This window comes from Providencia sp. TYF-12 (assembly GCF_041344805.1).
GTDB lineage: Bacteria > Pseudomonadota > Gammaproteobacteria > Enterobacterales > Enterobacteriaceae > Providencia > Providencia huashanensis.
Genome location: NZ_CP166833.1, coordinates 3,858,733 through 3,914,624, shown reverse-complemented (window position 1 = coordinate 3,914,624; position 55,892 = coordinate 3,858,733). Strand labels below are relative to the sequence as shown.

General features: G+C 42.8%; 63 protein-coding genes, 1 tRNA gene, 1 other RNA gene and 2 pseudogenes (2 of these 67 only partly in view). 13 read left to right on the top strand and 54 right to left on the bottom strand.

Annotated elements, in window-relative coordinates; all coding sequences use genetic code 11:
- Both ABE954_RS18290 and ABE954_RS18285 read right to left on the bottom strand, forming a co-directional pair.
- Positions 1-202: the 5' portion of a YraN family protein gene (locus ABE954_RS18290; RefSeq protein WP_042846196.1), read on the bottom strand. The gene continues 173 nt to the left of window position 1, outside the view; only the first 202 of its 375 coding nucleotides appear in the window; its start codon is at positions 200-202; the stop codon falls past the left edge of the window.
- Positions 203-248: 46 nt separating this feature from the next.
- Positions 249-1,955: a penicillin-binding protein activator gene (locus ABE954_RS18285; protein WP_129466426.1), complete on the bottom strand. Its 1,707-nt coding sequence runs from the start codon at positions 1,953-1,955 to the stop codon at positions 249-251.
- 61 nt (positions 1,956-2,016) lie between these two features.
- Here ABE954_RS18285 and rsmI point away from each other — a divergent pair, with 61 nt between their 5' ends.
- The 3 genes from rsmI to ABE954_RS18270 all read left to right on the top strand — a co-directional run bounded on the left by rsmI (position 2,017) and on the right by ABE954_RS18270 (position 4,740).
- The gene (rsmI, locus tag ABE954_RS18280) at positions 2,017-2,889 is read left to right on the top strand and encodes a 16S rRNA (cytidine(1402)-2'-O)-methyltransferase (RefSeq protein WP_042846193.1); all 873 of its coding nucleotides are present in this window, start codon (positions 2,017-2,019) and stop codon (positions 2,887-2,889) included.
- A 95-nt stretch (positions 2,890-2,984) separates the two neighbouring features.
- An RNA gene (gene rnpB, locus ABE954_RS18275) (RNase P RNA component class A) lies at positions 2,985-3,358 on the top strand.
- A gap of 305 nt (positions 3,359-3,663) precedes the next feature.
- Entirely contained in the window at positions 3,664-4,740 is a 1,077-nt protein-coding gene (locus tag ABE954_RS18270; RefSeq protein ID WP_226693178.1) for a 4Fe-4S binding protein, read from the top strand.
- 133 nt (positions 4,741-4,873) lie between these two features.
- Here ABE954_RS18270 and ABE954_RS18265 read toward each other — a convergent pair whose 3' ends face one another.
- The 11 genes from ABE954_RS18265 to ABE954_RS18215 form a co-directional block, all read right to left on the bottom strand.
- The gene (locus ABE954_RS18265; RefSeq protein ID WP_042846191.1) at positions 4,874-5,614 is read right to left on the bottom strand and encodes a KDGP aldolase family protein; all 741 of its coding nucleotides are present in this window, start codon (positions 5,612-5,614) and stop codon (positions 4,874-4,876) included.
- Complete coding sequence (locus ABE954_RS18260) at positions 5,611-6,729, bottom strand: DgaE family pyridoxal phosphate-dependent ammonia lyase (RefSeq protein ID WP_166686914.1); 1,119 nt, start codon at positions 6,727-6,729, stop codon at positions 5,611-5,613. The genes ABE954_RS18265 and ABE954_RS18260 overlap by 4 nt, the downstream gene beginning before the upstream one ends.
- Positions 6,713-7,852, bottom strand: a complete 1,140-nt coding sequence (locus ABE954_RS18255; RefSeq protein WP_042846189.1) for an amidohydrolase/deacetylase family metallohydrolase — start codon at positions 7,850-7,852, stop codon at positions 6,713-6,715. Before ABE954_RS18255 ends, ABE954_RS18260 begins: the two co-directional genes overlap by 17 nt.
- Before the next feature lie 218 nt (positions 7,853-8,070).
- Positions 8,071-8,721 (bottom strand): DUF4310 family protein, encoded by a 651-nt coding sequence (locus ABE954_RS18250; protein WP_042846188.1) that lies wholly within the window; start codon positions 8,719-8,721, stop codon positions 8,071-8,073.
- 2 nt (positions 8,722-8,723) lie between these two features.
- Positions 8,724-9,515, bottom strand: a complete 792-nt coding sequence (locus ABE954_RS18245) for a DUF4311 domain-containing protein (RefSeq protein WP_042846187.1) — start codon at positions 9,513-9,515, stop codon at positions 8,724-8,726.
- A 26-nt stretch (positions 9,516-9,541) separates the two neighbouring features.
- Positions 9,542-9,838, bottom strand: coding sequence for a DUF4312 family protein (locus tag ABE954_RS18240; RefSeq protein ID WP_042846186.1), 297 nt, complete (start codon positions 9,836-9,838; stop codon positions 9,542-9,544).
- Entirely contained in the window at positions 9,838-10,203 is a 366-nt protein-coding gene (locus ABE954_RS18235; RefSeq protein ID WP_042846184.1) for an SFCGS family glycine-rich protein, read from the bottom strand. Before ABE954_RS18235 ends, ABE954_RS18240 begins: the two co-directional genes overlap by 1 nt.
- A gap of 32 nt (positions 10,204-10,235) precedes the next feature.
- Complete coding sequence (locus tag ABE954_RS18230; protein WP_042846182.1) at positions 10,236-10,574, bottom strand: transcriptional antiterminator; 339 nt, start codon at positions 10,572-10,574, stop codon at positions 10,236-10,238.
- Positions 10,575-11,057: 483 nt separating this feature from the next.
- Positions 11,058-12,689: a transcription antiterminator gene (locus ABE954_RS18225; RefSeq protein ID WP_371025650.1), complete on the bottom strand. Its 1,632-nt coding sequence runs from the start codon at positions 12,687-12,689 to the stop codon at positions 11,058-11,060.
- Positions 12,689-12,994 (bottom strand): HTH domain-containing protein, encoded by a 306-nt coding sequence (locus ABE954_RS18220; protein WP_371025649.1) that lies wholly within the window; start codon positions 12,992-12,994, stop codon positions 12,689-12,691. The genes ABE954_RS18225 and ABE954_RS18220 overlap by 1 nt, the downstream gene beginning before the upstream one ends.
- 215 nt (positions 12,995-13,209) lie before the next feature.
- Positions 13,210-13,917: a pirin family protein gene (locus tag ABE954_RS18215; protein WP_071548610.1), complete on the bottom strand. Its 708-nt coding sequence runs from the start codon at positions 13,915-13,917 to the stop codon at positions 13,210-13,212.
- Between the two features lie 123 nt (positions 13,918-14,040).
- On the opposite strand from ABE954_RS18215, the gene ABE954_RS18210 reads away from it, so the two are divergent.
- The gene (locus ABE954_RS18210; RefSeq protein WP_042846177.1) at positions 14,041-14,934 is read left to right on the top strand and encodes a LysR family transcriptional regulator; all 894 of its coding nucleotides are present in this window, start codon (positions 14,041-14,043) and stop codon (positions 14,932-14,934) included.
- A 233-nt stretch (positions 14,935-15,167) separates the two neighbouring features.
- Here the strand turns inward: ABE954_RS18210 and ABE954_RS18205 are convergent, their stop codons facing one another.
- The 5 genes from ABE954_RS18205 to ABE954_RS18185 form a co-directional block, all read right to left on the bottom strand.
- Complete coding sequence (locus ABE954_RS18205) at positions 15,168-15,563, bottom strand: DoxX family protein (protein WP_129466423.1); 396 nt, start codon at positions 15,561-15,563, stop codon at positions 15,168-15,170.
- Between the two features lie 255 nt (positions 15,564-15,818).
- Positions 15,819-16,118 (bottom strand): YqjK-like family protein, encoded by a 300-nt coding sequence (locus tag ABE954_RS18200; RefSeq protein ID WP_042846174.1) that lies wholly within the window; start codon positions 16,116-16,118, stop codon positions 15,819-15,821.
- A complete protein-coding gene (locus tag ABE954_RS18195) occupies positions 16,105-16,512 on the bottom strand; it encodes a phage holin family protein (protein WP_042846173.1) in 408 nt (135 codons plus the stop codon). Before ABE954_RS18195 ends, ABE954_RS18200 begins: the two co-directional genes overlap by 14 nt.
- Before the next feature lie 6 nt (positions 16,513-16,518).
- Positions 16,519-16,824 carry a YqjD family protein gene (locus ABE954_RS18190; protein ID WP_042846171.1) on the bottom strand — a complete coding sequence of 102 codons (306 nt, stop codon included), beginning with the start codon at positions 16,822-16,824 and terminating at the stop codon, positions 16,519-16,521.
- A 236-nt stretch (positions 16,825-17,060) separates the two neighbouring features.
- Positions 17,061-17,729 carry a DedA family protein gene (locus tag ABE954_RS18185; protein WP_042846170.1) on the bottom strand — a complete coding sequence of 223 codons (669 nt, stop codon included), beginning with the start codon at positions 17,727-17,729 and terminating at the stop codon, positions 17,061-17,063.
- Positions 17,730-18,343: 614 nt separating this feature from the next.
- Here ABE954_RS18185 and ABE954_RS18180 point away from each other — a divergent pair.
- Together ABE954_RS18180 and sstT are read left to right on the top strand one after the other, a co-directional pair.
- On the top strand, positions 18,344-19,303 hold the full coding sequence (locus tag ABE954_RS18180; RefSeq protein ID WP_042846168.1) for a TerC family protein: 960 nt from the start codon (positions 18,344-18,346) through the stop codon (positions 19,301-19,303).
- 266 nt (positions 19,304-19,569) lie between these two features.
- Positions 19,570-20,823, top strand: a complete 1,254-nt coding sequence (gene sstT / locus ABE954_RS18175) for a serine/threonine transporter SstT (protein ID WP_048606197.1) — start codon at positions 19,570-19,572, stop codon at positions 20,821-20,823.
- A 77-nt stretch (positions 20,824-20,900) separates the two neighbouring features.
- Here the strand turns inward: sstT and ABE954_RS18170 are convergent, their stop codons facing one another.
- From ABE954_RS18170 to ABE954_RS18160, 3 genes are all read right to left on the bottom strand, one after another.
- Positions 20,901-21,461: a carbonate dehydratase gene (locus ABE954_RS18170; RefSeq protein WP_042846165.1), complete on the bottom strand. Its 561-nt coding sequence runs from the start codon at positions 21,459-21,461 to the stop codon at positions 20,901-20,903.
- Positions 21,451-22,368: a GTP cyclohydrolase FolE2 gene (folE2, locus tag ABE954_RS18165; protein WP_042846163.1), complete on the bottom strand. Its 918-nt coding sequence runs from the start codon at positions 22,366-22,368 to the stop codon at positions 21,451-21,453. Before folE2 ends, ABE954_RS18170 begins: the two co-directional genes overlap by 11 nt.
- Positions 22,369-22,518: 150 nt before the next feature.
- A complete protein-coding gene (locus tag ABE954_RS18160) occupies positions 22,519-24,540 on the bottom strand; it encodes an NADPH-dependent 2,4-dienoyl-CoA reductase (RefSeq protein WP_042846162.1) in 2,022 nt (673 codons plus the stop codon).
- A 242-nt stretch (positions 24,541-24,782) separates the two neighbouring features.
- On the opposite strand from ABE954_RS18160, the gene ABE954_RS18155 reads away from it, so the two are divergent.
- Positions 24,783-25,379: a GNAT family N-acetyltransferase gene (locus tag ABE954_RS18155; RefSeq protein WP_042846161.1), complete on the top strand. Its 597-nt coding sequence runs from the start codon at positions 24,783-24,785 to the stop codon at positions 25,377-25,379.
- Between the two features lie 60 nt (positions 25,380-25,439).
- On the opposite strand, the gene ABE954_RS18150 is transcribed toward ABE954_RS18155, so the two are convergent.
- Entirely contained in the window at positions 25,440-26,513 is a 1,074-nt protein-coding gene (locus ABE954_RS18150) for a dihydrodipicolinate reductase (protein ID WP_042846160.1), read from the bottom strand.
- A gap of 359 nt (positions 26,514-26,872) precedes the next feature.
- Between ABE954_RS18150 and ABE954_RS18145 the strand changes: the two genes are divergently transcribed.
- Positions 26,873-26,949: transfer RNA gene (locus ABE954_RS18145), tRNA-Ile, on the top strand.
- A 350-nt stretch (positions 26,950-27,299) separates the two neighbouring features.
- On the top strand, positions 27,300-28,655 hold the full coding sequence (locus ABE954_RS18140) for a P-loop NTPase fold protein (protein ID WP_369506057.1): 1,356 nt from the start codon (positions 27,300-27,302) through the stop codon (positions 28,653-28,655).
- Between the two features lie 493 nt (positions 28,656-29,148).
- Here the strand turns inward: ABE954_RS18140 and ABE954_RS18135 are convergent, their stop codons facing one another.
- From ABE954_RS18135 to ABE954_RS18015, 25 genes and pseudogenes are all read right to left on the bottom strand, one after another.
- Positions 29,149-30,822: a hypothetical protein gene (locus tag ABE954_RS18135; RefSeq protein WP_272682375.1), complete on the bottom strand. Its 1,674-nt coding sequence runs from the start codon at positions 30,820-30,822 to the stop codon at positions 29,149-29,151.
- Between the two features lie 5 nt (positions 30,823-30,827).
- A complete protein-coding gene (locus tag ABE954_RS18130) occupies positions 30,828-31,367 on the bottom strand; it encodes a hypothetical protein (RefSeq protein ID WP_272682376.1) in 540 nt (179 codons plus the stop codon).
- Positions 31,333-32,079, bottom strand: coding sequence for a hypothetical protein (locus ABE954_RS18125; RefSeq protein WP_272682377.1), 747 nt, complete (start codon positions 32,077-32,079; stop codon positions 31,333-31,335). The genes ABE954_RS18130 and ABE954_RS18125 overlap by 35 nt, the downstream gene beginning before the upstream one ends.
- Positions 32,076-32,261 (bottom strand): annotated as a pseudogene (locus tag ABE954_RS18120) (tail fiber assembly protein); the annotation flags it as partial. The gene ABE954_RS18125 and the pseudogene ABE954_RS18120, both read right to left, overlap by 4 nt.
- Before the next feature lie 552 nt (positions 32,262-32,813).
- Positions 32,814-33,009 (bottom strand): annotated as a pseudogene (locus tag ABE954_RS18115) (hypothetical protein); the annotation flags it as partial.
- 83 nt (positions 33,010-33,092) lie between these two features.
- A complete protein-coding gene (locus ABE954_RS18110) occupies positions 33,093-33,398 on the bottom strand; it encodes a hypothetical protein (protein WP_196718219.1) in 306 nt (101 codons plus the stop codon).
- A gap of 8 nt (positions 33,399-33,406) precedes the next feature.
- The gene (locus tag ABE954_RS18105) at positions 33,407-33,679 is read right to left on the bottom strand and encodes a hypothetical protein (protein ID WP_166685137.1); all 273 of its coding nucleotides are present in this window, start codon (positions 33,677-33,679) and stop codon (positions 33,407-33,409) included.
- Between the two features lie 5 nt (positions 33,680-33,684).
- Entirely contained in the window at positions 33,685-34,989 is a 1,305-nt protein-coding gene (locus ABE954_RS18100; protein ID WP_272682378.1) for a phage tail protein, read from the bottom strand.
- A gap of 3 nt (positions 34,990-34,992) precedes the next feature.
- A complete protein-coding gene (locus ABE954_RS18095; RefSeq protein WP_272682379.1) occupies positions 34,993-35,655 on the bottom strand; it encodes a phage tail protein in 663 nt (220 codons plus the stop codon).
- On the bottom strand, positions 35,648-36,832 hold the full coding sequence (locus tag ABE954_RS18090) for a baseplate J/gp47 family protein (protein WP_272682380.1): 1,185 nt from the start codon (positions 36,830-36,832) through the stop codon (positions 35,648-35,650). The genes ABE954_RS18095 and ABE954_RS18090 overlap by 8 nt, the downstream gene beginning before the upstream one ends.
- Positions 36,822-37,154 (bottom strand): DUF2590 family protein, encoded by a 333-nt coding sequence (locus tag ABE954_RS18085; RefSeq protein ID WP_272682381.1) that lies wholly within the window; start codon positions 37,152-37,154, stop codon positions 36,822-36,824. Before ABE954_RS18085 ends, ABE954_RS18090 begins: the two co-directional genes overlap by 11 nt.
- Positions 37,147-39,222 carry a phage tail tape measure protein gene (locus tag ABE954_RS18080; protein ID WP_272682382.1) on the bottom strand — a complete coding sequence of 692 codons (2,076 nt, stop codon included), beginning with the start codon at positions 39,220-39,222 and terminating at the stop codon, positions 37,147-37,149. The genes ABE954_RS18085 and ABE954_RS18080 overlap by 8 nt, the downstream gene beginning before the upstream one ends.
- Positions 39,219-39,377: a hypothetical protein gene (locus ABE954_RS18075; RefSeq protein ID WP_158514051.1), complete on the bottom strand. Its 159-nt coding sequence runs from the start codon at positions 39,375-39,377 to the stop codon at positions 39,219-39,221. Before ABE954_RS18075 ends, ABE954_RS18080 begins: the two co-directional genes overlap by 4 nt.
- 32 nt (positions 39,378-39,409) lie before the next feature.
- A complete protein-coding gene (locus ABE954_RS18070) occupies positions 39,410-39,670 on the bottom strand; it encodes a putative phage tail assembly chaperone (RefSeq protein ID WP_272682383.1) in 261 nt (86 codons plus the stop codon).
- 94 nt (positions 39,671-39,764) lie between these two features.
- The gene (locus ABE954_RS18065; protein WP_371025908.1) at positions 39,765-40,139 is read right to left on the bottom strand and encodes a hypothetical protein; all 375 of its coding nucleotides are present in this window, start codon (positions 40,137-40,139) and stop codon (positions 39,765-39,767) included.
- 20 nt (positions 40,140-40,159) lie between these two features.
- Positions 40,160-40,492, bottom strand: coding sequence for a M15 family metallopeptidase (locus ABE954_RS18060; RefSeq protein WP_272682385.1), 333 nt, complete (start codon positions 40,490-40,492; stop codon positions 40,160-40,162).
- Entirely contained in the window at positions 40,489-40,782 is a 294-nt protein-coding gene (locus tag ABE954_RS18055; RefSeq protein WP_166685131.1) for a phage holin family protein, read from the bottom strand. Before ABE954_RS18055 ends, ABE954_RS18060 begins: the two co-directional genes overlap by 4 nt.
- Before the next feature lie 14 nt (positions 40,783-40,796).
- A complete protein-coding gene (locus tag ABE954_RS18050; RefSeq protein WP_110731690.1) occupies positions 40,797-41,252 on the bottom strand; it encodes a phage protein in 456 nt (151 codons plus the stop codon).
- The gene (locus tag ABE954_RS18045) at positions 41,249-42,370 is read right to left on the bottom strand and encodes a DUF2586 domain-containing protein (RefSeq protein WP_272682386.1); all 1,122 of its coding nucleotides are present in this window, start codon (positions 42,368-42,370) and stop codon (positions 41,249-41,251) included. Before ABE954_RS18045 ends, ABE954_RS18050 begins: the two co-directional genes overlap by 4 nt.
- A 24-nt stretch (positions 42,371-42,394) precedes the next feature.
- Positions 42,395-43,063, bottom strand: a complete 669-nt coding sequence (locus ABE954_RS18040) for a hypothetical protein (RefSeq protein ID WP_272682387.1) — start codon at positions 43,061-43,063, stop codon at positions 42,395-42,397.
- Positions 43,060-43,530, bottom strand: coding sequence for a phage tail protein (locus ABE954_RS18035; protein ID WP_272682388.1), 471 nt, complete (start codon positions 43,528-43,530; stop codon positions 43,060-43,062). Before ABE954_RS18035 ends, ABE954_RS18040 begins: the two co-directional genes overlap by 4 nt.
- Positions 43,527-43,979, bottom strand: coding sequence for a head completion/stabilization protein (locus ABE954_RS18030; protein ID WP_109911422.1), 453 nt, complete (start codon positions 43,977-43,979; stop codon positions 43,527-43,529). The genes ABE954_RS18035 and ABE954_RS18030 overlap by 4 nt, the downstream gene beginning before the upstream one ends.
- Before the next feature lie 96 nt (positions 43,980-44,075).
- Positions 44,076-44,738 (bottom strand): phage terminase small subunit, encoded by a 663-nt coding sequence (gpM, locus tag ABE954_RS18025; RefSeq protein ID WP_336431971.1) that lies wholly within the window; start codon positions 44,736-44,738, stop codon positions 44,076-44,078.
- 38 nt (positions 44,739-44,776) lie between these two features.
- The gene (locus ABE954_RS18020) at positions 44,777-45,808 is read right to left on the bottom strand and encodes a phage major capsid protein, P2 family (RefSeq protein ID WP_109911420.1); all 1,032 of its coding nucleotides are present in this window, start codon (positions 45,806-45,808) and stop codon (positions 44,777-44,779) included.
- A gap of 46 nt (positions 45,809-45,854) precedes the next feature.
- Entirely contained in the window at positions 45,855-46,610 is a 756-nt protein-coding gene (locus tag ABE954_RS18015; RefSeq protein WP_272682390.1) for a GPO family capsid scaffolding protein, read from the bottom strand.
- A gap of 148 nt (positions 46,611-46,758) precedes the next feature.
- Between ABE954_RS18015 and ABE954_RS18010 the strand changes: the two genes are divergently transcribed.
- Genes ABE954_RS18010 through ABE954_RS18000 form a run of 3 tightly spaced genes read left to right on the top strand, consistent with a single transcriptional unit; the run spans position 46,759 to position 49,924 of the window.
- Entirely contained in the window at positions 46,759-48,537 is a 1,779-nt protein-coding gene (locus ABE954_RS18010; RefSeq protein ID WP_272682391.1) for a terminase large subunit domain-containing protein, read from the top strand.
- Positions 48,537-49,559 carry a phage portal protein gene (locus ABE954_RS18005; protein WP_272682392.1) on the top strand — a complete coding sequence of 341 codons (1,023 nt, stop codon included), beginning with the start codon at positions 48,537-48,539 and terminating at the stop codon, positions 49,557-49,559. Before ABE954_RS18010 ends, ABE954_RS18005 begins: the two co-directional genes overlap by 1 nt.
- A gap of 56 nt (positions 49,560-49,615) precedes the next feature.
- Complete coding sequence (locus ABE954_RS18000; protein WP_272523961.1) at positions 49,616-49,924, top strand: ogr/Delta-like zinc finger family protein; 309 nt, start codon at positions 49,616-49,618, stop codon at positions 49,922-49,924.
- Here the strand turns inward: ABE954_RS18000 and ABE954_RS17995 are convergent.
- Both ABE954_RS17995 and ABE954_RS17990 read right to left on the bottom strand, forming a co-directional pair.
- Entirely contained in the window at positions 49,921-50,667 is a 747-nt protein-coding gene (locus ABE954_RS17995; RefSeq protein WP_272682393.1) for a hypothetical protein, read from the bottom strand. The genes ABE954_RS18000 and ABE954_RS17995 overlap by 4 nt on opposite strands.
- Positions 50,668-50,724: 57 nt before the next feature.
- Positions 50,725-50,910, bottom strand: coding sequence for a hypothetical protein (locus ABE954_RS17990; protein WP_132495678.1), 186 nt, complete (start codon positions 50,908-50,910; stop codon positions 50,725-50,727).
- A gap of 247 nt (positions 50,911-51,157) precedes the next feature.
- Here ABE954_RS17990 and ABE954_RS17985 point away from each other — a divergent pair, with 247 nt between their 5' ends.
- Positions 51,158-52,156, top strand: a complete 999-nt coding sequence (locus tag ABE954_RS17985; protein ID WP_272682394.1) for a hypothetical protein — start codon at positions 51,158-51,160, stop codon at positions 52,154-52,156.
- Positions 52,157-52,192: 36 nt separating this feature from the next.
- On the opposite strand, the gene ABE954_RS17980 is transcribed toward ABE954_RS17985, so the two are convergent.
- The 5 genes from ABE954_RS17980 to ABE954_RS17960 all read right to left on the bottom strand — a co-directional run.
- The gene (locus tag ABE954_RS17980) at positions 52,193-54,262 is read right to left on the bottom strand and encodes a replication endonuclease (RefSeq protein ID WP_272682395.1); all 2,070 of its coding nucleotides are present in this window, start codon (positions 54,260-54,262) and stop codon (positions 52,193-52,195) included.
- A gap of 72 nt (positions 54,263-54,334) precedes the next feature.
- Positions 54,335-54,568, bottom strand: coding sequence for a hypothetical protein (locus ABE954_RS17975; protein ID WP_131680179.1), 234 nt, complete (start codon positions 54,566-54,568; stop codon positions 54,335-54,337).
- Positions 54,569-54,639: 71 nt separating this feature from the next.
- Entirely contained in the window at positions 54,640-54,990 is a 351-nt protein-coding gene (locus ABE954_RS17970; protein WP_272682396.1) for a DUF5347 family protein, read from the bottom strand.
- A gap of 151 nt (positions 54,991-55,141) precedes the next feature.
- The gene (locus ABE954_RS17965) at positions 55,142-55,651 is read right to left on the bottom strand and encodes a phage regulatory CII family protein (RefSeq protein WP_272682397.1); all 510 of its coding nucleotides are present in this window, start codon (positions 55,649-55,651) and stop codon (positions 55,142-55,144) included.
- A gap of 30 nt (positions 55,652-55,681) precedes the next feature.
- A protein-coding gene (locus tag ABE954_RS17960; RefSeq protein ID WP_371025648.1) for a regulator crosses the window boundary here: on the bottom strand, positions 55,682-55,892 show its 3' portion. It continues 14 nt past the right edge of the window; the window shows 211 of its 225 coding nt (coding positions 15-225); the start codon falls outside the window, past its right edge; its stop codon occupies positions 55,682-55,684.

Here is a 55,892-nt window from a genome sequence, read left to right as displayed (position 1 = left end):
TACCGTAATCACCATTTTTACGAAAACGTACCTCGATAAATACCCAACCAGTATTATCGCGCATTATTAAATCGATCTCACCGGCTCGATTTCTTGCATTACGTTCGACAAACGTTAGCCCTTGTTGTTTCAGGAAAGTGAGTACTTGGTGTTCATAGTACCGACCTGTTAACCATTTTAAGGGTTTCTGGATTGTTTTCATGACGTCCTTGTCTGAAAAGTCACCTTCTCGATGACTTGTTTATACCCTATTGAGCAGGAAGGATCTTCCCTTGCTTGAACTGTAACCAAGGTAATTCGCGGAAAACAACACAATTAGGTGTTGTTGTGAGTACTCCGGATGCACCATTAATACGTAATTGTTCTGGTTGCTGTAATTTATCGAAATTATTAGCTAATGACCATGCATCAACACCCATTGCATATAAGCGAAATAGTGAGTAGTCATTATTTAACTTTTGTTGAGCCTGTTTGCGTAAACTATTGTTTGCACCAGCTAATAAAGGGACCTCGCTGAACTTAACACCGTCCATTTCGAAGCGGTAATCAGCCCCTGAACCTGCTTGGTTACTACGTGAGCTCGTATAAAGTGCTGGACGTGAACGGGTGCTAATTGCCATTTCTATCATCGGTTTGATAAGCGTCAGCTCGTCACGTGTCGCCACAATATAAACACCATCAATAGCACCTGTTGAATCTTCAATTTGAGGGCTTAATTGTGGGCTAACTGTTTCCCCTGTATTAACAGGTGTTCCAGTCATACGGATACCAGCACCGCGGTTAATGGATTCTTTTAGCGAAGGTACTGAACCAAAGGTTTGCATTAACACGGTCGAGCCGCCTTTCTCTTGCCAACCTTTAGCGAAGGCTTTGGCAATTCTATCGCCAAAGGCATTTGCTGGCACTAATACGAGAGGCATTTGTTTGCCTTCAGACCTCATATAAGCGGCTGCATTTTGCGCTTCATCTTCTGGAGATAACGAAAAATAACAGAGGTTTGGACGAGGTTGTAATTGGTTGCTATCGAGTTCGTTAAGCGCAAGAACGCTAACAGGAGCACCCATTTGTGCTATCACATTTACATCTGTTTTCAGCAGCGGCCCGACAACAAGATTAAAGCCTTCATTTTTAGCTTGTTCAAGCAGTTGAGGCATTTGTTGATTGGTGGTATCAAAGACTTTGATCGTTTGTGTATTTGTCGGAGTAGCGTCAATACGTAAAGCGGAGGTTACCAAGTCATTATCGGTGGTGGCAGGTGCTTCACCCGTAGTCGCTGCGACTTCTGCATAAATTTGGTCGAGTATATCATTACCGCTACTTTGAGCGTTCGCTGTGTTAGCCGGAAGAGATGTGGTTTGCGGGAGCCCTTTTTGAGCATCCATAAACCCTTGCATGATGGCTTGACCGAAAACCTGACCTTGCCCACTCATCGGTAAAAATAGGGCTATTTTCGGGGTTGTGCCAACACGCGGTAACATTGCTTGGAGCAACTGGGTCGGGGGAATTGTGGCCCCTGGGTTATTTGAATAACGCATTTTCCAGTCGTTGAAACCGGTGCGTAGCGCATCAGGGTCATCTTGGTTGTTTTGATAAATATCTAAAAGATCGACCCAACCTTGGAGAATATATTCATCAGCCTCAATTCCGTGGACTTGTTCTGGCGTTAACTGTGTTAACATCTTCCAGAGGCCATCAATATTGGCTTGGCGTTCAGCAGCTGTTTTTAATAAAGGCTCTTGGCTAATATAAGCTCGCAGGGCTTCCATTGAGGGCTTGCCTTGAGCAGCATCAATGATGGCTTGGTAGCTGCTGACATCAGACGTACTTTGCTCAGGTGTTTTTTGGGTGGGCGGGAAGTAATCCGATACCATTTGGCACCCTGACAATGCAAATATAGATAGCATTGCTGTGCAGATTAACCCTTTTTTCAAATGCAAAAAAATTGAAGGACGCATACTGTATCCAATGGTGTATTTTTCAATTGCTTAATTTTAAACCGGCTATTCGGATGAAACAATGAACCAACCTAATCAAGCTGTGGTTATGGCATCCACGCTGTATATCGTCCCAACCCCAATTGGTAATATGGGTGATATCACGCAACGTGCGTTGGATGTTCTTAAACATGTTGACCTTATTGCGGCAGAGGACACTCGGCATTCAGGCATTCTTTTACAGAATTTTGCGATTAATGCACGACTGTTCGCTCTACATGATCATAATGAACAGCAAAAGGCAGATCAATTAATTAGCAAACTTCAACAAGGCGATAGTATCGCATTAGTCTCTGATGCAGGTACACCTTTAATTAATGATCCAGGTTATCATTTAGTCAATCGTTGTCGTGAGGCTGGTATCCGTGTTGTGCCTTTACCCGGCGCCTGTGCAGCGATTACTGCGCTGTCTGCTGCCGGTTTGCCTTCAGACCGTTTTTGTTATGAAGGTTTTTTACCTGCTAAAACAAAAGGCCGTAAAGACGTTTTACAATCACTTGAACAAGAAACTCGGACACTGATTTTCTATGAGTCAACCCACCGTTTGTTAGATAGTTTAGCAGATATGGTAGAAGTCTGGGGACCAGAACGTCATGTTGTTTTAGCTCGGGAATTGACTAAAACGTGGGAGTCAATTGAAGGCCGTCCAGTAGGTGAATTGTTGGCGTGGGTAAAAGAGGATGAAAACCGCCATCGCGGCGAAATGGTGTTAATTGTTGAAGGCTATAAGAAGCCAGAGGATGATTCGGCTATTTCCCCTGATGTGGTTCGCACGTTAAATTTATTACAAAAAGAGCTTCCCCCTAAAAAAGCGGCAGCGATTACAGCCGAAATTTATGGGTTAAAGAAAAATATGTTGTATAAATTGATGCTTGATAATCAAAGCAATGAATGATTTTTAGGCAAATAAAACGGTTACATTAATATAAGTGGTAAATTGCAGGTGCTAGAGTCTGTACAAGCTACAACAAAGTGCCTATAATTCGCCGCGGAGTTGGCCAGACAACCGCTGCTTTATCGTTGTCCCTTCGGGAGACGGGTAAAGGGGAGGAAAGTCCGGGCTCCATAGGGCAGGGTGCCAGATAACGTCTGGGAGGCGCAAGCCTACGACTAGTGCAACAGAGAGCAAACCGCCGATGGCCTGTTTACAGGATCAGGTAAGGGTGAAAGGGTGCGGTAAGAGCGCACCGCGCGACTGGCAACAGTTCGTGGCACGGTAAACTCCACCCGGAGCAAGACCAAATAGGGGTTCATATGGTGCGGCCCGCATTGAACTCGGGTAGGTTGCTGGAGCCAGTGCGCAAGTGCTGGCCTAGATGAATGGTTGTCCACGACAGAACCCGGCTTATCGGCCAACTCCCATTTTTTCGTCATACTTCAAGTTGTGCCTGTGTTGGCGTCACTCGTCAACCCTAGTCACATACTTTTGTATGCTCCTAGGGATTTCCTCATTTTGCCGCCTTGGCACAACTCGAATTATTTAGCAAAAACCAACGATAATATTTTTCTATTTTTCTATTTTTCTATTTTTCTATTTTTCTGGTCAACCTTCACCATTTTGTTGTATCAAACCATCAACGTCACAACCCCCTGATGCAAATCAATATGTTTTCTGAATATGTAAATACAATAATGGTATTTAAAATGCATGTTAAAGAGATGGGCGTATATGACCAAAAAACCACGTATAAGGTATCAACGCCGCCCCGGTACGACAGGGGGAAAGCTTCCTTGGAATGATTGGCGGAACGCATCAACTTGGCGGAAAGTTGTACAATTCACACTCTTGGCGATAAACCTTTATATCAGTATTACTTTCTATTACTGGGTTCGTTACTACGAAACTGGTGGGGCAACGCTTTATCTTCCTCGTCCGGGTGGGATTGAGGGTTGGCTACCTATTGCTGGGTTAATGAATTTAAAATACACATTAGAAACAGGCAGTTTTCCGGTAATCCATGCGGCCTCAATGTTTCTTTTGGTTTCTTTCATAATTATTAGCTTATTATTGAAAAAAGCCTTTTGTTCGTGGATGTGCCCAATAGGGACAATTTCTGAATACACGGGGAAAATAGGGCAAAAACTGTTTCGTTATCAAAACCAAATCGATTTACCTAAATGGTTAGATATTCCTCTAAAAGGCTTAAAATATTTACTATTAGCTTTTTTTCTCTATATAGCATTATCCATGCCTGCACAGATGATCCAGTATTTTATGATGTCGCCTTATGGGATCATCATTGATGTTAAAATGCTCGATTTCTTTCGCTACATTAGCGGTGTTACCTTGGTGAGTGTTATTGTTCTTGTGGTGATTAGTTTGTTTATTCGCAATGCTTGGTGCCGTTATTTGTGCCCTTATGGTGCATTGTTGGGGCTATTTTCGTTATTTTCCCCCGTAAAAATTCGTCGAGATGTGGAAAGCTGCATTGATTGCGGAAAATGTGCCAAGAACTGCCCGTCGCGTATTCCAGTCGACAAGCTCATTAAGGTAAGAACGGTGGAATGTACAGGGTGTATGACGTGCGTGGAGTCCTGCCCTGTTTCTTCAACCCTAAATTTTTCATTACAAGTGCCAAGAAAAAAACGCCAAGTCCCATTGTCTGGGGTAATTATGTTAGTTTTAACTCTGGGAATGTTATTTAGTGCCATCGGGGTTGCTGCTTACTTTGGTGTGTGGGATAGCCCTGTCCCCGATAATTATTGGTTTCATATTATACCGAATGCACGAATGATAGGTCATTAATATATAATGAAAAAAGCCCCACTACATACTAGATGAGTGGGGCATTTGTTGTTTTGTCATTTGTCACAATGACTGTTTTTTATAACATCTCGCTTATATTTATTTTCCGACTTCTTTTTACTGCTTTAACGCATCAATTAACCGCTTGCTTAACCATCTGCAATAATTGACGAACTTCTTCTGGGCGAGTATTGCCCGTATTTTTATCAATGATTGAGCTATAAATATGAGGAATGATTTTCTTCACGCCTGCATCAAGGGCTATTTGCAAAATTTCCGCAAAGTTATCTAAATCAATACCGCCAGTAGGCTCTAAAGAAAAATCAAATTCAGCACAAGCTTTAGCAATGGCTTTATATTCTTCAATATATTTTAACCCTTTCATATTAAAGAACTTAACAGAGTCAGCGCCCATATCTTTAAGCATCATGATTGCGGTTTCAATGGGGACAATGCCATCTGGGGCTTGTGAGCTTAATGGGCCTGTAGAGATTTTTACCATGCCAACCGTACCTGTCGGTGAGATTAATGCGTTAACGAAGGTCTCGGTTTGGCCTAATAAGGCTCGGCTAATGGGAGCACCTGTAAATACTTGATTTACATGCTGTGGTTGAATTTCCTGTGAAATTAAAGACACCATGGTTGATTGGTTTGGATCGCCAGCCCCAAGACCAACCGATAACGCATTATCCGTCTCTTGCGCGTAGATGCGCATATCAGCTATGGCACTTTCTAAGTCAGGGTAATTTTTGGATAATACACCGACAACGACAAAGGTTTCCGCTGCGACATAAATGTCTTTAGCATTTTGGTGGCTACCAGCCAACACATTTAAGCAGACACGGTCACGGTAAAAATTCGGTGACAATTTCATTTTAAAATCCTTTCTACTAGCAAACGAATATTCTTTGAAATGACATCAAGTTGTTCATTGCTTACACTACGGATATCCGCTTCAACTTTTCCTTCATTAGCTTTGTATTCACGGAAATAAATGGCGGTATTCCCCTGTTTCAACTCAGCCATAATCTGATAGGTCGTTTTGCCAATAACATTTTCATCGAAGCTAATTTCAGTACGTGCAATATCGCGTCCTGCGCCATCCCATACCACTTGTGCAGAGATGCCGTTGATATCATTTAGGTCACTGATAAATTTACTCATTCGATTAACCATTTCAGCGCCAGTTTCTTTTGTGGCACTCAGATATTGTTCGATAGCAAGTGTGAGCCCTAAAATACCTTCTTTACCGACTTTCATTGCTCGGCCGATACCTTGGCTTTGGCGTTTAACCCACTCGATATATTGTTTTTTACCAATAACGAGACCGCTGGTTGGGCCTTCAATAGCTTTGGCACCACTGTAAATAACAATATCGCCACCAGTGTGATAATAAGCCGTTAATTCCTCTTCTGCCGCAGCATCAACAATCAGCGGTAGCTGGTGGTCATGAGCGACTTTGGCCGCTTGCTCCACAGTTAACATGCTTTTTTGTACGGTATGATGTGATTTGATATATAAGATGGCTGCGGTTTGAGGGGTGATTTTTGCCGCGAGTTGTGCAGCACTGCATTCATTAGCAAAACCAGCTTCAATGACTTTACCTCCGCCGAGTGTCACCATGGTGTCGACGGGGGCGCCAAAGTTAACATTATGGCCTTTAGGTAAAATAATTTCGCGAGGAACCACTTTGTCGGATGAATGCAGGTTGAGTAGTAAATCATCGTCGTCTTGCACGATCACCGCGGCAACAGCTTGGGCAATACCGGCAGATGCACAAGACACCACAACAGCAGCTTCAACATCTAATAAACTTGCAATGTATTCGCCTGTTTTATTGACTAAATCTTTAATTTCAAAATAGTGATTTAACCCATAAGCTACTCGCTCAACCACTTCAGGTGTTGGGGTCGATACACCAAGGGCGGTCATACGGCCAGAAGCATTAATAACGTGTTTTAACTGATATTTATCATAGATTGATTGCATGTTCAGATTCGCCTTCTGCATGAATAATATGTTTTCCACCGACAATTGCGGCAATAGGAACAAAGCGGTGAGTCCCTATGCGATGTTCACCTTCTGCATCAGTGAGTTCAGTCGGTTCTTCTTTTAAATCAAATAGCGTAATATCTGCATCGAAGCCCGGTTTTAGATAGCCTTTCGCTGGAAGTGACAGCAAGTCAGCAGCTTTTTCTGTGACACAACGTAAAACTTGCTCAGCACTAAAGCCCATGCAGAGGAATTTCGTCATTACAAAAGCAAGGCTATACACTGGCCCATTTACGCGGTTTCGGTGATAGATATCTGAACTGATGATGTCTGGATAAGTCCCAATACGCATGGCTTGCTCTGCAACTTTAAAGCTAAAGCTTTCGCCGCCATGACCAACGTCTAAAATAACACCACGCGCCAGTGCTCTGGCAATTGAGGGTTTTAGGTAGCCATCATCACCTAAAATTTTATTTGGCTTGCCATTAAAGCAGTGAGTAATGATATCCCCACGGGTGAGTAAATCGGCAACTTCATCAATATTTGGGGGGTTATTACCAATATGCACCATTAGCGGGAGATGATGTTTTTTCTGCATTTCTTTTGCTTTGATTAAAGGGGTAATTCCGTTTTCACCCACCACGCTTTTGCTCATACGCGCTTTCATACCAACAATGAAGCCATTATGGCGCTCAATGGCCTCTTGGAAGCAAGTTTCATTGATATTGTTCATATCTGACAATTCATTTTGTGCAATGATGCCAATACGAGAGATATTCAATAAAGAAAAGACATTGGTTTTCGATTTTTGGGTGAGTTGATAAAATTTATCAACATCATCAGCGCCTACACTACCTGCATCAACCAGTGAGGTGACTCCACCCGCAGCACCTGCTAAGTCGGGGTCATCGAAGTAGATAGGCGATTCAACAAAACAATGTGCGTGAGAGTCGATCCACCCCGCACTTACATAGCATTTTCCTTTCAGGTCAATAACTTTGTCTGCTTGTTGATTGTTGGCCAGCTCTGGACCTGCGGCGTCGATTTTTCCATCTTTGATAAGAATATCGATAATTGCACCATCGATACGTTTAGCTTGTTTGATGATTAGAGTGTACATAAGTTGCCTTCTTCATACTCGATGCTTGTCATACTCGTCATACTTCAAACCGCAGCGTTATTGCCTGTTGTTTCACTACCCTAGTCACATACTGGTGTATGCTCCTAGGGATATCGTCGTTTGCTGCAATTTGAATTATTTAGAGTATGTCTAACTGTTTGTTCTAAATGATATAAACCGTAGCGTTTTCGTTAACCTATGTTCCGAGAGAATGCGGATTAAGCGGCGATTGGGAAGAAATAACCGAATAACATCGCACCTAAAATTGCACCGCCTGCAACAGGTTTTTGCCATACATAGAAAACCAATGCGCCGATTAAAGAACCAATACCAATTGGGATGGATGCAGCCATTGCAGCAAGGATAATCAATGGCCCAAGGAATCGACCTGATGTGTTACCTGCACCCATCATGACATCAGCCCCGAAGGTTGAGTTGGCTTGGGCAATTGTGAATTTACGTGCAAATACGATTAACAGACCGATTAACACGCCAAGGAGTAAACCCGTAAGCAGTGACATCCAGAAGTTGGTCACTAAAATATCCCAGCCCGCGGCTAAGAATAGAGCAGGAACACCTAGACCAATCCCCGTTTGTAATGCGCCACCGATATCTAAGATACCGACTAATGAGCCTTCAATGATCCGAGCGAATAGGAAGCTAGCACCGAAAGCCGCTACTGCACCGTAAACACCAGTATCTAACCCTGCACGCAGCATGGCTACGAAGGCCACTTCGTTAAACGCTCCGAAGCCATAGACGACATACATGTGAGTACCTGCAAAGATCCCTGCGGATAACAGCCCAACAAAGATTGGGAAGGACCATTCAGCGTACCAAAAATCTTGTTTGTTAATTTCAGTTGTCATGATTATTTCCCGCTTAGCAGTCCGTGGACGTATTCAAGCCATAATGGTTTATCTAGGTTGAAGGAGGTGATCATCTTCAGGTCAAACTCACGGAAGAAACCACTTAATACAAACAACAACACGACAGTGATCATCATAGTACGAGTGATACGGTTCCAACCGTTGTCATCAACACCTTTACCAATCAAGATACCTAAAACTAAACCAGGGATAGCGTTACCCATAATTAACTGTGCGCAGCCTCCAAATAGGGTGGCCCAGAAACCGGAACGACGGCCCGCATCCATCGCAGCTAACCAGAAAATGACTGGCATTACGGTGTTGACGAGTAAGTTAGCGGCGGGGACTAATACATTGACCGCCGTGGTTTGTAATGCCGCTGGAACAGCAGAGGCGGTGGTATTTAAGAACGCAACCACGACCGCACCGATAATGGCACAAGCAATCGCCATTTTTTTCGGGTTATGCAGTGTGTCTGCTACGCTGCGGTTTTTGGTTAACAATGCGGCCGCGCCCCAGTTTGGGATGATGCGGTGGTCGACATCTTGGGTAAATGCACCAGCTGCAACAGATGAAGCCCATGCGTTAAAGAAGAACCCTAAGCCGAAAGAAAAGTGTGAAGCTGGGTCGCCTTCACAGGCGTTAAGTTCACCCAAAGTACGAAATGCCCCCATACCTTGTACGGTTGGTGCGTGGAACATCCGCGCTGCCCCGGCTCCTAAACCGAAGCCGCAGAGCCCACCGATAATTAGGGACATGCCCAATATTTCTAAAAAAGATGCAGTTTCACTCATGGAATTAACTCCAGACCTGATTGCTATTATTGTTCTGTAAATGGTATTTCGTTGACAGAAAGTAAGGTGACATCCAGCGAAACGTCGAGTACAACACGAAAATGTTCACGCTTGCGTGGCAAAAAGATAAAAAGAAACTTTTCTGTTCGCGATTGTGAGTGAGCACTAACAACCTCAACATCCTTTGGTTCTATCCGCAGGATGATATCTGTATTGTTTTTCAGTACGGTTTTTTGAATTGAATTTAAGGCGTCAGCAATGGCTTTTTGTTTGGTATCGCCTTGCCCTGTTACCCGTACAACCGTTTCGATAGATTTTTTCATTAAGCGTTGCCGTATTTTTTATTAAAAGCTTTAACTAAGCGCTCACCTAACTCTTCCTTGTCCATAAAACCAAAACCTAGTACGTTGCAACCATCCGCAATGGCGGTCTCTCCCTCTTCGATAGAACGCATCCCATAACGAGCTTTGTAACCATATTTAGTTTGAGCGGTAATAGCGCCTGCGCCGCCGCTACCACAAAAAGAGATACCTAAATCGGCTTGCTCTGCATTCATAACGTCACCGAGTTTCATATCCGCAGCAACACCAGGAACGACAATGGCTTTACCACCCGCAGCTTCCACACCTGCAGCCACTTTTTGGCCTTTACCTAAGCGATCTCCGATAACAACAACCATCTGTTTCATAAAATATTCTCCAAATTCTACAATGTTAAAAATTAATCATTCGCGCGAGCGACTTCAAAGTGAACAGAGAGTAAATAGGTCTCTTCTTGTGCCAAGCCGGGTAACGTGTCGACAACGCGTTGTGCTAGTGCAATTGAATGTGCTGATATTTCGTCAAACAGGCTGATATCGATTTCTGGTAAGGCTTCACCCGTTTTTGCTCTTGCCACCATGGCTCGTAAGTGAGATTGCAACATTTGTTGTTGTACATCTGTAGTGTAGCAGTCCTCCTGCTTGAGCCAGTCAGTAATCACTGCCAGCAGTTTTTGTGTCACCTCATCGATATCGAGGTTATGTTCTAACATCTTAAAAACTACAACTGATTCACTCATAACTATTTAAAATCCAAAGTAATATTGCAAGTTAGACCACTCTGTTCCTTCATGCTTAATACCTTAATACGTCCATACTCATTTTTGCAGGCAATGAATTTCCACTTATAAGTGGAAATTATTTGGAAGTTAGAACTTACAAGAATGGTTTATTTTTTAGACTATTTGGAAAATAAGTGGAAAAAACGGATGTTTATCAACTATTGTTGAATAATTAAATTATGGGGTTTTCTTTAAAATTTTATATCTATCAAATAGATATGATTTTTTATAAACAAGTGGAAATGGAAAATAGAATTGGAGGGTAAAGTGGAAGCTCTAAATGGAAGCCATCTAATGTATCTGATAATGACTTCCACTTAGCCATTTAGCGTGTAAAATCACCAGTTTTGGATAGGAAAACATTTGATGGAGTTGTGGTTAGGATCACGTAAAAACTATCAATCATCATTTTTCCATTACTAAGTGGAAGTTGCTCTTAACTTAAAGAATTCGCGCTAGGCTATCTTTAGCGATCACTTGGAATTCATTAAAGTTTTTGACGCCTATTAGGCGGCGAGTGGTTTTTTCCTTCACAAAGGTGACGAATAAATCATAGATTGCCATGGCTTCTTCATAATCCGCTTTGCTGATAGCCAATAGAAAAATGACATAAGCGTTTTCTTTCGTTTCTTTATTCCATTCAATACCTTGTGGAGCAACGACAGTGGCAACGACGGTTTTATTCGCCAATAACCCTAATGAATGCGGCAGTGCAATCCCTTCCCCAAGTAACGTGGAAACAATGGATTCGCGTTCTTGCAAAGAAGGATAGAAATCTGAAGTGACATAACCTTCCCGTTGTAATTTATGGCACACGGTTTGAAATAACTCTGCTTGGCTAATTTTTTCGTTAACGACCATAAAAAAGCGTTCATCAAAGAAGCGTTCAATGATGTAGGGGCGTGTTTGGTCTACCATGGCAAGGCGGCCCACTTGCTCTAGCTGGTAAGGTGTAGGAAAAGGCGCGATTTTGATGACGGGTTTATTTTTTTCCGAAACACGAACTGTAGTAATGACAAAATCTTCCGTAACTTCATTTAGCGATTCATATTCTTGCAGTGTTAAGCCCCGACTAAATTTAAGTTGTGGAAATTCACGCATAATTTTTGATTCAACGACTCGGAAGGTTGAGTTCCCTGCATCAGTGACTACGAGTACCTCGGTCTGGCGAATTGAACCTGCACCGTAATTTCGCTCAAGGCTAACCCCAATATGTACGGCTAAATAACCTAATTCGTCTTCGTTAATAGGGTGGGGAAGTAATTGCTTACTTGCACTCGTTAAAGCACTTAAGGTGACATCGTAAGCAAAAGGATAATATTGTTTAATATCAGAGAGTAATGGATTTGGCGTAGAAATATGGTATTGCAGGCGGGTGATTAGCGCAGCAAGATGAGTGTTGAGGTCTTTTTTAAGTTTTTCATCATTACGCAAATCGTAGTTATATAACTCGTTGATATAGCTTAAAATATATTCGGATAATTCATTGTGGCTCCCTACTTTTTGGCTGCTCGGGTCTTGATTGCTAATGCGTTGAGCTATGATTTGATCGTGTAGGTAACTGAGCTCAGCCCCTGAAAGGTCATTGCCAAGAAAGTAAATTAGGCCTTTCGATATTTCATCACATGCCTTGCGGATCACTTCTTCGCTATCATCATTTTTTACCGTTGTCGTTAGTTCATGGCCGCGAGTAATACGCAAAATAGTTACAGCACAATTAAAAACAAGGTACAAATGGCCTTCATTGCTAATACGAATATCGAACCGATTCATACTGTTATGTAGGACTTTGTCAATATATGTTAGGTCTAAATTATCAAGGCAATCAGGGCGGAAAGACGTTAAGTCTGGGGTTAACTGTGCGGAATATCGGCGCCATAACGTTTCGGTCATGCAAGCACGAACGGCCCATTCACTACCATTTAACCGAATACCTTGATGGGGAATACTTTCTAATGAAATTTGATATTTATGTAATTGTTCCCTGACCGCTCCCATGTCTTGCTGTAAAGTACCTCGACTGATAAACCATTCTTCAGCGATATCATCAAGCTTTACTGGCAGGGATTGCATTAGTAATTTGAGAAGCAAGGCGTCAATGCGTTCTTGCTCGTACGAGGAATGCTATTTTCCTCTTCAGTTTGCTTGGTGAAAGTGGCAAACAGGGCTTCATCCTCAATTTTTAACCGATAACCATGACCACGCTCATACACAATGTGTGCGCTATATTCCTGAATCAATTCATTGATTTCATTGATATCTGAACGAATGGTTCGTGTTGAAACTGAGCAAAGTTTTGCTAGCTCATCTTGAGGAACGACCTCATTGAGTATTTGTGCAAAAATTTGGTTGTGTCGCTGCTGCGTAAATAGGGCCACTAAAACACCTTTAAAATCAAAATCAAAAAGTATTTGAGTTAGAAAAGAACGTATTTTCTTTCTCTCTAATGGCAGGACTCTATCATAAGGGTGTCAATATGTAGGACATGTAAATGATTAAATTTGCGAATCCGTTCGCAAATTTAATCATGATATTGAAAAAAATTGAGTCTTAAAGGAAAGAATATGATGTTGAGATAGCTATAAAAAACGGTTTAGCTTTGGTCGCCGAGGTCAATCAATAACCCTCGAAAATATTTATCTGCTGTAATAACGATTTCATTATCATTTTGGATAAAAACGCCATCATTACAGCCCATAATTAAACTCTCACCTTGCTGACTGCGTATAGTTGCGCCGCCATGTATGGATTGCAGGAATGCATTATTACCTTTTAATGTCATGGAAGCTGATTCTTGGGGCTCCAGATGGATATGGTTTATCCAAATTTGTTGACGTAATTGAATGCTTTGATTTTGACCATCAGGTGACGCAATGAGTTTGTTTTCATCCTGTTGAATCGCTATTTTTTGTAACGGAAGCGATTCTTGTTGCGGGCAAGCATTTAACCAAAGCTGTAAGCGAGTTAATGGTGTTTGTGGGCAAATGTTTTGCTCGCTATAGCTGAGGTCTGAACGGGGTGAGAAACGCACACATTCCCCTTCACTGGCTTGTATTGTATTACCTTGACTATCACGGTATTGCGCATGCCCTTTAAGAATAATGTTTAATATATCAACATGAGGGTACATTCTAGGTTGTAAGGCGTTTTGTGGCGCAATAACTTCTTGATTTAACACTCGTAGGGTTTTAAAACCCATAAAGTCAGGGTCAAAGTAGTGGCCAAATGAGAAGGCGTAACGCGCTTGTAGCCAACCATAGTCTGCTTTTCCACAATGGTTAGCGGGTCTAAGTGTCATCATAATGGTTGCCCCTCAGCTAAAATTAATAAATTAATACTATATTGTTATAATAAATAGCTGGACGTTGAATTGTTAGCCAGTTAATCTGTTTCCTTTATTCAAATTTCCTGAAAGAGATACGTCATGAGTAAAGAGAGAGCATTAACGCTTGAATCATTAAGGGTGATGGATGCAATCGACCGGCGTGGTAGCTTTGCAGCAGCGGCAGAAGAGTTAGGTCGAGTACCTTCCGCGCTTAGTTATACCATGCAAAAATTAGAAGAAGAGCTCGATGTCATTTTATTCGACCGTTCAGGACATAGAACCAAATTTACCAATGTCGGTAGAATGTTGCTGGATAGAGGACGGATTCTACTTGAGGCGGCCGATAAATTGACTTCGGATGCTGAGGCCTTAGCAAAAGGGTGGGAAACACACCTGACAATAGTGTGTGAAGCATTAATTCCAGCTCAGTCATTATTTCCTCTGGTTGAACGTTTGGCTGAGAAATCAGAAACACAATTATCATTAATTACTGAGGTGTTAGCAGGGGCATGGGAACGCCTTGAAAGTGGTAAAGCGGATATTGTGATTGCCCCTGATATGCATTTTCGTTCTTCATCTGAAATTAACTCGAAATCGTTATATACCATTAACCATATTTATGTTGCGAGCCCTGATCATCCTATTCATCAAGAACCTGAGCCGCTTTCAGATGCGGTACGAGTGAAATATCGAGGGATCGCGGTTGCAGATACTGCGCGAGAACGCCCAGTGATCACCGTACAATTATTGGATAAACAGCAGCGATTAACAGTATCGACAATTGAAGATAAACGAAATGCATTGCTGGCAGGGTTAGGGGTGGCAACTATGCCATATCCAATGGTTGAACAAGATATTCGAGAAGGGCGCTTAAAAGTTGTCGGGGCTGAATTTAGTCATGAGACGAATATTATTATGGCGTGGCGCAGAGATAGTATGGGGGAGGCTAAGTCGTGGTGTCTCCGAGAAATCCCCAAATTATTTAGGGTGTAAACTCGTTATATTTTGAGCCGTAGGGGTGTTGGCTTCATTGAGTCACCCGAGTCACATACTTATGTATGCTCACGGGATGACTCAATTTGCTGCCTACCGAGGACACCTCAACTAAGTGATTTTCTCTTCACTGATTCAATACCTTTATTTTAGACAAAAAAATACCTCCCGAAGGAGGTATAAATTGGACAAAAAAATCAAATAAATTCACAAGGGTGATAATGAAATCGGAGTTACCATTTTTTATTTAATAAATGGTCGATACTAAATTTACCCGGACCAGTGACTGCTAACAGTAAGAAGCCGCCCGCAATCGTAAAGTTCTTCATAAACATTAGGCTGTTTGGTGCAACACTAAAGTCAATGTGGAACAGCAATGCTGTTAGTACAGTAAAGCCTGCTGTAAACAAGGCAACAGTTCTGGTTAAGAAACCAAATAGGATTGCTAAGCCGCCGCCAAATTCTAATAAAATGGTTAAAGGTAATAAAAACCCAGGGACGCCCATTGCTTGCATATATTGTTGTGTTCCTGCATAAGCATCACCTAGTTTCCCGTACCCAGCGACAATAAATAGGATTGGCATCATGATACGAGCCAATAATATCGCACCACTTTCTAAATTTTTCATCGAGACTCTCCAGACTAATAAGCTATTAAATTTTATTAAATTGCGATATATGTCGCTTTGTAGTGTTGTTTTCAGCACTAATAGATAAGAAAACATTTGATGTGCTTATAGTAGTGATTTATTTATTCAATAAAAAGCAAAGCTTATTAACAAACAAGTACAAAAAAATTGAATAATAAATAAATTGTTGGAGTTGATTTCAGGAAAGGGGGATTTTATTAACCTATAGCGATTAATTGATTTCAAAATAGAGGATTATTTTTTACTTGCGTTGAGGGTGCTTTGTACTGTTCGAGCCAAACTCCAAATTGTGAGTGCTTTTTTACCTAACCGTAAAAGTTTTTGAGGCTTTTTCAATGAGTAGATTGACAGTATTCCTGTTGCGGCAATAAACAGAGGGCGGAAGGTAATAAAAAATTTCCATGTGCGGTCGTAGCGTTCAGTGGTTTGTAGCCAATCTTTAGAAGAAGCAGCAAGGTCACTCCGTTGCTGCTCAATCCTTTTGATTAACATTTGTTTTTTGGTGGCTAATAATTGGCGCTTATTTCTGCTCATTATCCTTTCCCGCTAAAGCATTAGCATCTTGGCTTAACTGCTCTCGAGTAGAACCCAATAACGTTGATTGCTTCGCTTTTTTTAATGCCCAAAGGGCAAAAATAATAGCGAGTATGATCAGACTCCCTGTTGTCATTGCCAGTGCTTGATAGCGATAGACGGGGTCGACTGACCAAAAGATTAAACCGATTAAACACATCAAACCAAAAGCAGTAAATAGGAGAGCTAGCCCAACTAACAGTAATAGTTGAATAAAGTTGATTTTCTCCTCTTCAAGCTCAACGGCAATAAGCTGAAGACGAGTTTCAACAACATTCACAGTGATACTTGCGATACGTTGCAATATTTCAAGGACCCCTTTCCCGGGGCCCTGACGTTGTTGGTTTTGTTCCATATACGATTAACGTTTAGCGAGTAATACGCCAAGAACAACCCCGACGGCTGCACCAATACCGATGCCTGTCCACGGGTTTTCCTTCACATAGTTATCCGCTCGTCCCGCGATTTCCTTGGTTTGTTCTGTGATCCGCTCAGTGGTTTGGCTGAGTTTAGCGCGTGATGAACACAATGCATCTTTTGCCTTGGATTTTAGGCTTTCAATCTCTTCTTTCGATTTTTCACCGGTATCATTGAGTACCGCTTCCAGAGAATCTGCTAAAGCCCGTAATTCCGCACGTAAGTCTTCTGATGAATGGTTAGCTGACATGTACAACCTCCTGTTAATAGAAAAATCGTAATTGCTGTATTAACAATAGCTTTTTTTGTACTAAGTGCAATGGATTATTTAGGCCAAGTGCATGTAACAAAGGAAAATTTACATAATGAAATGATTAAGAATAGTTTTTTATCAAGGAGTTAAGGAGGTAACTCTTTGATAAATTAACAGAGGGTAAATAAAAGTAAAACTAAAAATATGGGGGCCAATAGACCCCCATCGTAGATTTAGTTTGCTTTTTTGCTTGAGAGTTTTTTCTTTACAACAACAGCAATACTACCGATTAAACCTATAATCAGCAGACCCACAGGGATTAACATCAAGACATTCATAATATGATGTTCATACTGCAGGAAAATAGGGCTTTTACCAAACCCATAGCCAATAGCGGTTAAAATCAGAACCCATAGTAGACCACTTAGCCAGTTAAAGACTTGGAAACGGCCATTCTGCAAACCTGCAAGGCCCGCGATGGTGGGTAATAATGTTCTGACGAAGGCTAAAAAACGGCCAACTAATAATGCAGCGAGGCCATGGCGATGGAAAAGCCCATATGCGCGCTGGTGGTAGTGTTCTGGTAAATGTGCAAGCCACCCTTTAACTAAGCGTGTATTCCCTAACCATCGCCCTTGTATATAACCAACCCAGCAGCCTAAGCTTGCCCCGGCAGTTAAAATTGCGATCGTCAGTGGATAACTTAGCGTACCTTTAGCGATGAGCACACCGACTAGAATCAATAAGCTATCGCCAGGTAAAAAAGCCGCAGGCAAAACCCCGTTTTCAAGAAACAAGATAGCGAACAGCATGAAGTAAATCGACCAGACTAACGCGGGGTTAGACAGGGTGACATAATCTTGGTGCCAAAGGGCAAAAAAAAGTTCTTTAACTAATTCCATTAATGTTTCCTAAACGGCAATAACAGCAACAAACTTGTTGTTGGGCAGGGAGAAATGGATTAAGTGAATGCCAAAGTGAAAGTGTTGTTTCCTCAGGCTGTTAGTGTAAAGCACGCTCACTTTAACAAAACAGAAAATAACTAAACAGTAAATTTTAAGCTTATTTTTAGAATTCATTTAAGTTTTGGCTTATTTTTACAATTTATCGCTCATTGTATACAGGTTTAAAGTGCTTAAAACCCGCTTTTAACCTATTTTTTAGATGATAAATGTGAAATATGATTGTTCTTTCATTTTTTAATGTGAAAAAAGAGTGATAAAACCCTCGTTGCTAATTATTGCATTTTAAGATTATTTACCGTATCTTATCGCCATAGCAAAGGGGAGTAACTTCTTCTTGTCGGTTTATCGTCATTACGGTGTACAAATTACACCCGGTAGCCGAGCACCACAGTTTCCTAATCTCAGGTAATTTGTGTTGTAAGTGAGACCTTGCCAGAAGGCGAGGTTTGCTCATAATTTACAACCAATAGATAACTCCTTGAGGTTAAAAAATTTTAAGCGGCTGATGTCTTCTGGATATCAGCCGTTTTTTGTTTTTAAGGGATAGGAAAATGCATTCAGTCGGTAACCCTGTTTTATGGGGTAGTTTTGCAGTTATTATTTTACTCATGTTACTTATCGATTTGTTTTGGCAGGGAAAACATAAAGGCCAAGCCATGTCGATGAAGCAAGCGGCTGCTTGGAGTATTGTATGGGTGACACTTTCATTACTCTTTGCCGCAGGGTTTTGGTGGTATCTTAATGATAACGTGGGGCGTGAGTTTGCTGATAACCAAACTATCGCATTTTTAACCGGTTATTTATTAGAAAAAGCATTAGCGATAGATAATGTATTTGTCTGGTTAATGCTCTTTAGTTATTTTGCTATTCCAGCAAATTTACAACGTCGTGTCCTTGTGTACGGTGTACTGGGTGCCATCGTATTGCGTACGATTATGATTTTTGCTGGTAGTTGGTTAGTTACGCAATTTAGCTGGATTTTATATGTATTTGGCCTGTTTTTATTATTTACCGGGCTTAAAATGGCATTTGCTAAAGAGGACGATTCCCCTATTACGGATAAACCTCTGGTCAAATGGGTGCGCTCACATTTACGTATGACCGATGAATTACATGGGGAAAAATTCTTTATTAAAAAGAATGGGATATTGTTCGCAACCCCATTAATTTTAGTGCTAATTTTAGTTGAAATTAGTGATGTGATATTTGCGGTTGATAGCATACCCGCTATTTTTGCGGTAACAACTGACCCGTTCATTGTCTTAACATCGAACCTATTTGCTATTTTAGGGCTACGTGCGATGTACTTTTTATTAGCTGGTGTGGCAGAAAAGTTCTCAATGCTCAAATACGGTTTAGCGGTCATTTTAAGCTTTATCGGTATAAAAATGCTGTTAATTGATATTTTTCATATTCCAACGGCTATTTCTCTTGGGGTTATTGCGTCCATACTAGTTATAACGTTAATTATTAATACAATTGTTAATAAACGAAACGAAGCCAAAAGTTAATTTAGTGGTTTTAGTTGAAGCCTCCGCTGGAAAGTTGGGGGCTTTTTTTGTTTTAACCTTCTGAAAGTATTCACTCATTTTAAAATTCTCTATTCTACTTTAAGAAACAAAACTCTATTGAGATCACAGATGTGTAAAATGTTTGTTAAATAAAGTCAATCATTGTGTATATTTTGAATAATTGCCTTTTCAGGCGACTATTATTCCTTATACTTGCTGTGCAAACACATTTAATTCCTAATAAAGATAACTAATATAGGTCTACTATGGATACAAATAAAACAGGGTTATGGCGAGTAATTAGCCAAGGTAGTCTAGTCAAGCAGATACTGGTTGGTTTGATCGCAGGTATCTTACTGGCATGGTTATGGCCTTCAGCGGCGAAAAATGTTGCCCTACTAGGCGACCTATTTGTTAGCGCGTTGAAAGCAGTCGCTCCCGTGCTGGTCTGGGTATTAGTCATGTCGTCAATTGCGAATCATCGTCAAGGGCAAAAAACCAATATAAAACCGATACTGGTTCTGTATATCTTGGGGACTTTTTTTGCCGCGGTTGTCGCAGTCATTGGTTCTTTCATTTTCCCATCTAACTTAGTTTTAGTGGTGGGAGACTCTCAATTAAACCCCCCAAGTAATATTGCTGAAGTTTTAAAAGGCTTACTGATCAATATCTTTGCTAACCCTATCGATGCATTAATTAAAGGTAACTATGTTGGTATTTTGGCATGGGCGATTGGGCTTGGTATTGCATTGCGTCATGCCAACGATACAACAAAGAATTTAGTGCATGATTTCTCTAATGCGGTGACTCAGTTAGTACGCGTTGTGATCCGTTTAGCACCAGTGGGGATTTTTGGTTTGGTCGCTTCTACCATCGCAACAACTGGTTTTGAAACCTTAAAAGGTTATATCCATGTCCTAGCGGTATTAGTTGGTTGTATGTTAGTTGTGGCACTTGTTGTTAACCCATTGATTGTTTATTGGAAAATTAGGCGTAACCCATTCCCCTTGGTATTTGCCTGCCTGCGTGAAAGTGGTGTAACTGCCTTCTTTACGCGTAGTTCTGCGGCCAATATACCTGTTAATATGGCAATGTGTCGCCGTATGAACCTTCACGAAGATACCTATTCTGTTTCGATCCCATTAGGTGCAACCATTAATATGGCGGGTGCTGCAGTGACAATCACTGTATTGACTTTAGCCGCTGTACATACACTCGGTATCCCTGTTGATATTCCAACAGCTCTGTTGCTAAGTGTTGTTGCTGCTGTCTGTGCTTGCGGTGCTTCTGGGGTTGCTGGCGGGTCGTTATTGCTTATCCCATTAGCATGTAACATGTTTGGGATTTCGAATGAAGTTGCCATGCAAGTCGTTGCTGTTGGTGTGATGATTGGGGTATTGCAAGACTCAGTGGAAACGGGGCTTAACTCTTCAACTGATGTCCTTTTCACAGCTGCAGTCTGCTTAGCCGAAGATGATAGACTGGCAAATTCAGAAGCGCAGTTATCTCATCGTGATTAAGTGTTCCTGAATTTAGATAAATAGGGTAGAGGCTGCGAAAGCAAACTCTACCCTTATTGTTTTAACAGCTTATAGATTTAAAACTCATTACGTAGACGACGGTAGCCTTCAACAAGTTGAATGTTCGTAGTTGCGACCTCTTCAGAGAATTGCAATGAAGCGTGATCAACTTGGTTGAATGCCGATAAATCACTGTATGCGTTCACATGTATGCATGACGGAATATATAAACCATCCGGCAGTGTTAAGCCATCGACGACTGCGTTATAGCGGATCACACTGTTTTTACCAATTTTGCAGTTAAATAAAACGCTATTAAAGCCAATAAACACGCGCTCAGCAATTTCACAAGGGCCATGGACAATTGCTCGGTGCGCAATCGATGTGTGTGAGCCAATTTGTACACCCGCGCCACTTTTTGAGTGAATTACCACCCCATCTTGAATATTTGAGTGTGAGCCGATCACGATGGGGGACATATCTGCATTTTCATTGAGTTCATCAGCACGGATCACGGCATATGGACCAACGTAAACATAATCTTCAATAATCACTTTACCGCAGATAATGGCGGTAGGGTCAATATATGCTTTTTCCGATACAACAGGCGAGTGCCCCGATGGGTTTTTACGCAACATACAGACTCCGTTTCCATTGTGTGTGGGCAATCGCATTATGGGCATGTAAGCTTTCTTGGTGATCAATGTGGATCGTCGCTTCGTCAAATTGGCATTGATGGCGAAAGGCATTCACTAGTTTACGAGCGGCATCTTCACAAAACATCAAGTTCTGCCCATTAACAATAGCAAAAGCTTGTTCATCTTTACGTTTCACCACCGTTTGTACTGGGGTGGAAAGAATATTTTCGATTTGGTTGATTAACTCAATAATAGGAAGCTCTTTATAAGTTGTTTTTAGCTTGATGGTTACCCATGCCCAACTGCGTTGACTGTGTGGTATTGCTGGGACCCCTTGTTTAATCAACCAATCAAGGACTTGAGATTGAGTTAATGTTTGTTCTGTATCATCAAAATCAATCGCAAACTGTTGTTGCATAACTTGGCTGCTGAGTGCGGCAGAGCTTGGGCAAGTTGATGAATAGGGGACTCCGACTTTCAAATAAAGGGATAGTGACTTATCAAATGATGCTGAAATCTCAAACGGATAGGCTTTCCAACCAAATTGAGCTGATACTAACGAACGGCGCGATAATAAAATATCACCATAAAATCGGATATGAGCCTTCGATGAAATAGTTTGATGCGACAATAATACTTGTTCTAATGTTTGCTTTATTAAATCTGGCGTCAGTTCATTTTGTGTTAGGCCATCCAATATTTGATAGAGACGAGACATGTGGACCCCTTTTTGCCCTTGTAGATCAACGCCAATATCGATAGTCGCATTAACTGGGCGGCTTTCAATTTCAATGGGCAAAGCAATCCCTGTCATTCCAACCCAGTCAAGCTTGATATTACTGTGAGTGTCATTTTGTGCTTGTGCGTCAGGCAAAACAGAAGAGGGTAATTCAGTTGAAAGTGTCATAAAGCCTCAAATTATCCATGAAATAATGATATGTTATAACATAACAATTTGAGTTATTAAAGTCAGATAAGAGTAGATAGTCAGGTTGAGCTTAAAGTTGGGGCACAGAAAAGCCCCTTAAGCTAATGGCTTAGCACAAGGGGGAAGAAGTTAAAGTTGGTAAGCTATTTTCATGCCTTGCTCGATGGCTCGGCGTGCATCGAGTTCTGCTGCTATATCTGCACCACCAATAACATGCGCATTAATGCCGAGTTTTGCTAACTGTATTTTCAACGGGCGATAAGGTTCTTGCCCTGCGCAAAGAATGACATTATCAACGGGAAGGCACTGTATTTTATCTTGATAACGAATATGTAGCCCGTTGTCATCAACTCGCATGTATTCAACGCCATTCAACATTTTTACACCGCGCTTCATAAGAGACAAACGATGTACCCAACCAGTTGTTTTCCCTAAATTAGCGCCAACTTTACTATTTTTACGTTGCAATAAATAGAGGTGACGAGCAGGCTCTATTGGCCGTTTTTGTGGAGGGTATATACCACCTTTAGAGTGAATTGAAGTATCAATATTCCATTCTTCGTTAAATAACGAAGTATCTAAACTGCTACTTTTTCCTGTTTGGGTTAATAGCTCTGCGACATCAAAACCAATCCCCCCAGCACCAATGATAGCGACATTTTTCCCTACAGGGCGTTGTTGGGTAATAACATCTATATAGGAAATGACCTTATGATGGTCTATCCCCTCAAGCTGAATTTGGCGTGGTACAACACCCGTTGCAATAATCACATCATCAAAGCCTGACAAGTTGTCTACATCGGCTTGCTGTTCAAGGCGTACATCCACATTCAATAATTGTAGCTGTCGGCAAAAATAACGGATCGTTTCATGGAATTCTTCTTTACCGGGAATTTGCTTTGCGAGGTTAAATTGCCCACCAATATGATTAGATTTTTCAAATAGGGTGACTCGATGCCCACGTTTAGCGGCATAAATAGCGCAAGAAAGCCCTGCGGGGCCTGCACCGACTATTGCCACTGATTTGCTAATCGTGGCTTTTTCGTTAGGATAATCAAACTCCCTGACGGCTTGAGGGTTAACTAGGCAACTGGCTAATTTTCCGCTAAAAATGAGGTCTAGACAGGCTTGATTACAGCCAATGCAGGTGTTTATTTCATCTGCTCGGTTTTCCGCAGCTTTGCGAACAAATGACTCGTCAGCAAGAAAAGGGCGAGCCATGGAAACCATATCCGCTTGTTGATTAGCGATAATTTGCTCAGCTACATACGGGTCATTGATACGGTTGGTTGTGATCAATGGAATATTAACTTTACCCATTAACTTTTGAGTAACCCAGCTAAATGCACTGCGAGGGACTTGAGTTGCAATTGTGGGAACTCTGGCCTCATGCCAACCAATCCCTGTATTAATTAAGCTCGCGCCGGCAAGCTCAATTTGTTTTGCTAGTAACTCTATTTCTTCCCAAGTGGAGCCATCCTCGACGAGATCAAGCATGGAAAGCCGGTAAATAATAATAAAATTATCCCCAACGGCTTCTCGTACTTGACGAACAATTTCAATGGGAAAACGAATGCGGTTTGCATAGCTTCCTCCCCACTCATCGTCCCTATGGTTAGTGCGCTTGGTAATAAACTGGTTGATTAAGTAACCTTCAGAACCCATGATTTCAACACCATCATATCCCGCTCGTTGGGCTAATTTTGCAGTAGTGACAAAATCTTGTATGGTTTTTTTTACTTCATCAGATGTCAGTGCTTTAGGGGGAAATGGAATAATTTCAGCTTGAATAGCACTGGGGGCAACTAATGCGGGGTGCAAGCCATAACGGCCTGCATGTAGGATTTGTAAAGCAATTTTTCCGCCTGCTTGATGAACTTCGTTTGTAATATGCTGATGGAAGGGGAGCTGCTCTTGGTTATTGAGTACAGCCCCATGAGCAGTTAGTGCCCCTTCTGGGCTTGGCGCTATTCCCCCAGTAATAATAAGACTGACCCCATTTTCTGCACGTAAACGATAAAAATGTGCGAGTCTTTCACTTCCTTCAGGATGCTCTTCGAGCCCAGTATGCATTGAGCCCATTAATATTCTATTTTTTAGAACGGTATGGCCTAAATCTAGAGGGGTAAAAAGGTGTGGAAAATTGCTCATTATTATACTCCCATTTCGGGCTCTATTAACAGGTCAGATGAGTTAACTGTAGCCTAATGGGATGATGAATTGGTAATAATGTTAATTTTTTGTGATTTTTATCATGACTTTTAATTAAAAGTGCGGAGTTAATCTAAATATAGCGGAGAAATTTATTATTTTGTCATAAAAATAAATTATCAATAACATTCAAATTAATATTCACGCACAATCAACATTTACTTGTCAGGAACTCACAGCCTATGAAAGAAATTTGCCAAACTATCACTTTAGAAGGTTCACACGTTCGCTTGGAGTTTTTATCTCATCAATACGATCAAGCGTTGTCTGCTATGATCCAAAAGGATGGGCTACATAAGTTATGGTATACCTCTGTCCCTGAACCTGAAAATGTCGCTAAAGATGTGGATAACCGTCTTAAGCGGTTTCAACAAAAAGAAATGTTGCCTTTTGTTGTTATTGATAAAAAAACAGGTAATGCAGTTGGTATGACTTCCTATCTGCGTATTGATAGTGTGGTTAGGCGAGTTGAAATTGGCGCGACATGGTACGGTAAAGAAGTGCAGCGTACAGCGATTAATACTGAGGCTAAATACCTGTTATTACAGTATGCTTTTGAACAATTAAATTGTGTTGCTGTGGAGTTAAGAACGCACTTTTTAAATCAACAAAGTCGCAGAGCGATTGAACGTCTGGGAGCAAAACTTGATGGGGTCCTCAGAAACCATATGCTCACTCGTACAGGGGAACTGCGTGATAGCTGTATTTACAGCATTATTGAGTCAGAATGGCCCGCGATAAAACGGCATTTAGAGTGGCAAATGGTCAAGCCCCGTTAACGATTGCCATTAAATCGGCCAAAAAGCCCACCACTGTGTTTTGGGGTGGGCTAAATAGGCTTATAAATATTCGTGCATTGGTTTGGTCATATAGACGTTATTTGGCATTTTTTCCGTCGTAGTATATCCCGCAGGGCTATTAATCAGTGCAGGGATGCGGTTGACTAAATTGGCACAAGTTAACTCAACTGTCGCTGGGTTATTCACTTCAATAGACGTATCTGGCTCACCAATTAATTGCCAACTATTTTTATCACATTCATCAGCGGTCAAAATTTTACCAATACATTCTGTTTCAAGGGTAACGCCTTCTGCTGTTTCGGTGATCACAACAGCAGATAAACCGAGTACATCCCCTTTTTTGACGGTCATTTTTAAGGTGTCTGAATAGGTATCTTGTTTGGCGATTTGTGGAACACAGCGCTGAATTTGGCTTGTAATGGTTAACCCTAGGCGGCTACATAACCAACCATTTTGCGTCCACATGTACGGAGGTGCATATTCACCGCTTTCAATTTTTTGTGAGATAACGTCGTATGGTAAATCATTGTAGTTACCGATTTGTTGATTAAATTCATTAACAGTTAACCCTGCGCCATGACCAACAGCTAAGGCAATACCGTAATCTTCAACGTTATAGCAACTAGAGCCTTTAACTTTTACTAATTTATGCATTGAACCTGCTAAGGTGTCGATCAACACTCCCCAATACATATCTGGGTAGCCACTCCCTGCTAAGGTACAATTATTTTCTTTGGCCAATATATCAAGTTTTTGGGTTATTTCTGGTGAGGAATTCCAAGGGTAAAGCGCTTCCTCTCCGGTTGAAATGGCATTAACACCGTGGCGGGCAAATAAGGAAAATGCATCTTCTAAATCAGCCATCGTGCTCAGTGTGGCAATGATCCCAACATCAGGTTTTAAGGTTTCGAGTGTTTTGTCTGCTTCATGGAGTGCTTGGACTTTGACTCCAGTTAGTGCGGTTCCTGCAATTTCGCCTATATCTTTGCCGATTACAGCTTCATTGATATCAAAAGCTGCCACAACTTCAGCGCCATGTTCTTGTAAGTAACGGATTAGGTATTTACCCATTTTCCCGCAACCATATTGAACTGCACGTACTTTTTTCATCATTTTTGTCCTATCAGCGAATTATCTATAAATCATATTGTGAGATCTTGATGAGAAAATTGTTGTTCTATATCAAATGATTGGGGGAAGAATGTTTAATAAGCCTGATTGTGTTTATGCTGTGGTTTATATTTTTAATTTGATATAGATTGATTTTTAATGTCATGGATACTATGAGCATTGGTTGAATTAAAAATGACAAAAATAAACGAGGCTTTATGGCAAGTATGAAAGAATGATAGTTTTTGGTGATGCTATCACTTTGAATTATAAGTGATGCGATTGATTTGAACACAATTTCGCCATACAGTTTTGAAACACTAGACCTAAGAGAAAACTGCACGTATAATCCTTTCCACTTTGGCCCCTTAGCTCAGTTGGTTAGAGCAGTCGACTCATAATCGATTGGTCACTGGTTCAAGTCCAGTAGGGGCCACCAAATTTTAGCTGTTAAATCAGCACATTAAGCCACTTCTTAGCAAGTGGCTTTTTTGTATCTAAAAGCCAATGGCGACAAAATGGCGACAGAGATTTTGAAGAGATTTAAATCTGTAAGAAGTGTCGACATCTCTATGAAGCTGTTTTTGATTACCTATGTATAAAAAATAGTCTCGGAATTAATTTTATAGATAGTTTATGTCTGGGATTAAACGTCTAATTTTACTTTTGAGGATAAGTTTTTTTGTTGCTGGAAATGTGAGATTTGTAGTGACAAAGTTATATACTGTATTGATAATAAAAATTAATTTGCTATAACTTCATTTACTTAAAATTTTAATTGGAGGTTATATGCAATCTGAACTATCTTTTTCTACAAGGGATGAGTTTTCTAGAAAACCTATAGCAGAAAAACTAATTAATTTACTAAACAGTGATATTGACCTCTCACCAATAGTGATAAATGGTGATTGGGGAACGGGTAAAACGGAGTTTTGCCTTAAAACAATTCAAGAAATGAAAGTAAGCAATGAGGAAATAAAATGTGTTTATATTGATGCTTTTAATGCTGATAGTTCAGATGAGCCTATTTTAACATTAATAGCAGCTATAGTGTCATTGTTTCCAGATAAAGAAGATAAAAAATCAATAATAAACAAGGCAATACCTGTTATTAAATATGTTTCAAAGGTTTTTCTTAATGCTAGTACTACTTTAATACTTAAAGAAAATGCAGAAAAACTAGGTGAAGACTTATCAGATGCCTTGAAAGATCAAACCGCAACAGCAATAGACGCGACTATTGATAATTTATTAGATACACATGAAAAATCTACTGAGAATATTAATGCATTAAGAAGCATTCTTGAATCATTAGCTTTTGATAGCCCTGTTATTGTTTTTATTGATGAATTAGATAGGTGTAGGCCTAATTATGCTTTAAAGATGATAGAGTCAATTAAGCATATATTTAATATAAAAAATGTAAAATTTGTACTAGTGACTAATGTTAATCAATTATCATCATCAATTAATAAATTATATGGAGAGTCAATAAATGCAAATAGATACCTAGATAAATTTATTGGATTTAAAATAGACCTTATAGAATATCATAGAAAGTATGATAATACGATATATAGTAATTCAATTAAATATTTAAATTGCTTGATTAGTAAAGATAAAAATCTAAAGGTACTTTCCGAAGCTGGATATGAAAATTTTATTTCTTTTTTTATAAAAGAACACCATTTATCTTTACGAGATATAGAGAAGTTTTTTAAGTATTTACTTATTTATCAATATAATAGTAATAATGATATTGGGGGTGATTCAGTTTTTGGGCTTGTGGCTTATAGAATCTTGGGGATTTTTATTTATATGTTAAATGAAGATTTAAGAGATAGGTTTATAACTGAAAACTATACGTGTGAAGATGTTTTTTCAGTTGTTGGTGTTCAAAATGATAATTTTGACATGATATTTACAAATAAGATTAATTATGTTGCTACTGCAATAATTACCCCTCTTTTAATGGGTGCTAAAGATTATTCTAATTTTAAAAGTAAAAATAATGGTTTAATTGAGCATTTAGAGAAAAATTGGAATTCGTCTCGGGACAGTATAATGCGAGGTTATATATTTTTTGATGATAATGAAGCAAAGACGTTTGTTCAAGGAGCTATGTATAAGTTAATGTTATTATAGTTTCAGTTTTTAATTCCCTCTCAAGCCACATTGCTACAGGCTTTTTGTAACCATGTGGCTAATTTCCAAATTTAGTTAAACCCACATAAAATAGAAGTTTTCTATATCTTTCATTATGTTGTGTTTTTAACGCGATCCATTTCGTGATCCAAAAACTGAAATCTCCTGAAATTCTTTTCACTCATTTCAGTTTGAGATTTTCGGCAACGCCCTAGTGCTAGCGCGGCTTGGCGATATGTTTTGTAGAATTTCAAAACTGAAATAAAGTTTAGATCTAAATTGTGCAGGCGGGTGCGGTGTAGTGCATTTTACGTGGTAGGTAACTTTATTTCGTGGGGTAGCGCTTCGCCTGCGCCATGCTGTTGATGTGATCCAAATGAAAGGTTGCTTGATGTGGTTTGATGGTTGGAGTGCTTAGACGTGTCTTACACGCTGTTAAATTACAGGTATAAAAAAGCCCACGGCTGTGGGCAAGAGTTGGACTAAAACTGTGTTAACCAATAACTGGCTGATACTTTGCTTTCAAGCCATCTGATTTACTTGCCGTACCTTTGATGGCATCGGCATTCAATGGCGTTCCTGTGTTGTGGTGGCTGTGACTGGCAGTGAGTTCGGCCAACTCTTTCACGATATCTAATGTATCAATCATCAACTGCGCCACATTAATTTCTTGGCTACCAATCCAAACAACTGGTGCAATGATTTCTTGTTTGGTACCCGCGATGCTTTGCTTAAGTGCGCCTACCTTTTCAATCAGCTTTTGGCCAACGGTGAGTATGGCATCTTCGACAATATCAATATTAGCATTTCGATTAATACTTGCCACAAAACTGCCCTTTGATGCAATGCTGTAGTCACCGTCGGCTATTTGTTGGATAGCGCCTGCCAGTAATGTGGCTGTGCCAAGTACCATCGTTTTGTCGGTGGCTTGAATGGTTGTGTCTCGGGTGACCAAAGTGCGCTGTTCCGTGTCTGCGGTGACTTGCCGATGCATGGACGATTCACTAATGGTCTGGTCAGTTTGTCGTTGCCAGCTGCCATCTTGCGTAATGCGCTGGGAAACTTCTTGGCGCTGTTGCTGCAATTGTTCCCCTGGTTGGATATCGGGCAAAGTGTTTCCCTGGCTAAGAGTTTGGCGAATAAATGGCTTATCAGGTCGGCCACCTTCAAAGGCAATTTCCACGACGGTACCCACGGGTGGATATTGGAATAAGCCACTCTCGCCCCCTGCCATTGGCAGCGGCAATGGTACTGCACGGTAAATAGGGGCGCTCGAAGGGTTCCCGTCGGCATCCAATAATTGCACATCCACCGCATAGCGTGGGCGGTACGGGTCAGAAATATCACCAGCACTAACGGGTTCACTATGGGCTTCGATACGCGCGGTTTTAGGCAGGTGTAAACCTGCCGCCAGTTCAGGATAGGCATTGTCGATTTGGTTTTGAATGGGGCTCTTGTTAGCGGGTTTCCCTATGATTTTATTGGTGATTGCCCACGTGAGCGTCATATCTTCATTGATAAGGTTCACTTTTTGGAGACGTTTGCCGTTGGTATTCACACCTGGTCTTAATGATTGCACCATCGGAATGGTCATGCTGTTCCCGCCTGCCTGTGAAGTGGCAAATTCATTCGGGATTTCAACGGGTTTATTGGCAAATAGCGAATGTGGCCAACTGCCCACATATACATGGCCATTAGGCAATTGCTGCCACACATAATCATCAATATTGAACACATGCCCTAAGTTGGCTAATAGCTGATAACCTGTACCACTGTGGGTAAAGTGAGGAATAGGCTCATTCACATAAGGCGCATCAGGTAATTGAAAGGTTAGCCCGCTTTCCTTTTGCAGGTGTTCGGCAATAGTGCGCAAAGTGGGATGCTGAAAAGAACATGGCCACTCACGTTCAAATACGCCAACCAGTTCACGAATAAATAACCGTTGAAATCCGTTGGATGAGGGCTGAGACCGCTCAACGTAACCCGTGAAATAACGCAATAATAATTCGGGATAACCGACATCAAGGCGCACTAATTTCCCTGTGTAATCCTCATCGGTATTCACAGTGACAAAGCCACGCCCTGCGGCAGAGAGCTCTAACATAATATTGATATCGGTGACCTGAATTTCATCACTGGATAAATATAGTCGATTGATGGGTTTCATTCCCTTTACTCCAACGAATCGTTAATCGGTTTTAACACTTTTTCTTCAAACCAGGTTAATTGCTCGGTTTCATCGAATGCCCCTGATTGACCGCCTTTTGTTGCACTGCCGCCTTGCGTTTTGCTGGCCACTTTACTGTTAGCGCGGGCTTCACGTTTTTCTGAAACGGATAAATGCTCACGTAAAGTAAAGGTAATTTGCCACGCCTGTTTCCCTTCAATTTTGCTGGCATCAATGGAATTGGTGAATGTACCGATACGAAAATTAATCGCTTGAGCCGTCAAGTTCGCCACGCGATAGCGCTTTAAATTGCCGTTTTCTTTGGCTTCCGCTAACGCAAAAAGGCGTGAAAACGCCTTGTGCTCTGTAAAAGGTAAAATGCCCGTGATGCGCAGCTCTTTAGGTTTGATGCCTTGCTCTGCCACGGCCGTACTGGAGGATTGCCCTGATTGGTCTTTATCCTGGAACATCATACTGGGCGTTACAGCCAAGTTTTTCAGTGGGATGGCTTCACCGTTCAGGGCAAGGGTGATGGTCTGTGTCATTTAACATCCTTGTTAAAGCGTGAATTTCATTGCCGACAAATAAGGTGGCGAGGGTAAATATCGCATCAGGTTCAGGAATATTTTTTCGCATTTTATCGGCCAAAACGCTGGCATCATCTGTGCCTGAAAATGCCCAAACAGTGGCTGATTGGCCTAAAAGTCCGTTTAGGGCATCACTCATCTGTTTTAAGGCATTGTCTTTTTGTTGGCTGAAATCCGACAGTGCCGATTTCATGCTATCCAACCCGCTAGGCTGGCTTGCCGCTGCTTTTGCCGCTTCAATTAACTGTGCGTTAGACGCCATGCGGCTGGTCGTCGTTGATAGGGATTGTGGCAAAGGTAAGCCGCCTGCCATTTTCCCTGGCAATTGCATTTTTGTGGTGGTCAACGTGTGTGCCGTTCTGGCCATTCGCTCAACTTGGGCAAAAATAGGTAGCGGAAACACGGCCGAAAAGGCCGATAATCGTTGCATAAATTCAGCAAATGATTTCCCTGTGACCATCAGCACCAATACCGAAACATGGCCAGCCCCTGTGAGCTTATCCGCTAAATGATTAATCGCATTGGTGGGGCTGAGATAACTGCCTGAGCTATTCGTTTGACCAATACCATAAATAAAGGGATGCACAGGCAGAATGGAACAGGTGATCGGCGGCAAATCTGCCGCCATTTTCATATTTTGTTTATGCCATTGATAACGGGGCTCATTCATTGGGGTTTCTCTGGCCATGTGATATCGGGGGCGCTTGCAGTGTCGATACGGTTTAAATCAACACGATACTGTTTCCAAACGTTTAGCTGCATAAGTTCTTTGTCTGTTGCGATGCCTAAATCAATAGCGTCTTGGAGTGGTGCAATGGCTTCACTCGCGACTTTCATCAAAGACTGTTTTTCTTTTAATGCTTGGATTTGATGAAATGCATTGTCATAGCGATAGGAACAAATACCCTTTGCCGATAGCTCAAATTTAATATTCAGTAAGTCTTCAAACTCCCCATCAAACATGACCTCATAGAAGTGTTTTTTTTCCTCTTGTTGAGGTTCAGGGATAATTTGATAGCAATCTAAATTACTTTTTTGTACCCATACGGTGATCATATTATGCCCTCACTCTGACTCGGATTTTACTGGGCGCACCACTAACACCGCCCCAAACGCATCGGAATGTTTTTCCTGAGTTTTCTAAGCGAATACGCGCATTCCCTGACGCACCCGAATTAATCCCAACCTCGACATTGTCATCAGGTAAATATGCCGCTGACGTGATAACCCCCTCTGCATCATTGAAGTAAAACCAACACCCTCGACAATCTTGCGGTAAGGCAATGGTTTGGTTATCTTTCATTCCAGCCCCTGAATAGACCGTAATATATTTATATTGTGGGTCATGGCCTTTGATTTCGTAGCGTTTATCTCCCTCATTTTTCGTGTAGCTGTCACCTTTGATGGCATAGTTACCTGCTGGCGCGTAATTGCCTTTTGCCTGATAACGCCCGTCGCTTTCGGTTTTCGTGTAGCTATCGCCTTTAACGGCATAATTACCTGCTGGCGCATAATTACCTTTGGGCTGATATTTATTATCGGTTTCTGTTTTACTATACGCCCCCACATCCCCCGCACTTAACGAAATATCTGCACTCAACGGTTTGTTATTTACTTTTCGCCCGACGGGCACCGCCCCAATACTGGCGGTGGTAATGCGGATCAACTTCCCTGTTGGTTTACTCATTTTGTTACCTCAATAGAAATAAAATCGCCATTTTTTAACGCTTCGGCCAAATACAATGTGGTTCCCTCCACGGTGTACGCATAGCCTTGGGGCTGAGTGATGCCATTAATTTGCACTGATAACACGGCCACATTGCCAATGTTAAAAGAAACCTCGCCACCTTTGATGGCAGGAATAATGGACGTCACTTGAATGTGGGCGTTATCGCCTTTTTCACCGTCATTCACGACGAAAGAAACAGGCGGCAAGTTAGCGCCAGCACTGTTTTTAAACGTCAGTGTGATTGTGCGACCTTTCGCCATGCATCACCTCACGGATTTTCTTTAACTTGTACCGATACGCTGACGATACTGGCACCTTGTGCGCCATTACTTCCGTTTTTACCATCTGCACCATTGGTGCCGTTCTTGCCATCAGCGCCTTTTTGCTCTGCAAAAAATTGCGCCTCTGTTTTGGCTGCATTCCCTGGGAGTTTTTTCCAGACCTCAAAGGCGGATTCACCGTCACTCACATCAAAAGACGCAGGCAAGGTTTTACCGTCAGAAGTTTTAAAATTCAGTGTGATCGTGCGTTTAATTGCCATGTTCGCTATTTCCCTTTAATGGTGGTTTCGACTTCAATGTCGTGAATGTGCTGCAACTGTTTTTCTGAAATAAAAATGTTTTCATCGGAGCCGATGGCCGCTAAATTTTGGCTATCCGCACTAATAAAATCCTTTCCCTTCAAGTTCTTCACCGTGGTTCTGAGTGCCTCCACTTCATTTCGTAACACATCAGTTTCAGAGCCTGCATGTAACGCACGTGGGCTAATTACAGGCACATTAATCAACACCTCAATGTGGTCGTCTTTTAGCAACGGCTCGGCTAAATAAACCGTGTTATTTTCAACGGCAAAAGAATAATTGGCGTATTGCTCAAGGCCATTAATAAACAGCAAACAGTGTTGAAATACCTCGTTTGGGGTGAGCGTGCTTTCATTGCCTTTGGCGACATAGCGCCATGATTTCATCTCACTTTTTAGTGCATATTGCTGTTTGATTTGCGCGATACTTTGTTCCCATTTCGCCCCTTGAGGGCGTAAATCGGTGACTGACCCAGTTTTATCAATCGCCGCGATGGCAAACACAAAATGGGAATATCCGCTGGTATCTACATAGTGTTTTAACTGGTTGCCCGTGGTGAGTTTCACCACCGTTTGCCATTGGCTCAGTAAGTTACCTTGATAGCTGAAATCCGTATAAATGTGCGTATCACGCAGTTTATTGAACACTTGGCTTTTAGCCAGCTCGCCTCGCAAACCGCCCACATAGGCTAAACCGCTATTCACGGTAAATTGTTCACCATCGCGGGTGACGTCAAAGGCAGAGCCAAAGAAAGCCGCCTCACCGTAACTGTCGGTGTTAATCAGCCGCTGCGCTTCATCAATTCCCGTTAAGCGTGCGGTGAAATCAATTTGCCACGTTTCTGCGGTGGTATTAATGGCGGTGTCTTTAGCCGCCCCGTCAAACTCCAGCAAAAATGAGCGAGTTAAAACGTTGCCTTGTTGGCCACCTTGTGTGCGCAGTTTCTTTTGTATTGGGGCATGGGTGATCATCGCCACGGACTGACTGGCTTTGTTTAACAACCCAATCCAGTTAAATTCGAAATCACCGATTTCTGTGCCCAGCGTCACGCTGTAAGCCACCGCATTTTCGCTGACTAACCCCGCCTTATTAATTGCTTGGCGATGTACAATGTGTTTGGCATCGGGCAGTTGTTCAGTGCGTTCAATGGGTTTCTTTGGGTCTAAATTTGGCACTAAGGCAAATACAAATTCATCTAAAATGATGGGCTTACCTGTTGCGGCTTCTTGCGCTTTGTAGTGCTCAAATTCAAGGGTAATGACTGATGACATAATCTATCCTTTTAATGATGCCCCATAGGTCATATTGGGTGCGCTGCTTCCATGCAGCGTCGCATAACTGATTTGAATATCACTGGCAATTTCACCTACTCGTAACGTCAAAATAGGCACAGGTAATTTCGCGTGATAGCTGATGTAATCGCCCTCAAGGCTGCCCACTCGCATATTCAGTTGATAATCGTTAATCACTTCAAACTGATAGCGTCGGCAGGTGCGCCCATACTGGTAAATAATGTTGATCAGCAAATCAGGGGCGCGTGAGAGCTGCTCATCATTGAGCACGAGAATAATCACGTCCCAATCAATGTGCGGCTGGCGCTCTTTAATCAATACGTTACCAATGCCCAACCGTTCAAAAATGGCGATAAATCCCACCACGCTGCCACTGTCTTTGGCGTTGATAAAGGCGTATTTCACCCGCTTGCGGTATAAATCCAACGGTTCACCATTGAAGCGCTGAATATCCCGCTGATAGGCCAGCAAGTTCAATAATGATTCTGTGCAAGTTTCCGCATCCAATTGCGCCAATGGCCACGTTAGCCAGCCGTAAATCATCGTCCAGAAACGACGTAATGCTACCAGTAGCTTGGCGGGTTCGCCTTTGTCCATCCAACTTGGCAGCGCAAGGCGTTTAAGCTTTTCGTGAAAGTCAGACATTTTTCACCTCAACCACTAACGATGTTAAGCGGGGCACATTGAGCTCGCTGGTGATATCCCCCAATGAAAAATACAGTGACTGAATATCACTAAACTGGCGGTGCAGTTCGCGCCCCAAGTTCGAAAATGAAAACCGTGAATATGGCCATGTTTGTTTGACCTGGTACAAACTGTTTTCACGAAAGGCGCAGCGCACCAAATCGTTCACCTCATTTTTTAAGCTGCCCAGTTGTTCCGCGCTAAAGTTGCCGAGGTTATCGACGAATACGGTTAAAACTAACGCATGGTGTGTTTCTGGCATGGCAAAACACTGCATGTCATCACCGTGGCCGTGATGGCCTTGTTTCATCACGTAGTCATTCACTTGGTCGATAAAAGGCTGGCTTGCCACGCCACTGTCTAATAACAAATACGCATTGGCGGTACCCGCGCCACGGGGCGCATCATGCAAAAAGAAAATGCGGTCAATGCTCAAGCCCACAAGGCTGGCTATCATGCCGCGATAAACCGCATCGGTGTGATAGTTCCCCACTAAATTGAATTGGTTGCGGCAGCGGTCACGCAAGTCATCGTCACTTTCAGCATCCGCGCCTGGCGTCGTTAACCAATCATTTTCACTTTGCACCTGTTCAATCCCTGCGACGGCCACGGGCAAAATACGAAAATAGCCTGGGGCGAGGTTATGCGCACCACCTGCCATATCTGCCATCACAGGGATTAACTGGCTTTGCTGGCCAGCGGCAATTTCCACGGCTTGGGTGGTACTCACGCTGTAAATCACCCCCGCGATGCGCTCCGTTTGAATAATGGTGCCTTTGGGCACGGTGACCGCGCTAGCGCCTGCCACTTTATAAAAGCGGATCACACCATGGGCTTGGGTGGCAGGTTTACGAGTTAAGTTGACGCCCCAAGCAAACAAATCAAGCCATGCCCCTGATGCCGTGGCCAGATACATATTGCGCATGACGACATTGACCAAGGCCTCTTTTAGCCACATTACGGGCTTGGTCACAATGGAGGTAATGAGCCGCCAAAACGGAGACATTCGTGAGGTATTGGTCACTAACCCCTCATCGGCCACCACTTGGTTAAATTGCGCGTGAATTTCAGCCTCAGTGGTCGGCATACCGCTATCTTGCAGAACCTTTTCATAATCAACATCGGGCTTAGTCGCCATAGTCCACTCCCACGTCCATGCGGCCAAAATCGTAAGTTTCTGCGGTGATCCACAATTTCACGGGTGATTCTTCGTGAATGGCAATTGTCCCTGGGACAATGCGCTCGTCATTTTCCACAAGCATCTCAATTTGGTTACGAATATCTGCCCGTAAGGTGGGGCTACGTTCGCCCACCAATTGTGTGGCCAAACCGCTTTCCATAATGGCATGGACACAATCTTGAGCGATGGAAACACGGTTATTGCACAAAATCGGCTCACTGCCTGAATTCAAGGTAAAATCACGCTGAGTGATTAATAAATCAATGTATTGGCTATCCATGCGCTAACATCTCATATTCCGTTAATTGTTGTGGTGATGGTATTGTTTCAACTTTAATGACCACATTTTCATAATTTCGACTGTTATCGACATGACTGGTTGTTGAACCCACGGCATTTTTCCCAATGCCATTTGTATCAATGCCTTTGAGCTGTTTGCCCGTTAATATTTGTGTATTGGTGATGGGCTCCGCTTGCTCAACTTGTGCCTGCATAAACAATTGTTGCTGGCGAATAATCTCGACCGCAGCCATGCCCTCAACATCAGGCACGCTATTGGTGGCTTGAGCGGCTGGGGTGTTGACCTCCATGCGTTCAATTTCAACACCAGGCAAATAATTTAAGGTATCGACAAACGAGTTATAGATATCTGCAAAGGTCTGTTTTACCCACGCCCACACATTGCCGAAAATATCGCGGATGCTGTTGGCGACGGTCTCAAAGGTTTCGGTTAATGAAAACTCACCAAACCAATTGCACAGCGTTTCCCAACCTTGGCCAATCCATTCCCACACATCGCTAAACACTTGGCCAACTGCCATTACAACTGCGGCCAACACTTTAAATGTGGTGGTATCTTGGATGGCGGCTTTGACTGCATCCCAGTGTTTAATCAGGAAATAAATACCCACACCTAATAACGCAATCGCCCCAATAATCAAAATGATGGGCAAGCTCATCAGGTTGAAGCCAATGCCTGCGGTGATAGCGGCCATCCGTAGCGCCAACAAGGTACCGCGCAAAAGTTTTAAGGTAGCCTGCCAAATCACCATCGCTTTATTGGCCAGCCAGACCGCCCCAGGGATTAATTTCAACGTGGCAAGGCTCAGTTTCCAGACCACCACTAATCCCGCCCAAATAAATTTACTGATCCCCATCACGATATTAGCCATCGCTCCCGCAGCGGCCACGCCTGTGATACTGGTGGCGATATAGCCCACGTATTTGGCGATATTGGGGAACAGGGTGAGCCAACGTTGGACGGTTTGCCCCATCTCTGCAATTTTATTCACCAGTGGATTAATGACAGGTAGTAGCGTCATCCCCACGGCCACACGCACGTTAGTCCAAATGGCCATTAAGCGTTCCCACGGGTCGGCCAATTGCTCGGCCATTTCACGGGTACGTTTCATGCCATCGTTCGCGCCCAGGGCAGTGATATTTTTGCGTAACACATCCACATCGCCATAGAGCTGCTTCACCACAATGGCCGAATCCCCAAAGGCGGCTTCAATCTCTTTCTGTGCCTTGAGGTTACCGTCGATATTGCTACCGTACTTTTGCTGTAATTTACCCAACATTTCAGGCAAGGAATTCATTTTTCCCGACGCATCGACAAAGCTCAGCCCCAGTTTTTTAGCCCCATCCGCTGCGCCCGTCATAAAGCCCTCATAAGCGCTGCTGGCTTCGGTGCCCAATGTGCGCTGTAATTCCCCCAACACGGCTAACTGTTCATCGATACCCACACCAAAGTGAGTCCCTGCCGATCTTGCGCCCTCCATTAACCCTGTAATGTCAGCCATTGAGGTACCAAAGGTTTGCGACATATACAGGGCTTTGCCTGCCAGTTCTTCGGCAAATTGGCTTTTGCCCACTTGGCTGGCGTAGGTGGAAAACTGCGAAAACATCTGCCCCATATAGGCGGTGGTTTCATCTGCGGTGCTTTTTAAGGCGGTGGCCGTGGTGTTGGTCACCGTGGTTAAATAAGGCAGTTCGTTATCGGCTACGCCTTGAATGGCTTTGCGGATGGTGAGCGCCGATTGGGTAAACTCCACCGAGGACTTGCCATACTGCGCACTGAATTTCATGGCCGCTTGGGTGACGTTTTTCATCGCGCTCGCATCCACGCCTTGCAAACTGGCGGTCTGTAGCGCTTCATTCATTTGCAGCGCGGGATCAAGTAGGCCTTTTAAGGAAAATAACGCACCCGCTAACCCTGCAACCCCAATGGCACTTTGAGTAAAGGCTTTTTGACTCTCATTGGCAAAATTGGATAACGCAGATTGAGCCTGTTTTAACGGCTGCGTCACGTTATCAATTAAGCTTAAGGTAAAATCTAATGAGTTCATTTATCACCCTTTAACGCCAGTGCAATGCCATTGGCCACGGCAATGCGCATATTTTCCCAGTGTTGGTTATTCAGCCATGCAGCACGAGCCAAACTATCAATTTCATCATTATCATGAGGATAGTAATGACGACGCAGCGCAATAAATTGCTCCAACTCATTACGCTCGATAGACTCAACCCGTGCCCTCAGTTTTTTACGCTAATGTCCAATTTCGGGGCATATTGCTCATTGATGGATGAGGCGATTTGCAGCGCGGCACCTGGCTGTTTCAATAACTCATCCAGTGCGTCTTTGTCGTCTTTCACCACAATGCGGCGCAAATAGGTGTGGGCAGGGGCAATTTTATTGTCCATCGCCATTTCATTGATAAACCCGTTATAGGCGGTCATGTTGGGTTCGAAACGGTAATCTTTTCCTGCAATGTCTAATGTGATTGTTTGGCTCATGGTTCAATTCCTTTTGCGGTTAATGTCATCCACTAACTGGTTATGACGTGCGGCACAATTGCCGTACAAGGTTAAAAACAGTTCTAACGGTTCACTAACGTGCTTGCCCGTTTGTCCGTTCAGTCTCGGTAACAAGATTGGGCATTTGGTTAACAGGTTTTCCTGATAACTCTCGCTCGATACGCTCGACGGCGCGGTTGTACAAGCTGACAAACTCAGGACTAACACACACGTTAGTGAACACAGGTTTAATAACTTCGGTTCTGATTTCCCTGGACGTTGCATTGGCAATGTTCTCCAATTGGTTTTCAAGCTGACGCGCAGACTCACGGGAAATGGCTTGGGCTTCGGCTCGGGCTTTATCGCCTGCTTGTTTGGCAGCGCGTTCAATGTTGAGCTGTAAACTGTCATGATAAAGCCCATTCACCCACCAACCTGCGCCAAAGGCCGCTATTCCTAGCGCGAACACCAACGCAAGTTGTTTGGCCATTACTTCACCCCGTTATGGGCTAAGCTGAAATGGTTGCCATCGTTAAATCGGCCGCCCCAAGTGCCCCCGATAGATTCCCAATATTCGCCTAGGGGTAAATAGCTTGGGGTATCTTCACGGTATTGGCCGTTGATAAATAAATTAAAGTCCACGGCTAGGCGCGATATATGCAAGCTGTTTTTGATGCCTTTGCCTGTTTTGGCATTCGCGCTGGCTTGTTCGGTGGTGCGAAAGGCTTCACCAAAGGTCAGTCGGTAACCGTGCTCATCTGCCCATAAAATTAGCCTGCCGATCATTACGGTGAATAAGGCTTGTTTCTCTGAAAGTGTCATTGTTTAAATTTCCCTTTTAATAGTGAGCTTCCACGTTTGCGCAGCCACAGTTCAATTAACTGATACCCCGCAATACCAAAGGCAGAGCCTAGTCCAGTGATGGCTAGCGGTGAGATATCTGGTACCCAAATCAAGATAGCGCCTGCCATCACTGACACGGCAGAGCCCAAAAGAATGCGCCCAATAAATAAACGCAGGGTGATAGGTTCATCCCCTGTGAGCACTTTGCCAATAGCAATCAGTGCACCAATAAAAAACAGGGTGATAAATGTTTTTTCATGTTCTTCCATGAACACTTTTCCTTTTAACCGATTAATTTGTCTGTCAATTCTGACTCAAGGTAAGGAATGCCATCCAAGCGCACAAAATCAGGGCTGGTGACAAGGAATTTCACTTTTAAATTGACCGTGGTGCCACCTTTTGGGTCATGGTCTAAAATGTCCGATAACAGCAATTTGCAGCCAAAGGCTTCCACTTTCATTTCCTCTCCGCCTGCTTTGGCGTACCACATCAAATCCACTTCGGGGATGCTGCGCCATGAGCCTGCTGCACGGGCTTTGGCTTTTAAAATGGCTAACGCTTTGGTGCTAAATTCCAGCTCACCCTCGGCAGACACATCCCCCGAAACCCAACCGTCGGGCACGCCATTGGTTTGAGCGACGCCCGTATTATCCGTAAGGTTTAACGTTGATTTCTCAACGTGAATGAGTGAGCCGTCTAGGTTGAAATCAAACGACTGACCCGAAATCCGTTTACTCATGCTGCGCCCTCCAAGCTGGTATCTAAGATCACACTCGCTTCAATGCCTTTCGGGCACTCATACGTTCGCACCACAAAATACACCGCAACTTTGGTTTTACTCATCCACGTAATGACCACATCACTATCTTGTGGCGGTTTGCATTCCCCTGGGAACGTAATACCGTTGATTTGGCTAGAGCGTGCCATGTCACGCATCACACGGGCAAAATAACTTTTGTGGGTTTCAATAGAATTGGGCGTACTGTTTAAGCTACGGTCACCAATTTTGGCAATCGCACGGATACGCACGTTTCGCGCCACTTTATCGACAATGCGCAGGTTTTCGATGTTTTGAAAATCACCGCCTTCCACGTCTAACGTGCGGCCATCTGCCCAGTACAAACCGTCGTAGTCGGGGTACCACATCGGCACACTGAGGCGGTTTTTCTCTAACGCTTGCAAGGTGGCTAAGTCAATTTCTTTGCCTGTACCATCAAGGGGTAGCGTTGCGCCCATGTCTTTTAATGCGCCTGTTTTTACTCGTGCAGGTGTGTCCGCGATGGTCACGGAACGGGTACACAAACGGCCTGCTAATACACCCGCTTCTTTGCCCCACAGTTGCGGTACCAGTTGCACTGACGGCGCGGCAATGCCTTTTTGTAGCGCAATGACTTGTGCGACATAATCTGGCCAGCTTTCTTCTTTGGTGGGGGTATCCACGGTAATGATTGACCATACCCAGCGGCCATATTTGGCGATTAAGGTCTCACGCAAGGTATTGGCGGCATCAATGACTTCTTTGCTGGCTGCGGTCAGTAAAACATAACCTTCCACACTGGCCACGTCTTGCGCGGCAATCACTGCATCCACAAACCCCAGCGGCTCAGCATCAACCGCCATCACATGAAGATAAGCCGACCAGTTTTGCCCCGCGTTATTCATGGCGGCCATCACATTGCGTTTCAGTGCGCTATCTTCATGGCCTAACACATCATCAAAATCCGTTTGTGTGTTGACGGAAACCGTTTTGCCCACGTTGGTATTGCCTGTTCCCACAAACAATACCGTGCGTTCAACCTCTTTGGTTTCCCCTTGTAGCTGATTTACTTGGTTCACCTGTACAGATGGCCATGTCATAAAAAATCCCTCTTTTATGGTTGTTTAACCAAATCCAATCCCTTGCAGTTGCCGTGCGAGGGCTTTTTCAAATTCATCTTGATTGATGCCCAAAAACTCACGTGCTGGCACATCAATCACCCATGAATTTTGCGGCGTCTCATCGCTTAAGGTGCGAATTAATAAACCTGCTTTAGCAAAGCTCATCCCGCTTTCAATGGCTTTAACAGGCGGTTTGCGCCAGCCTTTGCCTTTGCGCTCCTTGTACCCCAGCGCCCGTAACTTTTTGGCTTGCTTCTTGGTGGCTGGCCGTGTTTTATCTCGCCCAGATTTAAAGCTGGATTTATTCACGGTCACGTTCATCCCATGTTGTTGCGAATAACCCACAACCCCCGCAGGGATCTGTTTTTTGCCATTGCGGTATTTGCCCCCTTTGAGGTAAATCCGCACACTTTCGGTTTCAGGCAATTCCTTGATGTGCAGCACTTTGGGCATATTGCGCAGCATCTTTTTACGCCAGTTTCCCTGGCGCTGTGGCCACGGTTCGCCCTCGGGCGTTTGTTGGTTGCGAACGTTGCGTTTTGCTGCCGCTATCACGCCATATTTCGCGATGCGCCATAACAGGCGTTGGCGTTTTTTCGGGGGTAAATCAAACCGTTTAAGCGCCTCTTGCAGCGTATTAAATTGGCGTTGATTTAACTGGCCGCTTATCATGAGTGAACGCCTGCAATATCGGCCTCTTGGGCAATCCACATATCAGGGGCACACAGCGTCCAGCGCTTACCATCCATCGGGACAATACCGTTTTCGTCCTCTCGCATGTTGACGTTCTCCGCCAATTGCAGCATGACAATCACCACCGCTTGGTGACTTTCGTTTAAATCCACATCCATTGATGGGCGCTCTAAATCCAGTTGAATATCATCGATATCGTCATTTTCATTGAGCCACGCATCAATCAAAATACCGATGTAATCAGGGTTTACTTGGCGATAGGGGAAACGCCCCCAAGCAATCGTCGCGTCATATTGTTTGATGTGCATTCGGTATTGGTCATTGCCCAAATCGCGCTGCGCAGGGATGAATTGAATGCTGTCCATCACGCTGGAAAACTCCACATTGCACACACCATCGGGCAAGTTGGCCTTTAAAAAGGCGGTGAGTTGCTGCAATTTGCTCATATCATGGTCACCGTGGCACGTTTCAAACCTTTCATATTGCGGATCACTAATGAAGATTCCGCTAACAGTCGATTGCGTAGTTCAGGGCTTTCTTGCTGCGAGTTCGGGGCACGGTTCACGATAGAACTGTATTCCCCCAATAAATCGGCTTTGGCTCGCGCAAACACCGCTTTTAAATACTGCGCACATAAGGCATTACGGCCATTACGTTGCACACCAGGTACTTCTGCCGCTTGCTGGTACCCTTTGGCGTGGTGCTGATTTTTCACACTTATCAGCTCACCATTAATTTCCGTGATGGTATTCAGGAGTGCATCGGCTAAAAAGTCTGTATCGATACTGGTCGGTAGCGAACGGCTTTTTTGAAACTCCAGTAAATCCACATCTGGCCAAAAACCGTCATTGGTAATGATTTCTTGGCGATAATTACCGCTATTACCATCAAACATGGGGTGTCCTTAATGTAAAAAGTGGGCAAGGCCAGCTTCCTTGGCCAATTGCAATCAATTGCATTGCCTCAGCTGCGCCCACTTGGCTTGCGGTAGTCATTCGGCAGTAAGTGCCCGCAGTCGCATAGCAATGCGCGTGCGATGGGTTCTTACGCCACTTTTCGGGTTAAGCTGATGCGCCCTTGCAAGGTAGGCATCGGCTTTTTCTAAATCATCCACGTTATCAATGGCACTGGCTTTCGCTTCACTGTTATCCCCTTTGAGGATTTCCAAGGCCGCGAATTTGTACCACTTGGCCTTAATTTTTTCGTGAACTCGCCATTTTTCGGTGACGTTGTGAAACGTGCGCGAAAAATAGGGTTCGATGGCATTACCTGCTTCCGTTTCAAGCTGCGCCCATTGCAAGATGGTGTCTGCTACAAAGGCAGGAAAGCCACTTTTAAAGCCTGTTGGGGTAAGCTGTCCTTGCTCAATGGCGATGTCCGCCCAATCCAATCCGTGTTGGAATTCCCCCACATCAAACAGCCACACTACACAGTAGGCAAAAATCGGGTTTTTATAGATTTTCCCGTCGTCCAGATAATGCTGGGCAGTCGGCAGATAATTGGGCAAAAATTCCTGCCGTTTTATCTCGGTACGTTCTGCGTTGGTCATCCCTTTGAGCCGTGCGGCATCCTTGTCAACGGCACGCGCTTGTAAGTGCATACTTTCGCCATCCGCAATGGCAATTGCCTGTTGCTGCTCCAGCTTTTGGCGCATTTCCACTTTTAGGCGGTGACGTTGACCTGGTGATAACATTAGTCTGTCTCGACGGTGTCTTTCGGCTCAATCAATTCACCGATAGTGACCGCTGACTCATCAATTGCCCCGTACAGCTCAGGGTATTCCAACGCATAGCCCTCGTTACGCAGATAATTGTTTTCATACTGTTTACGGTCGTCCACAAACTCTGCTTTGCGTTGGCGCGTATTGCGCTGCGTGTACAGGTGCAAGTTGGATAACGTCGTAACCACTAAGCGTTTCCCTGGCATAAATGGCGGGATGTAGGCGGCACGGCCTGCAATAGTGGTACCCAGTAATTGTGCGGCAATTTTCTCCGTTGGGCGGTCAGCGGCTTGATATAAGCGATGTTGCTCCGCAGCCACCAAGTCAGCGCCCACTAACACCACAAGGCGTGGGTCGGTACGGTATTGCACAGGAATACAAGTGTTTACCACTTCTTGCGCCATCGCATCGAGCGAACGGAAATCGCCTTTTTCATCCAAGGTGATGGATTCGGAGATCACTTGTTTTCCACCGTCCCATTCTTTGGCGATTTGATGCCAACCTTTGTTCACATCCTCGCCATTGGGGTACTTTTTCGCATCGGTGCTATCGGCCACATGGGTACCGTTAAAACCAATACGCAACATGTCGAGGGCAAAGCTTTCATTAACGAAATTTTGCATCCGTTGGTAAAACTCATTTTCACCACCTGAGTTTGCCCAAACGGACAGCACATCCCACGGTAAAAACGCCCCTGAGTCGGTTTCGGCTAATTTATACTCATTGCCATCAATCCCCGTTTCACGCATGAAACGGCCACCTTTTTTACGCCCCGTAAATAACCCAGGGTTACCTACCGAAATCACTTGTCCAGCCAATTGGTCAACGTCCGCGCAGTAAATCAAGTTGAGAAACTCAACCGATTCCATAATCGCTTTACGTAACGCAATTTCTTTCGGTTCGGTGATGGCAAAATATTTGGACGCATCATCAATGTTGTATGAGCGTTCAAGGCCTGACTTATGGCCTTTTAAATACGTTCTGGCCGTATTGTTTAAAAACATGGAAATCCCTCTCCAAAATTCAGTAATGGGCTCTGATCACAACGGATTAGAGGTGTACAAACTCTTTACGGCCTGCGGGGTTTTTCCCTGGGAGCTGGGTCGCCACTTTGCTGAATGATTTGGTGATTTCGGGTAAGTTGTTGCGCAGCTTGGCGAAATCTTCGGTGTCCACGACCTCTTTCACCACTTCCACATCACTTTGCGCTTGTTCCAACATGGTTTCTAATTCAGCGATTTTAGTCATTGCTGCCGCCAAATCTGCTGCCATGCCCGATAACACCTCATCGTTAACGGTGGTTTCGGTTGGCTTTTCTTCTTTGACTTCTTCAATGCCAAAGTGCTGACGCCATGTTTTCTTTGCGGGTTTTGCCATTTTTCGTTTCCTTTGTTTTTGACGACTAAAGTCTAGCCTTGTCGTGCCTACACTGGCTGGGGTGTCCGTTACCGCCAAGCCCTCTAAATATGTCACGCCTGAATTGCGAAAATCGGGATTCATCTCGACCGAGGTAAACACCCCACGGTTTTGGCTGTTCATTTCCAATAAGCGGGTAAAAGGCCTAAGTACCGCATACAAACGTAGCGTATCGCTTTCATCGGTATCCGCTTGTAACTCAATGACCTCTCCCAGTGGGTCACCGCGGTCTTCGCCTGGCTTATTGTGCCGAGGCCAAATCATGGCGGTGTACAAATCGGTATCATAGGTTTCTGCCATTTCGATAATTTCCTCGGGCAGAATTTCCCGACCATCAACGGTTTCACCTTCCGTGGCAATGCAGAGCCATGTTGTGCGTAATTGCGACATTCAAAATCCTTAGCTGCATTCCGTTCCTTTTGAGCCATCAGTATTGCCAATTCTTATTCAGGGTGCGAATGGTTGAGTTCGGTTATCCCGCCATTACCGAAAACAGGTAGATGCCTGCAATTTCTGAACATTGCACAATGGCATCACTATGGCTAAACACTCAGATGCAAAAATACAGGTCGCCAAATCACTTTATTTGCGACGCTATACCCCCGCTGAAATCGCGGAGGAACTTAACCTGCCTAACAGGCGGATTGTCTATTATTGGGCGCAAAAATGGTGCTGGGCGGATATGCTCAACCATGAGAGCGTGTTGGAGGCAATTAACCGACGCATTGCGCTGTTATCGGAGCGCAATAAAAAAACGGAACTTGAACTGGAGGAGCTCGACAGGCTGATTGCTCATCACGTTAAATTGATGGCACAGGCCAATAAGCACAAAGAAAAGCTGGCTGAAATCAAAGCGCAAGCCGAGTCTGGCGGGGAATACAGTACAAGTGACGATGGCGAAACCAAGAAAAAACGTCGTTATAAGAAAAATGATATCTCTGAACTGACCCCAGATGACTTTCAGAAATTCGCGGATGAAATGCTGTTTGGTTACCAAAAACACCTGCGCATCAATATTAAAAAGGCCATTCGCAATATCCTCAAATCACGCCAAATCGGGGCGACGTGGTACTTTGCCTTTGAAGCGTTTGAAGATGCGGTACTCACTGGCGACCCTCAAATCTTTTTATCCGCTTCACGACCGCAAGCCGAGGTATTTCGCTCCTATATCGTCAATATCGCGGATAAATTCTTTGGTGTCACGCTCACGGGTAACCCTATCCGTTTAAGTAATGGTGCAGAGCTGCGCTTCTTATCCACCAATAAGAACACCGCACAGTCCTACAGTGGCCATTTGTATTGCGATGAATATTTTTGGGTACCTGATTTTAAACGCCTAAATGAAGTCGCTTCTGCGATGGCGACCCACGACAAATGGCGTACCACTTATTTTTCCACACCCAGTGCCAAAACCCATCCCGCTTACCCGTTTTGGACAGGCGACGAATGGCGCGGCAGTGATGCCAAACGTAAAAATGTGGAATTTCCCTCATTCGCACAGATGCAAGACGGTGGCCGTGATTGCCCCGATGGCCAATGGCGCTATGTCATTACGATTGAAGACGCTGTCCGCAATGGATTTAACCTGGCATCCATTGAAAAACTGCGCAACCGCTATAACAAAGACACCTTTAACATGCTGTATATGTGCGTGTTTGTGGACAGTGGCGCATCTGTTTTCAAATATAACGACCTTGAAAAATGTTCCATCGATATTGGTGTTTGGGATGATCACGATATTAATGCGCCACGGCCATTTGGGGATAAAGAGGTTTGGGGCGGTTACGATCCTGCACGTTCGGGGGATACCTCCACCTTTGTAATAGTCGCACCGCCTTTGGTCGCAGGTGAATATTTTCGCATCCTCGCCACCTTTTATTGGCAGGGCATGAGCTGGAAACACCAAGCCAAACAAATTCAAGACCTGTACAGCCAATACCGCTTTACCCATATCGGCATCGATACCACGGGGATTGGCCACGGGGTGTATGAGATGGTGGCCGACTTTGCCCCGCGCGTCACGACGGCCATTCACTACAGCCAAAACACCAAAACTCAATTAGTCCTCAAAATGATTGATTTGGTGGATGAGCAGCGCATTGCCTGGGACGTTGAGCAAAAAGAAATTATGGCCAGCTTCTTAGCCATTCGACACACCACCACGGGTAAAGGGGGCTCAATGACCTTTATCGCGGATCGCAGTAAGGAAACGGGTCACGCAGACGTATTTTTTGCCACCTCACACGCCGTGGCTAATGAACCGCTAAACAATGAAAGACAGCGTAAATCCAAATATAAATTTCAAAAGGCTGCATGATGAGTAAGAAAAAGTTACGGAAAACAGCACAAAAACAAACTACGAGCAAAAAATCGATGAACATCATCACATTAGGCAAGCCAGAACCGATTTTAACCACTCATACGGAATACCAAAACATTTGGTATGATAATGATTATGACCATTACAGTTTACCCATCGACCGCACCGCCTTAGCGCAATTGGTCAATTTAAATGGCCAACACGGTGGCGTTATTCATGCGCGTTCGAATATGGTGTTATCGGACTACCGAGGCGGTGGCCTGACGCATCAGGAGCTGCGTGCCAGCGTATTGGATTATATTGTGTTTGGTGATACGCCCATCTTAAAGCTGCGCAATTATTACGGTGAAGTGGTTGGGCTGTATGTGCTGCCTGCGCTGTTTATGCGTCGTCGTAAAAATGATGATTTTGTGATTTTGCAAGAAGGTGAACCGATGGTGTATACCCCTGACGATGTGATTTACATCAAGCAGTATGACCCCCAACAGCAAGTTTACGGCATCCCTGATTATATCGGGGGCATTCATGCGGCCATGTTAAACAGTGAGGCCACTATTTTTCGTCGTCGTTACTACCACAACGGGGCGCATACTGGGGGAATGATTTTTTGTAATGACCCAATGCTGACCGATGAAGTGGAAGTGATGATCACCAAAAAGTTAGAGCAAAGCAAAGGGATTGGTAACTTTGAAACCATGTTCGTGCATATTCCCAATGGGGATGCGGACGGCATCAAGTTTATTCCTGTGGGGGATATTTCGGCGAATGATGAATTTAGTAATGTGAAAAACATCAGTGCACAGGACATTTTAACCGCGCATCGTTTTCCTGCGGGATTAGCGGGGATTATTCCTGGCAATGTGGGCGGTTTAGGTGACCCGCGCAATGCCCGTGAAGCGTATCGACAAGATGAAATTATTCCTGTTCAGCGTATGTTTGCTAACGCGATAAATAATGATGGTGAGGTGCCCGATCATTTAAAGATCACTTTTCAAGAAGATAGCCACCAATTGAGTTAAGAATAACGCAAAATTAACGATATTTACGGAATTTAACGGTCATAGGGAAATGAAAAATGCGCAAAAATAAGGTAAAATTACGGGGTCATTATCAAGCGGAGATTTGGAACATGCGAGTATTAAAAATATTCTGCCCTGAGTGTGGGGAAAAGGCGATTATTCGTAAATCAAATAGAAAGCATCGTGAAATTTCAGATCTCTATTGTGCATGCAGTGACGTCGAATGTGGCCACACTTACGTATTAAGCCTGACCTTTGACCATACGATTAGCCCAAGCGCGAAAAGTAATAAAATGATTGGTTCGATGATACAGAATTTAAACCCTGAACAGCGCCAAATGGCGCTAGAGTTATTGAAAAATTAAACATCTGTTTTATATTCTTCTTTAACCTCATTTAAACCCTCTGGTTCAAAAACTGATTTTGCTAGCAAATTTAAATTTGCTGATTTAGTTGTTTTTTTGTCAGCTTTAAATTTTTCTAACTGCAAAGTCAGTTTCTGATTTTCTTTAGCAAAAATATTTATTTTGTCCTCTAATCGCTTTATTTCTTCCATTTTTTTCTGTGAATTATTTCCTATGGTATAAATTTCATGCTTTAAGCTATCATTTTCAGCTGTAAGTTTTTTTATTGATTCTGCTAATGACTCTTCTCTTTCTTTTGATTTGGCGATTTCTTCATTCATTGTTTGAATATACTTTTTTTGGCGCGTTTTTGTTTCTTCATAAATCATATCTTTTTCAGCACGTAGTGACTCTCGTGTTTTTTCAAGATCTAACTCTCTTATTTTTTTACTATGTTCGATTGACATAGATATGTAATCAAAACCAACCATTGCCCTTTGGAAAACAAGATTTAATGGCTTATTAAGAAATAGGTAAGTAGCAGTAAAAAATATAGGTATAAGCCATGAACCCATATCACTAAATGCTACAGAGGCAATTTGAACTTTTTGCTGAATTGATTCTTTTCCAAAAATTAGAACAAGTAAGGAACTCCAATTGAATACACTCCATGAAATAACAAACGTTGCCATAACGGGATTTTTAATTCTATCTTTTGCTGCCTCAGTTACAGCCTGTACGATTTCTTTTGCTTCTTCTTTCATGCCCGTGATCCATAAAAAATAATTGCCGATTATATATAACCAGCAATTATTTTAAACCTAATGATCTTGATTGTTTGGTACAGTTCCACTTTTTAGTAGTTTTTCCCTCGCTTCATCTGCAATTTCAGTAATCATTTCTAGCACTACCTGCATATCACATGCGTTACATGTCTCTAAGCTGCCTAACTTAGCAATCACACTGATACGCTCAAAGGCTACGGCCTCTCGTAGAACATCACTCATATTCAAATATCTCATCTGTATACTGTGCATTTGTACAGTATATATGAATAATCCTTTTTTGGAACCCTGTATAAGTAAATATCACTAGAATTAAAGAGTTGCGTTATTTTTTAAACAATTTGATTAGATTACCTACAACCTAAGTAAACTATTTCCCATCCCTAAAACAAATTTATCTCATATGAAAGAGGTAGTTTAAAATTTTTTGATCGATTAGAATTCTGTGCAAATTTTGATAGGGGGTGGTATGAGTATTGAGCAAAGTAAACAGAATGAAAAGCAAACTCAGTTAGATTGGTGGTTTATAGGCATATTGAGTTTTTTACCCATAATTATCCCTTTTTCAAAAAAACTTAGGGAAAAGGCAAAAATAACATCTGATAGTTTAGACAATCAAAACTTATTCTGGATATCTATTTTTACACCTATTATCTATTTTTTCCTATTTGGATTATTAGCTTGGATTGGAACTGATATTGATTTTAACTATCAAGGTTTTAATAAATTTCTTGAAATAAGTAAATTACCATTAGGTATTCTTGCTTTTTCTCCTATATTTGCGGTTATCGTATCCAATATTCATCGTTCAATACAAACAGATAAGCAGATAGACGTAACCGAGAATAAAAATTTAGTTGATAGCTATTACTCTCATGTTAAGTTTATAACGGAAAATTTAGAAAAAGTTAGATTTAAAGCGGTTTTTTTTAAAATGAAATTTAATGAGCGTGAGGAAAAAGAATTTCATCCAATAATAGCGATTGACTCTAATATAAACAGAAGCATGAGCTTGTATAGTAATATTTTCAATGACTCTAATCATATCGACGGAGCTAATTTAAAGATAAATGAGCAATTTATAATGGTTCTGAAACAGCATCTAGATAAATTATTATCGGACTTAAATGAGCTTGAAACGTTCTTTAATGGAATACATCGGCTAGAAAAACAGCATTCGGTTATAGATAGAACTAAAAAATTGATGCATTCGATTAATAATACTCTTGCATTTTTAGGTGTTGGTAAGACTGCTTTTACTGTATACGACTATTATCAATCCCATGCAAGAACCGTTGACGATTATTTAAAATTTGATTTTTATTATAGAACTGGAATGTTACCTAAAATGTTTATAACAAAGATTGAGGATATTTTTGATATTATAGGTTACAAAGAGAATCTTTTCCAAGATACATTTGAATCGTTAGAGCAAGTTGGCAATTATTTTTTAGAGTTTAAACCTTAATAATTAATTTATTGAAATATAATAATTTAAATTTTATTAGAGTTTAATTGTTATATTTTCGCATCTTCCCCGATGCAACTTCCGTTTCTGTTCCTTAGTCACAATTTTCTGTATATGGCCATTGCCGTGAAACCTCACGCTTTGGCCATTCTCTGTATAAACAGCTCCATTCCATAACGAAACCAACATCGGTTTATCCTTATCAGGGTCAAAAATTATCCCAATAGACTTGGCCGCATCTACAATATTATGGATGGCTACGTTTTTATCTTTAACCGTACCGAGAACCTCCGTACAGTTATTGACAGAACTCCTAGGTGATGCGTTCGCATCACTAAAAACAGACTCCGCTATCGCTTCGTCTAACTTCTTCACAATCTTCCAGCTCTTGAGTCTGGTAATAATCGGACTATCAGAACCCACTACAGGCGAGAATACACCTTTAACCTGTATAATTTCCTCACCATAGGCATTGGTTTCTTCGCTTTCTTGGTACCACAGACGCGCAATAAGATCGTCACGACGCACAAATGGGCCACCTTGAGCATTGATATAGCCAGCCCAATCCCCTGAGTCAGCGGCATCATGCACAACAGCAAACTCCACATCCAAACCCACAGCAGTATAGTGATCGGCCATCTTGCGTAATTCACGGTAAACGGTAACAGGTGCGCCACCGATAAATTGAAACTGACGTATACGCCAACGGCCAGCCCATGCAGCAGCAGCCATTGCCGCCTCTTTCATCGGTTTTCCGCTTTCATCATCTAATTCATCATCCAGCGCATAACCATCCACATTTTTAGAAATGTACTTGGCCACATATCCCGTTGCTGAACCTTTTTCAGGGTCGATGGCTTCGGCATGAAAACGGGCTTTTCGGGCTTTGGCGGTAATGAGTTCGCTTTCATCTTCTTCAAATGCATATTCCCTAAGAATTTCTCGGATGCTATCCGCTTGCTCTGGCAACATAAAAAACAGCATGTGCCAATGTGGGGTTGCATCATGGTGCGGCTCTGCCACGCGAATACCAAAAATTCGCAAATCATTGCGATGTAATTTAGCGCGCATCTTGCTCCACACTTTACTTAAATAACGTTGTGTATCGGCAGGGCTACTGCCATTCCATTTACGGTTACGGTGGCCATGTATGGTTGTGGCATGATATTTAGATGGGGCTGTTAACGTGTAGAATTCCGCAATATAGCCAAGTTCATTGCAAATATTTTCAAAGCCGCGAATCCTAACCATCATCTCAGTTCGACGAATGGCAGGGTTTGCCACGCTGCCATAATATTTATCAATCAAACTAAAACGGTTACCATCCTCATCTTCTAATTCCATTGATTTTAGAAACTCACGGGTACGTCGCTTTTGCTCTTTCCATTCACTCATGGCCATAGAGCTTGCATAAAGGCTACTGCGCTTGCTGACATTAGTTAATGCAATGTGTAAGTGCTCGCGCCATTCTGATGCGTGTCTGCGTAAACGGTTTAACCACCATTTTTCAGACGTCATTTGTGCGATAGCAATAAAAGCGTCCTTTTCGTTAAAATAGCGTTTGGTTAGCTTCGCCAGTCGTGGAGGTTCTTGGTGATAAGCTTGGGTGATCGCAGCCGCTTCCGTATACAGCATATGCGCAATTTTTAAATCACCTTCATCAGTGCGTTTTTTACTGAGGTCTGAAAGTGTTGTAAACACGAAAGCGGATAATTCAAGGGCTAATGATTCAAGGTATTTACGCGACATATCAGGCATCGCATTAAACCAATTAAAAAATCGGTAGGTTTCAGAATTTTTATTCGTTAAACAATAGCGTTTTGTGACTTGCTCAACCCTTGGGTAAATACGTTCACAGAAATTCTTTGCAAGGTAGGCGTTTGCACGTTCAAGGCCTTGCTCTTTTAGTAATACGTCATACCGCTTGTTTACTGTAATTTGAACAATTTTAGGTTGCTCTGAAAGCAGCGTTTCTGCATTGGCTAATGCCTTGGCTCTTTTTTCTTTTTCATGAAGTTCTGGATAAGTCGGAAACGGCCTTTCAATAGGCTTCGCTGGCTTGTGATACAGGGCTTGCATAACTGAGTTGTTTGTTTCGGAAGCCATTTAAACCTCATGAAAAAGAAAACTGGGAATAAAAAGAGTTAGCGGCATATCTAGGTGTATGCCGCTATATTGCTATGCATGACTCTCTATATGCCCAATCTCACTTTCGATTAACTGACTGATTGCTGCATAATCAGGTTTTTCAGTCAGCACATACATTTGCAACTTGCGCAGGCGTGACGCATAACGGTCATTACAGACCTTGCGCTCATCTTGGCGGTTCCAATTAATGCAGCTATCCATTAAAACAGCGTCGTTTGAACTGTTGTCTAATACAGGTGTAAACATCGGTTCTGGTATATTCATTTATCTGTTTTCCTAAATTTAGCGTGTAAAAATCCCTGACAAATCAATGTCATTAATTTTTTGTCGGTTATTTAATTAAGAGGTAAAGCTAAGTTTTTTGGTAAAAATGCGCTAATCGCTTTTATGTGATTAATGGCTTTAACGATATTAAAAATCTCTTTAGTGGTGAGATCTTCAAATTGGCAATCGTGGCGGCTTTTATCAATATTTGCCATATAGAAAATCACGCCTAAAAATTTTTTATTTTCTTCGTGATGCTCATTAAAACGGTCGCGCATTTCTTTGATAAAATATTTCAGCTCATCATTTTTTAAACCAAAGTGTTTTGATTTAATTTCTGATGTTTTATTAAGCCCATTAATGCGCTGGTCTAATTGCATATATTGGGCGCGTTGTTCTAGCTCTACTGGGTTCTGGTACATAATTTCCACCTATATTCTTGCTAGTAAATAGATAGTGGCAAAAACAATTACAGGGATAATCACTTTTAAATCATTGTTAGATTTTGCTTTAAATGAATCGCCCGTAACTTTGTATTTATATTGCTGCTTGTGTGCTTGAGTCATATTGTCCTCACACCATTGATTGGCCAAAACCTACTACCGTATCAATCGCGGATACCAATGCAGGGTTTGAATGAAAACGTGCTGAGATAGTCACGCCAACTAAGGCTAAACAACGGATCGCATTATTAACGCTTTGCTTAATTTCTGCTGACCTTGCGCTGTTAACATGCACTCCATTAACCATATGGCTGGCTAACTTACCGACCTCAGCGGTTGCCCCTAATAGATAACCTTGCACATTGTTATCACCAATATCCGTCATCGGGACGGATGGCTGGCAATTCAGTTGCTCCAACACACCATCTAACAGTGATGGGTCTTTAGTGGCATCGGTTAGCTTAAACAGGTCAGCACAAGTGACTAAGTGTGGCTGTTCGGGGTTGAGCTTGTTGCGTAACATTTGTGGGTTCATGCCGATATCATTCGCAATCTGAACAAGCTCACCTTTGTGGGATGTGGCAAATGCCCGACAGGCATTATCAAAGTGCGCTTGTTTGGAAACCTGATAATCAAACATGGTTTAAATTCTCCAAAAGCGAATAATCAGTTACGCATTAAGCGAAACATCACAGTCTTTCGATGCATCCGTATAAAGCGCAAGTAGGTTAATCAGTACTTTTCCTCGTTTCATATCGGCAGATTTGCCACGGACAGGTAAACGGCCATCGGCAATCATGTCGCGGATGGTCGATTTTGAAAGCCCTGAGTGCTGGCTAAAAGCCTCAATTGTGAGGTAAGGGGATGGAATGTTAATTGAA

Bases quoted from the DNA above. Each gene is read 5' to 3' on its own strand.
- ABE954_RS18285 (WP_129466426.1), bottom strand. From the start codon at position 1,955: ATGCGTCCTTCAATTTTTTTGCATTTGAAAAAAGGGTTAATCTGCACA.
- rsmI (WP_042846193.1), top strand. From the start codon at position 2,017: ATGAACCAACCTAATCAAGCTGTGGTTATGGCATCCACGCTGTATATC.
- ABE954_RS18270 (WP_226693178.1), top strand. From the start codon at position 3,664: ATGACCAAAAAACCACGTATAAGGTATCAACGCCGCCCCGGTACGACA.
- ABE954_RS18265 (WP_042846191.1), bottom strand. From the start codon at position 5,614: ATGAAATTGTCACCGAATTTTTACCGTGACCGTGTCTGCTTAAATGTG.
- ABE954_RS18260 (WP_166686914.1), bottom strand. From the start codon at position 6,729: ATGCAATCAATCTATGATAAATATCAGTTAAAACACGTTATTAATGCT.
- ABE954_RS18255 (WP_042846189.1), bottom strand. From the start codon at position 7,852: ATGTACACTCTAATCATCAAACAAGCTAAACGTATCGATGGTGCAATT.
- ABE954_RS18250 (WP_042846188.1), bottom strand. From the start codon at position 8,721: ATGACAACTGAAATTAACAAACAAGATTTTTGGTACGCTGAATGGTCC.
- ABE954_RS18245 (WP_042846187.1), bottom strand. From the start codon at position 9,515: ATGAGTGAAACTGCATCTTTTTTAGAAATATTGGGCATGTCCCTAATT.
- ABE954_RS18240 (WP_042846186.1), bottom strand. From the start codon at position 9,838: ATGAAAAAATCTATCGAAACGGTTGTACGGGTAACAGGGCAAGGCGAT.
- ABE954_RS18235 (WP_042846184.1), bottom strand. From the start codon at position 10,203: ATGAAACAGATGGTTGTTGTTATCGGAGATCGCTTAGGTAAAGGCCAA.
- ABE954_RS18230 (WP_042846182.1), bottom strand. From the start codon at position 10,574: ATGAGTGAATCAGTTGTAGTTTTTAAGATGTTAGAACATAACCTCGAT.
- ABE954_RS18225 (WP_371025650.1), bottom strand. From the start codon at position 12,689: ATGCAATCCCTGCCAGTAAAGCTTGATGATATCGCTGAAGAATGGTTT.
- ABE954_RS18215 (WP_071548610.1), bottom strand. From the start codon at position 13,917: ATGATGACACTTAGACCCGCTAACCATTGTGGAAAAGCAGACTATGGT.
- ABE954_RS18210 (WP_042846177.1), top strand. From the start codon at position 14,041: ATGAGTAAAGAGAGAGCATTAACGCTTGAATCATTAAGGGTGATGGAT.
- ABE954_RS18205 (WP_129466423.1), bottom strand. From the start codon at position 15,563: ATGAAAAATTTAGAAAGTGGTGCGATATTATTGGCTCGTATCATGATG.
- ABE954_RS18200 (WP_042846174.1), bottom strand. From the start codon at position 16,118: ATGAGCAGAAATAAGCGCCAATTATTAGCCACCAAAAAACAAATGTTA.
- ABE954_RS18195 (WP_042846173.1), bottom strand. From the start codon at position 16,512: ATGGAACAAAACCAACAACGTCAGGGCCCCGGGAAAGGGGTCCTTGAA.
- ABE954_RS18190 (WP_042846171.1), bottom strand. From the start codon at position 16,824: ATGTCAGCTAACCATTCATCAGAAGACTTACGTGCGGAATTACGGGCT.
- ABE954_RS18185 (WP_042846170.1), bottom strand. From the start codon at position 17,729: ATGGAATTAGTTAAAGAACTTTTTTTTGCCCTTTGGCACCAAGATTAT.
- ABE954_RS18180 (WP_042846168.1), top strand. From the start codon at position 18,344: ATGCATTCAGTCGGTAACCCTGTTTTATGGGGTAGTTTTGCAGTTATT.
- sstT (WP_048606197.1), top strand. From the start codon at position 19,570: ATGGATACAAATAAAACAGGGTTATGGCGAGTAATTAGCCAAGGTAGT.
- ABE954_RS18170 (WP_042846165.1), bottom strand. From the start codon at position 21,461: ATGTTGCGTAAAAACCCATCGGGGCACTCGCCTGTTGTATCGGAAAAA.
- folE2 (WP_042846163.1), bottom strand. From the start codon at position 22,368: ATGACACTTTCAACTGAATTACCCTCTTCTGTTTTGCCTGACGCACAA.
- ABE954_RS18160 (WP_042846162.1), bottom strand. From the start codon at position 24,540: ATGAGCAATTTTCCACACCTTTTTACCCCTCTAGATTTAGGCCATACC.
- ABE954_RS18155 (WP_042846161.1), top strand. From the start codon at position 24,783: ATGAAAGAAATTTGCCAAACTATCACTTTAGAAGGTTCACACGTTCGC.
- ABE954_RS18150 (WP_042846160.1), bottom strand. From the start codon at position 26,513: ATGATGAAAAAAGTACGTGCAGTTCAATATGGTTGCGGGAAAATGGGT.
- ABE954_RS18140 (WP_369506057.1), top strand. From the start codon at position 27,300: ATGCAATCTGAACTATCTTTTTCTACAAGGGATGAGTTTTCTAGAAAA.
- ABE954_RS18135 (WP_272682375.1), bottom strand. From the start codon at position 30,822: ATGAAACCCATCAATCGACTATATTTATCCAGTGATGAAATTCAGGTC.
- ABE954_RS18130 (WP_272682376.1), bottom strand. From the start codon at position 31,367: ATGACACAGACCATCACCCTTGCCCTGAACGGTGAAGCCATCCCACTG.
- ABE954_RS18125 (WP_272682377.1), bottom strand. From the start codon at position 32,079: ATGAATGAGCCCCGTTATCAATGGCATAAACAAAATATGAAAATGGCG.
- ABE954_RS18110 (WP_196718219.1), bottom strand. From the start codon at position 33,398: ATGGCGAAAGGTCGCACAATCACACTGACGTTTAAAAACAGTGCTGGC.
- ABE954_RS18105 (WP_166685137.1), bottom strand. From the start codon at position 33,679: ATGGCAATTAAACGCACGATCACACTGAATTTTAAAACTTCTGACGGT.
- ABE954_RS18100 (WP_272682378.1), bottom strand. From the start codon at position 34,989: ATGTCATCAGTCATTACCCTTGAATTTGAGCACTACAAAGCGCAAGAA.
- ABE954_RS18095 (WP_272682379.1), bottom strand. From the start codon at position 35,655: ATGTCTGACTTTCACGAAAAGCTTAAACGCCTTGCGCTGCCAAGTTGG.
- ABE954_RS18090 (WP_272682380.1), bottom strand. From the start codon at position 36,832: ATGGCGACTAAGCCCGATGTTGATTATGAAAAGGTTCTGCAAGATAGC.
- ABE954_RS18085 (WP_272682381.1), bottom strand. From the start codon at position 37,154: ATGGATAGCCAATACATTGATTTATTAATCACTCAGCGTGATTTTACC.
- ABE954_RS18080 (WP_272682382.1), bottom strand. From the start codon at position 39,222: ATGAACTCATTAGATTTTACCTTAAGCTTAATTGATAACGTGACGCAG.
- ABE954_RS18070 (WP_272682383.1), bottom strand. From the start codon at position 39,670: ATGAGCCAAACAATCACATTAGACATTGCAGGAAAAGATTACCGTTTC.
- ABE954_RS18060 (WP_272682385.1), bottom strand. From the start codon at position 40,492: ATGACACTTTCAGAGAAACAAGCCTTATTCACCGTAATGATCGGCAGG.
- ABE954_RS18055 (WP_166685131.1), bottom strand. From the start codon at position 40,782: ATGGAAGAACATGAAAAAACATTTATCACCCTGTTTTTTATTGGTGCA.
- ABE954_RS18050 (WP_110731690.1), bottom strand. From the start codon at position 41,252: ATGAGTAAACGGATTTCGGGTCAGTCGTTTGATTTCAACCTAGACGGC.
- ABE954_RS18045 (WP_272682386.1), bottom strand. From the start codon at position 42,370: ATGACATGGCCATCTGTACAGGTGAACCAAGTAAATCAGCTACAAGGG.
- ABE954_RS18040 (WP_272682387.1), bottom strand. From the start codon at position 43,063: ATGATAAGCGGCCAGTTAAATCAACGCCAATTTAATACGCTGCAAGAG.
- ABE954_RS18035 (WP_272682388.1), bottom strand. From the start codon at position 43,530: ATGAGCAAATTGCAGCAACTCACCGCCTTTTTAAAGGCCAACTTGCCC.
- ABE954_RS18030 (WP_109911422.1), bottom strand. From the start codon at position 43,979: ATGTTTGATGGTAATAGCGGTAATTATCGCCAAGAAATCATTACCAAT.
- gpM (WP_336431971.1), bottom strand. From the start codon at position 44,738: ATGCGCCAAAAGCTGGAGCAGCAACAGGCAATTGCCATTGCGGATGGC.
- ABE954_RS18020 (WP_109911420.1), bottom strand. From the start codon at position 45,808: ATGTTTTTAAACAATACGGCCAGAACGTATTTAAAAGGCCATAAGTCA.
- ABE954_RS18015 (WP_272682390.1), bottom strand. From the start codon at position 46,610: ATGTCGCAATTACGCACAACATGGCTCTGCATTGCCACGGAAGGTGAA.
- ABE954_RS18010 (WP_272682391.1), top strand. From the start codon at position 46,759: ATGGCTAAACACTCAGATGCAAAAATACAGGTCGCCAAATCACTTTAT.
- ABE954_RS18005 (WP_272682392.1), top strand. From the start codon at position 48,537: ATGAGTAAGAAAAAGTTACGGAAAACAGCACAAAAACAAACTACGAGC.
- ABE954_RS18000 (WP_272523961.1), top strand. From the start codon at position 49,616: ATGCGCAAAAATAAGGTAAAATTACGGGGTCATTATCAAGCGGAGATT.
- ABE954_RS17995 (WP_272682393.1), bottom strand. From the start codon at position 50,667: ATGAAAGAAGAAGCAAAAGAAATCGTACAGGCTGTAACTGAGGCAGCA.
- ABE954_RS17990 (WP_132495678.1), bottom strand. From the start codon at position 50,910: ATGAGTGATGTTCTACGAGAGGCCGTAGCCTTTGAGCGTATCAGTGTG.
- ABE954_RS17985 (WP_272682394.1), top strand. From the start codon at position 51,158: ATGAGTATTGAGCAAAGTAAACAGAATGAAAAGCAAACTCAGTTAGAT.
- ABE954_RS17980 (WP_272682395.1), bottom strand. From the start codon at position 54,262: ATGGCTTCCGAAACAAACAACTCAGTTATGCAAGCCCTGTATCACAAG.
- ABE954_RS17975 (WP_131680179.1), bottom strand. From the start codon at position 54,568: ATGAATATACCAGAACCGATGTTTACACCTGTATTAGACAACAGTTCA.
- ABE954_RS17970 (WP_272682396.1), bottom strand. From the start codon at position 54,990: ATGTACCAGAACCCAGTAGAGCTAGAACAACGCGCCCAATATATGCAA.
- ABE954_RS17965 (WP_272682397.1), bottom strand. From the start codon at position 55,651: ATGTTTGATTATCAGGTTTCCAAACAAGCGCACTTTGATAATGCCTGT.